The sequence below is a fragment of the Roseibium sp. MMSF_3544 genome, from assembly GCF_030732845.1.
Taxonomy (GTDB): Bacteria; Pseudomonadota; Alphaproteobacteria; order Rhizobiales; family Stappiaceae; genus Roseibium.
This window is the reverse complement of record NZ_JASHKA010000026.1, coordinates 1-57,671: the sequence shown is the minus strand read 5'-3', so window position 1 is coordinate 57,671 and position 57,671 is coordinate 1. Positions and strand designations below refer to the sequence as shown.

At 58.8% G+C, this 57,671-nt stretch carries 49 protein-coding genes (1 of these 49 running past the window's edge); 23 read left to right on the top strand and 26 right to left on the bottom strand.

What is annotated here, in order from left to right:
• The 3 genes from RBB47_RS26285 to RBB47_RS26275 all read left to right on the top strand — a co-directional run.
• Nucleotides 1-194 carry the final stretch of a TadE/TadG family type IV pilus assembly protein gene (locus RBB47_RS26285; RefSeq protein WP_305988885.1) on the top strand. It extends 421 nt beyond the left edge of the window, so only the last 194 of its 615 coding nucleotides appear in the window; its start codon lies off the left edge, out of view; the stop codon is at nt 192-194.
• A 118-nt stretch (nt 195-312) separates the two neighbouring features.
• On the top strand, nt 313-1,725 hold the full coding sequence (locus RBB47_RS26280; protein WP_305988884.1) for a bifunctional enoyl-CoA hydratase/phosphate acetyltransferase: 1,413 nt from the start codon (nt 313-315) through the stop codon (nt 1,723-1,725).
• Between the two features lies 1 nt (nt 1,726).
• A complete protein-coding gene (locus tag RBB47_RS26275) occupies nt 1,727-2,896 on the top strand; it encodes an acetate/propionate family kinase (RefSeq protein ID WP_305988883.1) in 1,170 nt (389 codons plus the stop codon).
• 11 nt (nt 2,897-2,907) lie between these two features.
• On the opposite strand, the gene RBB47_RS26270 is transcribed toward RBB47_RS26275, so the two are convergent.
• Complete coding sequence (locus tag RBB47_RS26270) at nt 2,908-3,849, bottom strand: phosphate/phosphite/phosphonate ABC transporter substrate-binding protein (protein WP_305988882.1); 942 nt, start codon at nt 3,847-3,849, stop codon at nt 2,908-2,910.
• Nucleotides 3,850-3,931: 82 nt separating this feature from the next.
• Here RBB47_RS26270 and RBB47_RS26265 point away from each other — a divergent pair, with 82 nt between their 5' ends.
• Entirely contained in the window at nt 3,932-4,570 is a 639-nt protein-coding gene (locus RBB47_RS26265) for an HAD family phosphatase (protein ID WP_305988881.1), read from the top strand.
• On the opposite strand, the gene RBB47_RS26260 is transcribed toward RBB47_RS26265, so the two are convergent.
• From RBB47_RS26260 to RBB47_RS26165, 20 genes are all read right to left on the bottom strand, one after another.
• Nucleotides 4,542-5,570 (bottom strand): histone deacetylase family protein, encoded by a 1,029-nt coding sequence (locus tag RBB47_RS26260; RefSeq protein ID WP_305988880.1) that lies wholly within the window; start codon nt 5,568-5,570, stop codon nt 4,542-4,544. The two genes, RBB47_RS26265 and RBB47_RS26260, sit on opposite strands and share 29 nt — an antisense overlap.
• A gap of 67 nt (nt 5,571-5,637) precedes the next feature.
• The gene (locus RBB47_RS26255) at nt 5,638-6,636 is read right to left on the bottom strand and encodes an aldose epimerase family protein (protein ID WP_305988879.1); all 999 of its coding nucleotides are present in this window, start codon (nt 6,634-6,636) and stop codon (nt 5,638-5,640) included.
• Between the two features lie 73 nt (nt 6,637-6,709).
• Nucleotides 6,710-8,209 (bottom strand): phosphomannomutase/phosphoglucomutase, encoded by a 1,500-nt coding sequence (locus RBB47_RS26250; protein ID WP_305988878.1) that lies wholly within the window; start codon nt 8,207-8,209, stop codon nt 6,710-6,712.
• Nucleotides 8,210-8,269: 60 nt separating this feature from the next.
• Nucleotides 8,270-8,773, bottom strand: coding sequence for a TIGR02281 family clan AA aspartic protease (locus RBB47_RS26245; protein WP_305988877.1), 504 nt, complete (start codon nt 8,771-8,773; stop codon nt 8,270-8,272).
• 69 nt (nt 8,774-8,842) lie between these two features.
• A complete protein-coding gene (locus tag RBB47_RS26240; protein WP_305988876.1) occupies nt 8,843-9,742 on the bottom strand; it encodes a ribokinase in 900 nt (299 codons plus the stop codon).
• 15 nt (nt 9,743-9,757) lie between these two features.
• Complete coding sequence (upp, locus tag RBB47_RS26235) at nt 9,758-10,387, bottom strand: uracil phosphoribosyltransferase (protein ID WP_305988910.1); 630 nt, start codon at nt 10,385-10,387, stop codon at nt 9,758-9,760.
• 310 nt (nt 10,388-10,697) lie between these two features.
• The gene (locus RBB47_RS26230) at nt 10,698-11,576 is read right to left on the bottom strand and encodes a DUF2306 domain-containing protein (RefSeq protein ID WP_305988875.1); all 879 of its coding nucleotides are present in this window, start codon (nt 11,574-11,576) and stop codon (nt 10,698-10,700) included.
• A gap of 383 nt (nt 11,577-11,959) precedes the next feature.
• Nucleotides 11,960-13,201 carry a DUF1688 family protein gene (locus RBB47_RS26225; RefSeq protein WP_305988874.1) on the bottom strand — a complete coding sequence of 414 codons (1,242 nt, stop codon included), beginning with the start codon at nt 13,199-13,201 and terminating at the stop codon, nt 11,960-11,962.
• Between the two features lie 15 nt (nt 13,202-13,216).
• Nucleotides 13,217-14,224, bottom strand: coding sequence for an adenosine deaminase (locus tag RBB47_RS26220; RefSeq protein WP_305988873.1), 1,008 nt, complete (start codon nt 14,222-14,224; stop codon nt 13,217-13,219).
• Between the two features lie 41 nt (nt 14,225-14,265).
• Nucleotides 14,266-15,486, bottom strand: a complete 1,221-nt coding sequence (locus RBB47_RS26215) for a phosphopentomutase (protein WP_305988872.1) — start codon at nt 15,484-15,486, stop codon at nt 14,266-14,268.
• Nucleotides 15,487-15,549: 63 nt separating this feature from the next.
• A complete protein-coding gene (deoA, locus tag RBB47_RS26210; RefSeq protein WP_305988871.1) occupies nt 15,550-16,866 on the bottom strand; it encodes a thymidine phosphorylase in 1,317 nt (438 codons plus the stop codon).
• Nucleotides 16,867-16,889: 23 nt separating this feature from the next.
• Nucleotides 16,890-17,666, bottom strand: a complete 777-nt coding sequence (gene deoC / locus RBB47_RS26205) for a deoxyribose-phosphate aldolase (protein ID WP_305988870.1) — start codon at nt 17,664-17,666, stop codon at nt 16,890-16,892.
• Nucleotides 17,666-18,472, bottom strand: coding sequence for a purine-nucleoside phosphorylase (locus RBB47_RS26200; protein ID WP_305988869.1), 807 nt, complete (start codon nt 18,470-18,472; stop codon nt 17,666-17,668). Before RBB47_RS26200 ends, deoC begins: the two co-directional genes overlap by 1 nt.
• A gap of 6 nt (nt 18,473-18,478) precedes the next feature.
• Nucleotides 18,479-18,889 (bottom strand): cytidine deaminase, encoded by a 411-nt coding sequence (locus RBB47_RS26195; protein ID WP_305988868.1) that lies wholly within the window; start codon nt 18,887-18,889, stop codon nt 18,479-18,481.
• On the bottom strand, nt 18,886-19,854 hold the full coding sequence (locus RBB47_RS26190; protein ID WP_305988867.1) for an ABC transporter permease: 969 nt from the start codon (nt 19,852-19,854) through the stop codon (nt 18,886-18,888). The genes RBB47_RS26195 and RBB47_RS26190 overlap by 4 nt, the downstream gene beginning before the upstream one ends.
• Nucleotides 19,855-19,856: 2 nt before the next feature.
• Entirely contained in the window at nt 19,857-20,957 is a 1,101-nt protein-coding gene (locus RBB47_RS26185) for an ABC transporter permease (protein ID WP_305988866.1), read from the bottom strand.
• Nucleotides 20,954-22,507 (bottom strand): ABC transporter ATP-binding protein, encoded by a 1,554-nt coding sequence (locus tag RBB47_RS26180; RefSeq protein ID WP_305988865.1) that lies wholly within the window; start codon nt 22,505-22,507, stop codon nt 20,954-20,956. Before RBB47_RS26180 ends, RBB47_RS26185 begins: the two co-directional genes overlap by 4 nt.
• Before the next feature lie 65 nt (nt 22,508-22,572).
• The gene (locus tag RBB47_RS26175; RefSeq protein WP_305988864.1) at nt 22,573-23,568 is read right to left on the bottom strand and encodes a BMP family protein; all 996 of its coding nucleotides are present in this window, start codon (nt 23,566-23,568) and stop codon (nt 22,573-22,575) included.
• Nucleotides 23,569-23,655: 87 nt separating this feature from the next.
• On the bottom strand, nt 23,656-24,654 hold the full coding sequence (locus tag RBB47_RS26170) for a BMP family protein (protein WP_305988863.1): 999 nt from the start codon (nt 24,652-24,654) through the stop codon (nt 23,656-23,658).
• Between the two features lie 70 nt (nt 24,655-24,724).
• Nucleotides 24,725-25,789: a sugar-binding transcriptional regulator gene (locus RBB47_RS26165; RefSeq protein ID WP_305988862.1), complete on the bottom strand. Its 1,065-nt coding sequence runs from the start codon at nt 25,787-25,789 to the stop codon at nt 24,725-24,727.
• A gap of 471 nt (nt 25,790-26,260) precedes the next feature.
• Between RBB47_RS26165 and RBB47_RS26160 the strand changes: the two genes are divergently transcribed.
• The 5 genes from RBB47_RS26160 (at nt 26,261) to RBB47_RS26140 (ending at nt 32,255) form a co-directional block, all read left to right on the top strand.
• Nucleotides 26,261-27,112 carry a DUF1194 domain-containing protein gene (locus tag RBB47_RS26160; RefSeq protein WP_305988861.1) on the top strand — a complete coding sequence of 284 codons (852 nt, stop codon included), beginning with the start codon at nt 26,261-26,263 and terminating at the stop codon, nt 27,110-27,112.
• Nucleotides 27,113-27,314: 202 nt separating this feature from the next.
• Entirely contained in the window at nt 27,315-27,746 is a 432-nt protein-coding gene (locus RBB47_RS26155) for a methylglyoxal synthase (RefSeq protein ID WP_305988860.1), read from the top strand.
• Complete coding sequence (gene glk / locus RBB47_RS26150; RefSeq protein WP_305988859.1) at nt 27,743-28,783, top strand: glucokinase; 1,041 nt, start codon at nt 27,743-27,745, stop codon at nt 28,781-28,783. The genes RBB47_RS26155 and glk overlap by 4 nt, the downstream gene beginning before the upstream one ends.
• A 10-nt stretch (nt 28,784-28,793) precedes the next feature.
• Nucleotides 28,794-31,265 carry an ATP-dependent helicase HrpB gene (hrpB, locus tag RBB47_RS26145; protein ID WP_305988858.1) on the top strand — a complete coding sequence of 824 codons (2,472 nt, stop codon included), beginning with the start codon at nt 28,794-28,796 and terminating at the stop codon, nt 31,263-31,265.
• Nucleotides 31,266-31,370: 105 nt separating this feature from the next.
• A complete protein-coding gene (locus RBB47_RS26140; protein ID WP_305988857.1) occupies nt 31,371-32,255 on the top strand; it encodes a hypothetical protein in 885 nt (294 codons plus the stop codon).
• Nucleotides 32,256-32,781: 526 nt separating this feature from the next.
• On the opposite strand, the gene putA is transcribed toward RBB47_RS26140, so the two are convergent.
• The gene (putA, locus tag RBB47_RS26135; protein WP_305988856.1) at nt 32,782-35,922 is read right to left on the bottom strand and encodes a bifunctional proline dehydrogenase/L-glutamate gamma-semialdehyde dehydrogenase PutA; all 3,141 of its coding nucleotides are present in this window, start codon (nt 35,920-35,922) and stop codon (nt 32,782-32,784) included.
• A 140-nt stretch (nt 35,923-36,062) separates the two neighbouring features.
• On the opposite strand from putA, the gene RBB47_RS26130 reads away from it, so the two are divergent.
• From RBB47_RS26130 to RBB47_RS26115, 4 genes are all read left to right on the top strand, one after another.
• Nucleotides 36,063-36,518 (top strand): winged helix-turn-helix transcriptional regulator, encoded by a 456-nt coding sequence (locus tag RBB47_RS26130; protein WP_305988855.1) that lies wholly within the window; start codon nt 36,063-36,065, stop codon nt 36,516-36,518.
• Between the two features lie 127 nt (nt 36,519-36,645).
• Nucleotides 36,646-37,863, top strand: coding sequence for an ABC transporter substrate-binding protein (locus RBB47_RS26125; protein ID WP_305988854.1), 1,218 nt, complete (start codon nt 36,646-36,648; stop codon nt 37,861-37,863).
• Nucleotides 37,864-37,870: 7 nt separating this feature from the next.
• The gene (locus RBB47_RS26120) at nt 37,871-39,571 is read left to right on the top strand and encodes an ABC transporter permease (RefSeq protein ID WP_305988853.1); all 1,701 of its coding nucleotides are present in this window, start codon (nt 37,871-37,873) and stop codon (nt 39,569-39,571) included.
• Nucleotides 39,572-39,577: 6 nt separating this feature from the next.
• Entirely contained in the window at nt 39,578-40,291 is a 714-nt protein-coding gene (locus RBB47_RS26115) for an ATP-binding cassette domain-containing protein (RefSeq protein WP_305988852.1), read from the top strand.
• Nucleotides 40,292-40,294: 3 nt separating this feature from the next.
• Here RBB47_RS26115 and bfr read toward each other — a convergent pair whose 3' ends face one another.
• Nucleotides 40,295-40,780 (bottom strand): bacterioferritin, encoded by a 486-nt coding sequence (bfr, locus tag RBB47_RS26110; RefSeq protein ID WP_305988851.1) that lies wholly within the window; start codon nt 40,778-40,780, stop codon nt 40,295-40,297.
• 15 nt (nt 40,781-40,795) lie between these two features.
• Complete coding sequence (locus RBB47_RS26105) at nt 40,796-41,038, bottom strand: bacterioferritin-associated ferredoxin (RefSeq protein ID WP_305988850.1); 243 nt, start codon at nt 41,036-41,038, stop codon at nt 40,796-40,798.
• A gap of 123 nt (nt 41,039-41,161) precedes the next feature.
• Between RBB47_RS26105 and RBB47_RS26100 the strand changes: the two genes are divergently transcribed.
• The 3 genes from RBB47_RS26100 to RBB47_RS26090 all read left to right on the top strand — a co-directional run bounded on the left by RBB47_RS26100 (nt 41,162) and on the right by RBB47_RS26090 (nt 45,644).
• Complete coding sequence (locus RBB47_RS26100; RefSeq protein WP_305988849.1) at nt 41,162-41,920, top strand: SDR family NAD(P)-dependent oxidoreductase; 759 nt, start codon at nt 41,162-41,164, stop codon at nt 41,918-41,920.
• 190 nt (nt 41,921-42,110) lie between these two features.
• Nucleotides 42,111-44,546 carry a methyl-accepting chemotaxis protein gene (locus tag RBB47_RS26095; RefSeq protein ID WP_305988848.1) on the top strand — a complete coding sequence of 812 codons (2,436 nt, stop codon included), beginning with the start codon at nt 42,111-42,113 and terminating at the stop codon, nt 44,544-44,546.
• Between the two features lie 141 nt (nt 44,547-44,687).
• Nucleotides 44,688-45,644 (top strand): class I SAM-dependent methyltransferase, encoded by a 957-nt coding sequence (locus tag RBB47_RS26090; protein WP_371932860.1) that lies wholly within the window; start codon nt 44,688-44,690, stop codon nt 45,642-45,644.
• Nucleotides 45,645-46,193: 549 nt separating this feature from the next.
• Here RBB47_RS26090 and RBB47_RS26085 read toward each other — a convergent pair.
• Entirely contained in the window at nt 46,194-49,370 is a 3,177-nt protein-coding gene (locus RBB47_RS26085) for an efflux RND transporter permease subunit (RefSeq protein WP_305988846.1), read from the bottom strand.
• Nucleotides 49,371-49,374: 4 nt separating this feature from the next.
• Nucleotides 49,375-50,574: an efflux RND transporter periplasmic adaptor subunit gene (locus RBB47_RS26080; RefSeq protein ID WP_305988845.1), complete on the bottom strand. Its 1,200-nt coding sequence runs from the start codon at nt 50,572-50,574 to the stop codon at nt 49,375-49,377.
• A gap of 153 nt (nt 50,575-50,727) precedes the next feature.
• Here RBB47_RS26080 and RBB47_RS26075 point away from each other — a divergent pair, with 153 nt between their 5' ends.
• The 7 genes from RBB47_RS26075 to RBB47_RS26045 all read left to right on the top strand — a co-directional run bounded on the left by RBB47_RS26075 (nt 50,728) and on the right by RBB47_RS26045 (nt 57,516).
• Nucleotides 50,728-51,354, top strand: coding sequence for a TetR/AcrR family transcriptional regulator (locus RBB47_RS26075; protein ID WP_305988844.1), 627 nt, complete (start codon nt 50,728-50,730; stop codon nt 51,352-51,354).
• Between the two features lie 67 nt (nt 51,355-51,421).
• Nucleotides 51,422-52,261 (top strand): RNA methyltransferase, encoded by an 840-nt coding sequence (locus tag RBB47_RS26070; protein WP_305988843.1) that lies wholly within the window; start codon nt 51,422-51,424, stop codon nt 52,259-52,261.
• Nucleotides 52,262-52,265: 4 nt separating this feature from the next.
• The gene (locus RBB47_RS26065; RefSeq protein ID WP_305988842.1) at nt 52,266-53,123 is read left to right on the top strand and encodes an SDR family oxidoreductase; all 858 of its coding nucleotides are present in this window, start codon (nt 52,266-52,268) and stop codon (nt 53,121-53,123) included.
• 43 nt (nt 53,124-53,166) lie between these two features.
• Nucleotides 53,167-54,972: an adenylate/guanylate cyclase domain-containing protein gene (locus RBB47_RS26060; protein WP_305988841.1), complete on the top strand. Its 1,806-nt coding sequence runs from the start codon at nt 53,167-53,169 to the stop codon at nt 54,970-54,972.
• A gap of 137 nt (nt 54,973-55,109) precedes the next feature.
• On the top strand, nt 55,110-55,568 hold the full coding sequence (locus RBB47_RS26055; protein ID WP_305988840.1) for a YtoQ family protein: 459 nt from the start codon (nt 55,110-55,112) through the stop codon (nt 55,566-55,568).
• Between the two features lie 349 nt (nt 55,569-55,917).
• The gene (locus tag RBB47_RS26050) at nt 55,918-56,118 is read left to right on the top strand and encodes a cold-shock protein (protein ID WP_305988839.1); all 201 of its coding nucleotides are present in this window, start codon (nt 55,918-55,920) and stop codon (nt 56,116-56,118) included.
• A gap of 90 nt (nt 56,119-56,208) precedes the next feature.
• Entirely contained in the window at nt 56,209-57,516 is a 1,308-nt protein-coding gene (locus RBB47_RS26045) for a tetratricopeptide repeat protein (protein ID WP_305988838.1), read from the top strand.
• Nucleotides 57,517-57,671: the final 155 nt, after the last annotated feature.

The window sequence follows — 57,671 nt, the reverse complement described above, 5'->3', positions numbered from 1 at the left end:
CGATCACATTGCCCGGTACCGTCGCCGTTGCAAACACGTCGATTGTCGTCGGTCAGACCAACCTGACCTACACTCCGAATTTCGCCGGCGCGTTCTCCAGTATCTTCGACTGGAGCCCATCAGCACTCGACCTCACAGATACCTATTATCTGACGCCGCGGATCACCGGTACAGTGACCTGCAGCAACTGTTGAACCCGATTCGGGAAAACCGCAAACACGTTTCCAGTATTTGTATCGTCGTATTATCCGGGTATGGTCTCGGCTGAGTGTTGCGCTGCAACAATACCGATTCAGTCAGAGATTTTAACCGATGGCGACAAACAAGACCTATGAGCAGATTTCCGTTGGCGATTCAGCGGAAATCGTTCGCGAGTGTTCAAGCAACGATCTGCTGGTATTCGCGCATGCCTCCGGCAATCGCAATCCGATCCACCTGCCCGACACGGACTGGACCGGCGACGGCAAGGTCGACAAGCCGGTGGCACCCGCCATGTGGGTCGGTGGACTTGCATCGGCTGTCCTCGGCAACATCCTCCCCGGCCCCGGCACCGTCTACAAGTCACAATCCTTCCGCTTCCTCGGGGCAGCGGCCGTCGGCGACCATTTGCACGTGAAAGTCACGGCAACGGAAAAAAGGCCGAACAATATCGTAATCTTCGATCTTACCGTCACACGCGGCGACGGTGTTCGTCTCGTGGAGGGCGTTGCTGAGGTCGCGGCCCCGACGGAACCGATCGAATTCGACTCAAGCGACATTCCGGCCCTTCTCGTGCAACGGCATCGACACTTCAACAGAATGATTGAAATGGCGAAAACACTGCCCGCATTGCCGACTGCGGTTGCGGCCCCGGACGATCCCAATTCTCTCGACGGCGCATTGATGGCCGCGCGCGAAGGGCTGATTCACCCAATCCTCATCGGAGCGAAAGACAGGATCGAAAACGCCGCAAAGGAACTCGATGAGGATATCAGCCCGTATCAGCTGATTGACATCGAGGATGAGATGGAAGCAGCCGGCCGCGCGGTCGCGATGGTACATGAAGGCAAGGTCAAGGCGGTCATGAAAGGCCACCTGCACACAGATCATCTTCTGCATCACGTGGTGAAACGCGATGGCGGTCTCAGAACCAAGCGCCGGATCAGCCATGTCTTTGTCATGGACATTCCGGGCCGAAAAACGCCCGTCCTGATCTCCGATGCGGCGATCAACATTACGCCGGACCTCAACACCAAGGTCGACATCACGCAAAATGCCATCGACGCGGCCCGGTCGCTGGGTCTTGAAACGCCTCGCGTCGGCATTCTCTCAGCGATCGAGACCGTGAACCCGGCAATCCCGTCAAGCCTGGATGCCGCGGTTCTTTCCAAAATGGCCGAACGCGGACAGATCACCGGAGCGGTCGTCGACGGTCCCCTGGCCATGGACAATGCGATTGACGTTCAGGCGGCCCGCACGAAGGGCATCACGTCGCTTGTGGCCGGACACGCGGAAGTCCTGATCGTGCCCAACCTTGAGGCGGGCAACATGCTGGCCAAGGAACTGACGTTCATCGCCCACGCGGAGGCCGCAGGCCTTGTCATCGGCGCAAAGGTTCCGGTCATGCTGACAAGCCGAGCCGATGACGGCCGGGCCCGGCTGGCCTCTTGCGCGCTTGCCCTGCTTTATGTGCACTGGCAGGCAAACGGTGCTCCGGTCGGCATTCTCGACCGCGAGGAGGACTGATATGGCTCCGGTCATACTGGTCCTCAATTCCGGTTCGTCTTCGATCAAATTCACGCTTTATCTTGGAGCGACGGTCCAGCTCGACGGGCAAATTTCCGGTCTCGGTGCCGCGCCGCATATCAAGCTGCACTCCGAGGTGACCGGCACCTCTATCGACCGGCCGCTGACACCTGAGGAAGGCCACAGCCACCAGACCGCGCTGGCGGCGCTCCTCCCGGTTCTCGAAGAAGAGCTGAAAGGTCAAGCGGTCGATGCGGTCGGTCACCGGGTCGTTCACGGTGGCACATCGCATGCAGCTCCCTTAAAGCTGACGGACGCTGTGATTGCGGATCTGAAGAAGCTTCAGCCGCTGGCGCCGTTGCACCAGCCACATAATCTTGCCGGGATCGAAGCGGCGCACGCGGCCTTTCCGACGGCCTTGCAGACTGCCTGTTTCGACACCGCCTTCCATCGCAAGCACCCATGGGTAAACGATACATTCGCCCTGCCGCGGCCGCTTTATGACGAAGGTGTCCGCCGTTACGGCTTTCACGGCCTGTCCTACGAATATATCTGCAGCCATCTCAAGCAGACCGCTCCCGAGACCTATGCCGGCAGAGTGATCGTGGCCCATTTGGGCAACGGGGCTTCCATGTGCGCAATCCGCGACGGTCAAAGCATCGGTTCGACAATGGGTTTTACTGCTCTGGACGGGTTGCCGATGGGAACGCGCTGCGGACAGCTCGACCCGGGTGTCGTTCTCTACCTCCTAACCACAAAAGGCATGTCACCCGACGCAGTCTCCGATCTTCTATACAAGGAGTCCGGCCTGAAAGGTCTTTCCGGCATCAGCCAGGATATGCGCACCCTGACCGAAAGCAGCGACCCGAAGGCCGCGGAAGCGATCGACTATTTTGTTTTTCGCATCAGGCGTGAACTCGGCGCCATGGCGGCGGTGCTTAAGGGATTGGACACGCTGGTGTTTACCGGCGGTATCGGCGAAAACGCGGCACTCATCCGGGAAAAGGTGTGTGCGGATCAAGACTGGCTGGGGCTTTCCGTTGACCCGGTCAAGAACCGGGAAGGCGCAACGGATATTTCCGCCAAAGCATCACGCATCAATGTCCTGGTAATCCCGACCAATGAAGAAGAAATGATCCGCCGGCACACACACGCCCTGATGCAAGCCTAACCGCGGCCCGTTTAACGCCTGTCAGCCGGGTCGAGCAAAACGGCCAAGTCGTCTTCAAATGTTCTGAGGACAGGCCGGTAGTCGGCATGCACGACCGGTTCGAAACCGCCGGGCAGATCGGGCTCGATTGCAAGATAGGCGTCGGGAGCCTCGCGGCGCATGTCCATCAGTCCGGCACGCAGGCGCCGTTTGAGGGCATCAGGCATGCCCTTGTTGATGCTGTGGGCCGAATAGGGAATGGGCGGCGACCTCCAAACGATTTCCAGATCCTTGAACCCCTTGCCGCCAGAGACGTAATAGTCATTCAAAGTGCCTGCCGTGAACCCGTTCTTGGCCTCTCCTGCCAGGCTCGACCAGGCAAGAGTGGCCTGCACGCGCCCATCCAGAAGCGCCCGGATGCCTTCAACAGGGTTCTGGACTTCCACCAGGGTCTGGAAATGGCTGCGCGCATCAATTCCGTCAGCAGCAAGATTGGCAAGCGGTACCCGGAACGCGGCGACCGCGTGCTTGTTACCAACCGCAAGCCGTGTACCTTTCAGATCTTCCAGCGAAGTTTTTTCAGCTCCACGCTTGCCGACCAGTATCGCATAGAACCGTGCGGGAAAATCGTCCGGCCCTGCCGTGACCAGCGGTTCTACGCATTCGCAGAGCCGATGTGCAGCCGCATAGGCGGAAGGAGACAACCGGACATAGTCGATGCGCCCGTTGGCGATCCCCTCAACAGCTTCTCCAAGCGTATCGAGGAGAAACAGGTCGACGGGCAAGTCGGCGATTTCCTCCAGCGCAAGGCGAAAGGGTTCGACACGTTGGCGCGCATTCTCGTCAGAAGCGACCACAACGCCGAGGCGCAGGCGATCCGGCATGTCCGAAAGGTCTTCGGCCTCCGCAGAATTGACCAGACAGACCAGCGCGAGAATCAGCGTAAAAAATCTCGTCCAATTGACCAAAAACATAGTCCCGTCATAACTCTTTGACAGAATTAATAAATTCTTTTCCCGCCCGAAGAATCGCTCACAAACCAGACTGGACTGCTCAATGCGCGATGCTATCACGACCGTTGTCTTCGATATAGGTAATGTCCTGATTGAATGGAATCCCGAATTTCTTTACCGGCGCCTCATTCCCGATGAGCTGGAGCGAAAGACCTTTCTGGAAACAGTTTGCACAGCTGACTGGAACGTGCAGCAGGATCTTGGCCGCTCCTGGGAGGAGGCAATTGCGACGCTAAGTGAACAGTTTCCGGACAAAACGGACCTGATCGCCGCCTATTCGGACCACTGGCACGACATGGTCCCGGGAGAGGTTCCAGGCACGGCAAGCCTTCTGGAAGCCCTGAGGGAACAGGGCATTCCGCTTTATGCCATTACAAATTTTTCGTCCGAAAAGTTCCTTGAAGCACAAGCAAGATTTCCGTTTCTCAAGACCAGCTTTCTGGACATTGTCGTTTCGGCGGAGGAAAGGCTGATCAAGCCGGATCGGCGCATCTATGAGGTCCTGTTCAGCCGCAATGACCTAAAGCCTGAAACCTGCCTGTTTATCGACGACTCGCACGCAAATGTTCTGGCAGCACGTGATGCCGGCATGACGGCCCATCATTTCCACTCTGCAGAGGCGCTTCGCGAAGATCTTGACCGCCTTGGACTGCTCAGCCTTCAAAGCCTTCCAGCACGTTGACGCAATTGGTTCCAAGCGCGTCCACGGCGTATCCTCCCTCCAGGAGAAACAGGGTGGGAACACCTACCTTTGCAAGCCGCTGGCCAAGGAGAATGTAATCCTCGCTCTTGAACTTGAAGCCGGAGATCGGATCCTTCTCAAAACAGTCCAGGCCAAGTGACACGATCATCGCATCGGGCTTGTAGACCAAAAGCCAGCGGCAGGCTTCTTCCAGGGCTTGCGTATAACCCTCCCAGTCGGTGCCGAGCGGAAGCGGCCAATTGCGCGTAAACCCTGTGCCGGCATGCTCGCCGGTCTCATCCGCATACCCCAGGAAGTAAGGGTATTCGTCCTTCGGATCGGCGTGGATCGAGAGGAACAGAATATCGGGACGGTCGTAGAACAGCGCCTGTGTCCCGTTGCCATGATGGTAGTCGACATCCAGAATGGCGACCCGGTTCAACCCGTTGTCACGCAGATATTGCGCCGCGACGGCAGCGTTGTTGAAAAAACAGTAGCCACCAAAGAAATCGAACCCGGCGTGGTGCCCCGGCGGCCGGCAGAGCGCGAAAGCGGACTGGTCTCCATCCAGAAGCAGCTTGGCGGCCGTCAGTGCGGTGTCCGCGGATGCACGTGCTGCCTTGTAGGTGTGCTCCCCCAGGGGCGTCCCTGCGTCCATGGAGTAACGTCCCAACAGGCCGTCAATGTGGTCGATTTCAACGTCCTGGCGCAGGCTTCTGATGGGCCAGACAAACGGGAATGCCTCATTTACCCTGCCCGCAGCCGTCCACCTGTCCCAGAAGCCTTCCAGGAACGAAACATAGTGCGGCGCGTGGACCCGATGCAAAGGCCGGATCGGAAAGTCGCCAGGCGCAAGCACTTCGCCGACTTTACGCTCCTTGACGGTTTTCAGAACGATTTCAGCCCGGCTCGGTATTTCGACCGCCGGTTTCAGTTCGCCGTCTGAAATCTCCTGAGACGGCGCATGCGCGAGCTGGAGGTCAGAAAAAACCGTCTTCAAGTGCTGCCCCCTCTGCCCTCATTGCTTCACACCGCCTCTGCTGCCACCGGATCCAATGTATCCTATCTCAGGAAAAACGGAATTCGGTCACGTGACTGTAGCCCTCAGACGGTTGTAACAGGACAGGGGTAAATTCTTTCTGATTGATGCTGTCAGGCCAGCGCTGTGCCTCAAGACACAAACCGGCATGAGGGCCGTAGGTCTTGCCACCGAGACCGGGCACCGGAACATTCAGACGACCGGCGTCGTAAAGCTGCAAGCCGGGTTCTGTCGTCCACACTTCCATGCGCCTTTCTCCGGCACCATCTTCAAGCGCTGCTGCAAATTCGACGGACGGCCGCTGCTCTTCGGCCAAACAGAAATTGTGGTCATAGACAACGCCCTCTTCCCCGGCCTTCCGGCGGAGCCGCCGTCCGTCCTGAAAGTCATAAGGCGTCCACTCGACCCGCCTGACCTCGCCTGTTGGAATCAGCAACTCATCAACCGGCAAGTAGCGTTCGGCGGCAATCTCCAGTGAATGGTCGAGGATCGTATCGCTGCCATCCAGATTGAAGTAGCTGTGCTGGGTGAGGTTGACGGGTGTTGTCTTGTCCGTTGTAGCTGTGATCTTGACCCTGAGCGCACCGGATCCGGTCAGCGTGTAGCGCACAAGGGTTTCGACACGACCGGGATAACCCATGTCACCATCTTCGGAAATCAGCTTGAGCAGGACACTGGCCTTATCGCTCTGCTCCAGTTGCCAGACCCGTTTGGAAAACCCAAGTGTCCCGCCATGAAGGTGGTGGCGCCCGCCATTGTTGCGGTCGAGCTGATAGGTTGTGCCTTCGACAACAATCCTTCCATCCGCGATCCGGTTTGCACAACGGCCGGCAATCACACCGAAATAGGGTGAGTGATCCACATAACTCTCAAGATCTGCAAACCCCAAAACGACTGATTGCCCATCCACCTTCAGGTCCCGGATGATGGCGCCGAGCGTCAGGACAGACGCTTCCAGCATTCCTTTTTTCAAGGTGATCTCCTGAACGGGCGTGCCGTCAGGAAGGGTGCCGAATTCGCTGATCATGCATTCTCCCCACCAGAGCAAACGAAAACGAAAGAGGCGGCAGGATCATCTGCGGCCGGAAGATAAGTCGTCACTAGATTGTCTGATTGTACTCGCCGACTTCAGGGTTTTCCCTCAGCACGCCGTCGACTGCCCGGAACATTTCGTGCAGGCGTTCCTCGGAGACCGGGCTTTCGACAACGACCACAAGTTCCGGCTTGTTGGAGGATGCGCGCACAAGGCCCCAAGTGCCGTCTTCGCTGACAATGCGTATACCATTGACGGTGACGAGATCGGTGATCGGTTGACCGGCGACCGTTTCACCTTTTTGCCGCATGTCTTCAAACCGGGATATGACGCGCTGAACGACGTCATATTTTATTTCGTCGGCACATTTCGGCGACATCGTCGGTGAGCCCCAGGTTTTCGGAAGATCACGGCGCAGATCCGCCATGGTCTTGCCCGGGTTCCTGTCGAGCATGTCGAGAATTGCAATGGCTGAGACGAGCCCGTCGTCATAACCGCGGCCAATCGGCTTGTTGAAGAAGTAATGTCCGGATTTTTCAAATCCGACGATCGCGTCAAGGTCCCTGACACGACGCTTGATGTAGGAATGGCCGGTCTTGTAGTAGTCGGTCTTGGCGCCGTTCGCCCTGAGCACCGGGTCCGTGTTGAAAAGACCGGTCGATTTCACGTCGACGACAAACTGGCTGTCTGCGTGAAGCGCGGAGATGTCCCGCGCCAGCATGACACCGACCTTGTCCGCGAAGATCTCTTCACCCTCATTGTCGACAACACCACAGCGATCACCGTCACCATCGAATCCGAGACCGACCTCCGCACCGGTTTCCAGGACCTTGTCCCTGAGTGCATGCAGCATTTTCATGTCTTCGGGATTGGGATTGTAGCGCGGGAATGTGTGGTCGAGTTCGGCATCGAGCGGGATGATGTCCGCTCCGAGCGCTTCCAGGATCCTCGGCGCGAATGCCCCGGCGGTGCCGTTTCCGCAGGCCGCAACGACCTTGATCGGGCGCTTCAGTTTTGCGCGCTCGGTCAGGTCCTTGAAATAGAGTTCCGGAAAACCGTCCACGAACCGGTAGCTGCCACAACCTCTCGGGTCAAACTCCGCTTCCAGCACGATTTCCTTCAATCGCCCCATCTCGTCCGGACCAAAGGTTAGCGGACGGTCGATGCCCATCTTCACACCGGTCCAACCATTGTCATTGTGAGATGCGGTGATCATCGCAACGGCGGGAACGTCCAGGGCAAACTGTGCGAAATAAGCCATTGGCGACAGGGCGAGGCCGATATCGTGCACATTGACCCCGGCGGCCAGCAGACCATTGGTGACGGCCATCTTGATCGAAGCGGAATAGCCGCGGAAGTCGTGTCCAACGACGATGTCGGGTCGAACACCGCGTTCATGGATAAGCGTGCCGATCCCGATGCCAAGCGCCTGCATGCCCATGAGGTTGATTTCTTTTTCAAACAGCCAGCGGGCGTCGTACTCGCGAAAGCCGGTCGGCTTCACCATCGGCTGGGATTCATACTCGTAGGTATTGGGAACCAAGCTGGGGCGCGGTTTTGGAAACATCAGTGCCTCTCGAGTACCTGAGGGAGAACATGTGCTGGCGTGAAACGGCGTACGGACCTGTTACTGAACGAGTACAAGCGTGCCGCTGGATATGTCAAACCGCTTGAGCTGGCTTAGGGCGGACATTCCCAGGAGCGGTACGCGCAACCGGTCATCGCCCAGAACCATGGCTTCCACGTTCTGGAACCGGATCGCTCCAATCCGAACCCTGTCGATTACCGTCCTTGCCGCATAGACCGTTCCGTTCGCCGTGGACATGGGAATAGTGTAATCGGATGCCGCAACAAAGATGCCTGCGTCCTCGGCAATCGATTCCGGCAACACCGTGACCGTTGCACCCGTATCGACAAGCATGTCCATGGCACGGCCGTTGACATAGGCATCGGCAACATAATGACCGCTGCGATCGACCGAAATGCGATGCATTCTCGGGCCTGAGCCGCGATCAGCTTCAGCCGTTTCGCGTGGTTCCTGGCGGGCTGAATCCAGGCGTGCCTCAACAAGGATCGGCACAACGGGTGCGATCCCGACAAGCAACAACAGGATGATGACATACCGCAACATGACGGAGCCCGCGTGGTTCGACTGGATCTCCGGCGTACCACAGTTTCCTTAGCGGCCTGTAAAGCCAATTCAGACGATTTGATCTGCCAGCCCGGCGATGTCTTTCTCTTGAGGTGCACTGGACTGCGCACCGGTTGCCAAGCAGGCAAGCGCGCCGGCTGCGACACCCTCTTTGAGCGCTCGTTCCAAGGGCTTGTCGGCATCAAGTGCAGCAGCGAGCGCACCGCAAAACGCATCGCCGGCACCAGTCGTATCGACTGCCTTGATGGCCGGTGACGTGTAGCCAAGTCTTTTGTCGCTCGTCCCCGCCAACACGCCATTCGCCCCGAGGGTCACCACAACGGTCCGGGTCGGTGATGCGAACCGTTCGACAAAGTCCTCCGGAGTGCCGGAAAGGCCCGCGCTTCCGGCAATTGCCGCAGCTTCGCTTTCATTGACAACCAGCGTGTTAACCTGTTCGAGACATTCAAGAACGGATTCATCTGGAACGGGCGCCACGTTCCAGAAAACGCGGGTGCCCGCCCGGCTTGCCCGATCGATCGCGGAACAGACCTCAGCGAACGGAATTTCGCCCTGGAGCACCAGCGTGTCACCGTCATCGAGGCAGCCACTCAGCCAATCCGCTTCCACGCGGGCATTTGCACCATTGGCAACAATGATCTGGTTTTCTCCGGCCGCGTCGATGCCGATAAAGGCCAGCCCCGAAGCGCCCGGCAGGGTCCGGACGCCCGACAGATCGACCCCGGCCTCGCGCATGTTGGCAAGCGCCAACTCTCCAAAGGCATCCTGACCGACGGCGCCGATCATCCTGACGCTTGCGCCCGCGCGTCTTGCCGCAAGGGCTTGGTTCGCCCCCTTGCCACCCGGGAAAGTCTGATGGTCGGGACCACTGACGGTTTCACCCGCCGTGGGCAACCGCAGAACCGAGACGACGAGATCAAGATTGATGGAGCCGAAGACCGTGATCATGATGCTGTGTCGGCGTTACTTTGTGCCGTACATCCGATCGCCGGCATCGCCGAGGCCAGGCACGATATAGCCTTTTTCGTTCAGCTTCTCGTCAATTGCCGCCGTATAGATCGGAACATCGGGATGCATTTCGTTGAATTTTGCAACGCCTTCCGGAGCTGCAAGAAGGCAAAGGAACCGAACATTGTTGGCGCCGCGTTCCTTGAGCTTCTGAACGGCTGCGATGGCAGAGTTTGCCGTCGCCAGCATCGGATCGACGACAATGACGAGACGTTCGTTCAAGTCTTCCGGTGCCTTGAAGTAATATTCGACCGGCTGAAGCGTTTCCGGGTCCCGATAAAGGCCGATATGCGCAACGCGCGCAGACGGAACGAGCTCCAGCATGCCTTCCAGCAAGCCGTTTCCTGCGCGCAAGACCGAAGCGAAGACAAGTTTCTTGCCGGCCAGGGTTGGCGCCTGCATTTCCGCAAGCGGCGTTTCGATGGTCTGTCGAACCAGTGGCAGATCGCGGGTGACCTCATAGCACAGCAGCGTGGAGATCTCGCGCAGCAAACGCCGGAAGCCCTGGGTCGATGTGCCCTTGTTACGCATAATGGTGAGTTTGTGCTGGACCAGCGGATGGCTGATGACATTGGCTCCGGACATGGAAGCAGACCTTTCGTAACTCATTGCAGCCATTTGCAAACTCAAGCGATTGATGTCAAATGGCTTTCTGGCTTTGTTATTGCTTTTAACAGCCGCCTGTGACGGCCGGCTGCAGCCCCGTTGGTGATGACTTAGGCGGGTATCGGATCGCGGTTTGAACAGCTACCCCATTTAAGTGTTCTTACCTTGGTAGCACGAGGAAAGAAAATACTAAAAGCAGCGAAAGGCACTCGGCACCTAAGCTGTGAAAAAGCGCAAGCATCCATGCAGCACAAACAACCCGGTCACTCGAGCGGCTAGAGGGCGCGACTTAGCCGCCAACCCCCAAAGCACGTGTTCGACCCACCGTTACGGCGTGTGGCTGTCGTGAATGGTGCCTTGCCTGAATGGTGTGTACCGCATTCGTCGTGCGCCTTACGGGTGACAGCGACGTAACCGTCTGCGCGGGCATCTTTCTTCTTCTTTCCATCACCCTGGCTACGATCCACTCGCCAAGGCCCCAATTTATGAGGAATGTCGCAACGATTGTGATGGAGTACTGGATCTTTATGGCCTCGAAACTCCATTCGGCCGAACCGGCAAGCGCACCAGACCCCAGCAAAAGGCGTGCGGTCACGACCATCGCAAGATACGAATAGCTGCGAATGCTCCAGGCAATGTGCCGCTCCAGATCACCGGACATGATGGTGTGAACAGCAATAAGAGTTGCAAGGCACCAAGCGGCCGCTCCGGCCGTATAGGCAATGCTGGTCAACAGCATGTCATGGTAGAGACTCCATGCAAGCGGGACCGCCGTCGTCGACGCGATGAGGGACGAAACGACATAAGACTTTCCAAGCATTGCGTGCCAGCGTGATTTGCCGCCGCGCAGGATCAGAAGGAACTGGACAGCGCCACTGACCATGGCAACAGTTCCAGCAATACCGTGCACGAAGAAGGGCAGTTTCGGATGCGCCGCGGCCATCTTGAGGAACATGGACGTTCCGTAGACCAGGGGAAAAGACTCCTGAACTTGCGCACCCAACTGCCATGCGACGTAAAAGACCATTTTCCAGGTTATGAAGGCTGCGAAAACCAGGCAGAAGAGCAGCAACAAGACGGCACTGACCTGCAACACCTTTTGCCGATACGGCACGTTTTGCAATATGGCTGAACAGTTTTTGGCAAAGCCGACAGGTGCTGGTCGCATCAGAATGTCCTCGACGGTTTTCAACGCGGCAAGCAATTTGCCGCCCCCAAGGTCAATCTGTGCGGAAAGGGGTCCGTTTCCCTGTGACGCAAGACACTCCAAAACCACCGGAATTCCGACGCAGCGCTTTACAAAGAAAAATCAAGCCTGAAGCAGGAAGCATCGCGAGACGGCATTTCAACGTGTTGGCTGGACAATCAGGACAACAGGCGTTCTTTGAACCCTGCCGCAAGAAGCTCAAGGCCAACTTGATAAGGCGTGCAAGCAGTTTCCAGCCGAAACGTCTTGCTGCATAGGGTTTAGGGGTGGTGACACACACCCGTTTCGACGGGCGTTTCGTTGCTTTCAGCGGGAGGACGACCGTTACTCGTCATCTCCGGGACCTACGCCCCGAACGGCAACCAAAAAACAGCCCCGGGGTTGAGAAATCGACCGAGTTTGTCCGTACCGGGCGACGATTGCTGCAGGACGTGATTGCCCGCGCGGCTCGTGCCGCCTTCCAGAATGCAAGTCAGCGGCAATTGTTCGGCAGTGACGTCCAGCTCGCTGCGCAAGAGATCGGCGAGCTTGTCCGTGAGGGCCATGGTTATCGCACGTATCTCAATCATCCTGTCGCGCACGCTTTCTTCCGTCGGCGCTTCGGGCCCGTCCTTGATCTTGAGGACACCGGTTTTGACGAAAACGGCGGCGTGCGTGTCATCGGCCGGAACCGCCAGCAGGTTCAGGTCCTCGACTTCGAGGCCCGCCCAGGCAAACGGTTCCACCAGGGAATAGACCATATCCTGAGCGGCCAGGTGAAATGGAAAGACAGTGGCCTCGGAACTTCCGGTGCCACCTGAATGCCGGAAGCTGTCTCCCAGCGAAATGTCACCTGCTTCGGCGCCCCCGAGCCACACCGGCGCCAGCGCTTCCAACAGCCGGTCCATCAGCTTTAGCGCACTGACAGCTCCGCCGCCTTCCCTTGCCAAACGCACCATGAGAAGACCGGGACGGGTGAAATACCCTTCCGAAAAGAAGTCGGAGCGCAGAGCAAGCGCTTCACCGAGCCGTTTGAGATGCTGCTGCAAAGCTTCCAGCAGGTCCGTGTCATCCTGCAGGTCCCATTGGAGCCCGAAAGCGAGCTCATCCTTTTCCATACGGATCAGCGTCTCCGCGTCAACCCGATAGGGGTCGGTCATCTCGCTTGAAAAGGACCCCGACGCAAACATGTGAAACGCCGCCAGTGCCGATGCCTGCTTGCCCGAAACACGGGTTTCGGTCATCCGGTCCTCATAGTGCCAGCCAACCGGATGCATCGTTTTCATGTAAGCGCTGAGAACGGCCAGATCGGCGGCGGACGTCAACATCTGTTCCGCGCCCTCAAAGGATCGCGCACTTGCGAGCGCTGCCCATCTGTCAATGCCGCCGGCTTCAAAGTCCCGCCAGACACCGTAAGGCGGAATGTGAAACTCCGGATAATTTTCCTTGGTGGTTTCAAGTACCATCAGCAACGCATCGCTGAGCTTTGATAAGTCCACCTCGACATGCTTCAAACCGGAGTCCGTGGCGATGCCCAGCAGATCATGCGCGCGGCGCCGTACTTCCTGGGGTTTGAAAAGATCCAGGTTCGGGTTTGACGTGTCCATGGCGTCCCGGCTCCGTTACGTGTTGCCGACTTGTGGTTTCGCGCTGTCCAACCTTACCAGCAAACGCGTTTTCGTCGCGTCGTCGCAGAAGGCCGCCTCGATCGCAGTCTTCGTGACGTCCATCTGTTCCTCAAAGCCCCACCCGAACGTTTCGGCAACAGAGGTATATTCCTTGCCGAGCGTCGTTCCGAAGAACGGCGGATCGTCGGAGTTCAGCGTGATCTTGATCCCTTCCTTGCGCAGAATATTCACCGGGTGAAAGCGCAGATGGGAATAGACGCCAAGCGCAATGTTGGAGCCGGGGCAGACTTCAAGAACAACATCCTCGTCGACAAGCCGCTTGACGAGCTCCTTGTCCTCAATTGCGCGGACACCGTGACCGATGCGCTTCACGCGAAGGAATTCAATGGCGGCGATCACGCTATCCGGTCCGCCGAACTCTCCCGCATGCGCCGTAATCCCGAGCCCCGCCTCGGCAGCCATGCGGAACGCACGCGCAAAGTTGGCCGGATGCCCGGAACGCTCGTCGCCTGCAAGGCCGAAACCTGAGACCAGTGGATGCGGGTTTGCAACAACCTCCCGGACGACGCGTTCGACGGACGCCGACCCGAAGTGGCGGACGCCGATCGCGATCATCCGTCCCTCGATTGCCGTGTCGGTCTTGGCCCGCTCGATCCCCGCAGCAAGGCCTTCGACATAAGACTTGTAGGACAAGCCGGCGGCCTGGGCGTGATCTGGCGAGATGGTTATTTCGCCGTAGATCGCACCTTCCGCCGCAAGCATTCTGAAATAGGTTTCCGCCAGGAGGGCGTAGTCGGCCTGCGTCTTGAAGACGGAGCTGGCAACGTCATAGGCTTTCAGGAAACTGGTGAAGTCGGACCAGATATACTTGCCCTTGGCGTCAATGACTTCCGAAACATCCACGCCATGCTGTTCCGCAAGACGTCTGACCAGGCTGGGCGGAGCGGCGCCTTCAATATGGCAATGCAATTCAGCCTTCGGTACGTTCAACGTTTCAGTCATTTCAGGCGTGACCTGCCTTTTTCGTAACTTGTGAGTTCGGGTTATAGAAAACTCGTGCCGTGCGGACCTTGCGCGATGCCGAGATGCTCTGCAACGCTTTCCCCAATGTCGGCGTAGGTTTTTCTTCCACCGACACCCCTGCCCGCGATACCGGGGCCCGTTGCAAGAACCGGGACGTTTTCCCTCGTGTGATCGGTTCCCTTCCAAGTCGGATCGCAGCCGTGATCGGCGGTCAGCACCAGCAAGTCGCCATCACGCATCTTGCCGATCATTTCCGGCAAACGCTTATCGAAATGCTCAAGTGCGGCTGCATATCCGGGAACATCGCGACGATGCCCATAAAGGGAGTCGAAATCGATGAAATTGGAAAACACGAGGTCGCCGTCGTCAGCCATATCCATGGCTTCGAGGGTCTTGTCGAAGAGCTGGTCGTTGCCGGCCCCTTTCAGGACTTTCGCAACACCCTGATGGGCAAAGATGTCCGAGATTTTCCCGACGCCGATGACCGTGCGACCGGCTTCGGTCAGCCGGTCCAGCAAGGTCGGTTCCGGAGGCAGGACGGAATAATCGCGCCGGTTTGCCGTGCGCTGAAACGTCTGCGAGGTTTCGCCGGAGAACGGCCGGGCAATCACCCTCCCGATGTTGTAGGGATCGGCAAACTTCCGCGTGATCTCGCACAGTTCGTAGAGTTTCTCCAGACCGTAGTGGTCTTCATGCGCTGCAATCTGGATAACGGAGTCCGCGGAGGTGTAGAAAATCGGCTTGCCGGTTCTGACGTGCTCCTCGCCTAGCTCCTCGATGATCACCGTCCCGGATGCATGCTTGTCGCCAAGTATGCCGTCCAGACCGGCCTCGTCGCTGATCTTCGCGATGAGATCGGCAGGAAACGTCGGGATGGTTTCCGGAAAATATCCCCAGTCGAACCGCACAGGAACGCCGGCGATTTCCCAGTGACCGGACGGCGTATCCTTGCCGTTCGACACTTCCGCTGCAAACCCCCACAAGCCTTCGGGGTCGCCACCGAACTCAAGCCCCGGAATGTCATTGCCGGTGGACAGGCGCCCCGCTGCACCAAGGCCCAACCGATCCATGTTGGGGACCGTCAAGGGACCACTGCGCAGCCCCTCCCGGTCGCCGTCGCACGCGGCGCAGCGCTCGGCGATATGTCCCAGGGTGTCGGACCCGGCGTCGCCGAACGCCCCGGCGTCAGCCGCACCGCCAATGCCGAAACTGTCCAGCACGCACAGGAATGCTCGCGACATGGGTGTCTCCTCAATTCTGTTTTTTGCCGGCCCCAAGGACCGGAGTGTTGCCGATGCGTTCGATCACGCAGCAATATGATCCACGACGCTCGGGTTGTCGGGAACGTCGATTGCGTCCCCGACCGTATAGGCATTTCGAACGGCAATAGCCGCCGCTTCCGCTTCCGCTTCAGAGCGCGCGTGAACGATCGCAAGCGGCGCGTCCGCGTCGACGGAGTTTCCGATGCCGGCAAGGTCGGTCAGGCCTACGGACGGATCGATCACGTCGGCAGCCGCCCGCCGTCCGCCACCGAGAGCAACCACGGCAACGCCAACGGCACGTGCGTCGACGGCGGTAACCGTACCCTCTTCGTCCGCGTAAACGGGTGCCTGCACCGGCGCCTTGGCGAGATAGAGCTCACTCTTTTCCATGAAGTCGACGGGACCACCGAGCGCGTGCACCATCTGACCGAACTTTTCGGCGGCTTCGCCGCTGTCGAAAGCTTCGCGCATCATGTTCGCACCCACGTCGGCCGTCGGCGCGATGCCACCGGACGCGAGCAACTCACCACCCTGGGCGACTGTCACGTCCCAAAGCCGGTTATCGACAGCCGTACCTTTCAGGAAGTCGACGGCGTTTTGCATTTCGACGGCGTTACCGGCGGCAGACGCCAGCGGTTCGTTCATGTCGGTAAGAAGCGCGGTTGTCTTCAGACCAGCGCCGTTGGCGACCAGAACCAAGCTTTCAGCGAGCGCTCTTGCTTCCTCGAGCGAGGCCATGAAGGCACCCGTTCCCCATTTGACGTCGAGCACCAGTCCCTGAAGGCCTGCTGCGAGCTTCTTTGACAGGATCGAGGCCGTGATCAGATCGATGCTCTCCACCGTCGCGGTGACGTCTCGAATGGCGTAAAAACGCTTGTCCGCCGGAGCCAGATTACCGGTCTGGCCAATGACCGCGCAGCCGATATCGCGCACCACTTTCTTGAACAGAAGATTGTCCGGCTGGGTCTGGTAACCCGGAATGCTGTCGAACTTGTCGAGCGTGCCGCCGGTATGCCCCAGTCCCCGGCCGGAGATCATCGGAACGGCCGCGCCACAGGCGGCAAGCGCCGGAGCAAGCATGAGCGAGACATTGTCACCCACACCGCCGGTGGAGTGCTTGTCGAGGATCGGAGCATCGACCTCCATCCAGTCCATCACGTCGCCGCTGTCGCGCATGGCGAGCGTCAACGCCACGCGCTCCTCAACGCTCAAGCCCTTGAAGAAAACGGCCATGGCGAGCGCGGAGACCTGCCCTTCGGTGACCGAACCGTCGGCGAGCCCCTTGACGAAGAAGGCTATTTCTTCCGCGTCGAGCGTGCCCCCGTCGCGTTTCTTGCGAATTAGTTCCTGCGGCAGCATGTTTATCGATCCTTTTTGCGCCGTTAGTAGCCCTGGCCGGTGGCCGCGTCCCTGCCTTCGATCGTTGCGATCAAGGCATCCAGCAGACCGCTGGCGCCGAACCGGAAGGTGGAGGCAGACGCCCAATTGTGACCCATGATCCGGTCGGCGAGCGCAAGGTAAGATTCCGCATCCTCGCTTGTCCTGATACCGCCGGCAGGCTTGAAGCCGATCACGCGCTCCGCATTGTCGCGACGCGCTTCTTCGATCGCGGTCAACATGATTTCCGCAGCTTCGAGTGTCGCGTTGACGACAACCTTGCCTGTTGAAGTCTTGATGAAATCGGCGCCCGCTGCGATGGCCACATTGGAGGCAGCGTGGATGAGAAGCGGATCCTTGATCTCACCGGTCTCGAGGATCACCTTCAGGATGGCCGGCTCCGGAACAGCCGCCTTGACCCGAATGATCTGTTCCTCCGCAAACCCCTTCCGGCCGGAAGCGAATGCTTTGTAGGCCATGACAAGGTCGATTTCGTCGGCACCATCGGCAATTGCTTGCCGGGTCTCGGCAACAACCGCTTCCGTGTCTTCACCGCCCTCGGGGAAATTGACCACGGTCGCAACCTTGACGCCCGTGCCGGTCAGTTCCTTCGCAGCCTGTGCCACAAAACGCGGCCAGACACATACGGCGGCAACAGAGCCGTGGTCGGTAACGGTGCGCCCGGTCAGCGCAGTAATGTCGTCCGGTGTGCAGTCGTCGTTCAGGTTGGTCAGATCGACCAGGCCCAAGGCGCGTTTAGCGTTTTCAATCACATCACTCATCAGCCGACCTCCTTCACAAAAGACCGTACCAGTTCTTTCATGCGTTCCATGCCCTTCAGCGCGACGGCTTTGGTTTCGTCATGAGACAGGGCGTGTGTCTGCATACCTGCGCCGTAGTTGGTGATGATCGACATGGCCGCGACCTTCATGCCAAGGAACCTGGCGATAATAACCTCCGGCACTGTGGACATGCCGACAGCGTCGGCGCCGAGCATCTTGGCCAGGCAGATCTCAGCCGGTGTCTCGAAGGACGGTCCGGAGAACCACATATAGACGCCTTCAGCGATCGGATCGCCGGTTTCGGCGGCCACTTTCTTCATGGCATCGCGCAAGCCTGCATCATATGCGGCGCTGAGATCCAGAAACCGCTTCTCGTCCTCTTCGCCGATCAGCGGGTTCTTGCCAGACCAGTTGATGTGATCGGAAATCAGCATCGGCGATCCGGGCGCGACTTCCTCTCTCAGGGACCCGGCGGCATTGGTTGCCAACAGAATTTCGCAGCCAAGCTCTTTCAGGGTTTCGACCGGTGTGCGCATTACGGTCGGATCGCCCGACTCATAATAGTGTGCGCGCCCGGACAGGATCACGACCGGCACACCTGCCAGCGTCCCGGCGACAAGTTCACTGGAGTGGGACGTCACCGTCGAGACCGGGAATTCGGTCAGGTGACCGTATGGGATGCGAACGGCATCTTCGACCTCTTCAGCCAGGGCGCCCAGCCCGGACCCGAGGATCATGCCAATTTTGTAGGAACCCTGACGGGCAGCACGGACAATGTCCGCGCATTCACGGCCGTAACCACTCATTGAGGGTCAGTCCTTCTTGTCTTTTGTTTGGTCTTCAAGTTCAAATGCGGCAGGCAGCAGCTCCTCCAGCGTGAAGCTCCGCTTGATGCCGTTCAGGTCTGCAACATGTACTACCAGATTGTCGGTGCCGAATTCGGCAAAACGCTGGCGGCAAACACCACACGGCGTGCACAGTGCCGCATCTCCCACCACAACGGCTTCCTCAATTTCGCGGTAGCCGGCCGCAATCATTGCGCTAACTGCACCGCCCTCAGCGCAAACGCTGACCGGATAGGACGCGTTTTCGACATTGCAGCCTGTAAACACCGTCCCGTCCGGAGTGCGGAATGCAGCTCCGACCTGAAATTTCGAGTAAGGCGCGTAGGCCTTTTCGCGCACCGCTTTGGCAGCATCGAAGAGAGCATCCAAGTCGCTCATGAGCGTTCCTTCAGATACGGGATACCGGCGGCTTTCGGCGGAATTGCCTTGCCGATGAACCCGGCCAGCAGGATTACGGTCAGAACGTAAGGCAGCGCCTGGAAGAACTGAACCGGAATCTCGCCGACGCCCGGGAGTTCCTGGCCCTGCATACGGATGGCAACGGCATCAAGGAAACCGAAGAGTAGGCACGTCAGCATGGCACTCGCCGGCCGCCACTTTGCGAAGATCAGAGCCGCGAGCGCGATGAAACCCTTACCCGCCGTCATGTTGACACCGAAGCCGGCTCCCTGGGCGATCGAAAGATACGCGCCGGCAAATCCACACAGGATACCGCAGGCAATCACGGCACGATAGCGCAACCAGGTTACCGAGATGCCCGCCGTATCGACCGCCGCCGGGTTTTCGCCCACGGCACGCAGGCGCAGTCCGAAACGCGTTCTAAAGAGGATCCACCAGGTTAGCGGGACCGCTAGGAAGGCCGCGTAAACAAGGATGTTGTGGCTTGAAAACAGCTCGGCATAAATCGGACCGATGATCGGGATCTCCCGGATCTGCTCGGCAAACGGCCAGACGATGTCCCCAAAGCGGCCTCCTTCCGGCAGTGCGGGCGTCCGGCCACCCTGCCGGAACCAGGTCTGGCCGAGAAGCGCCGTCAGACCGGCGGCCAGGAAATTGATTGCCACGCCGGAAACGATCTGGTTGCCCCTGTTGGAAATCGAGGCAAAGCCGTGCAGCAGCCCGAGCGACACTGAAACAGCAATGCCCGCGAGCAGGCCGAGCCAGGCATTGGCGGTGATATAGGCCACGGCCCCCGCGCCGAATGCGGCACCGAGCATCTTTCCTTCCAGACCGATGTCGACAACACCGGAACGCTCCGAATAAAGACCGGCGAGACACGCCAGCAGGAGGGGCGTTGACAGGCGAACGGTGGAATCGAGGATCAGGATAAAATCTTCGAACATGATTACGCCTCCTTCGCCTTAAGGGCCGGTGTGAACAGCCGGATAATTGCGGGTCGGAACATATACTCAAGGGCACCGGCAAAGAGGATCACCAGACCCTGAATGACGATGATCATGTCACGCGTGATGTTCGGCATTTCGAAAGAAAGTTCTGCACCGCCCTGGTAGAGCATCCCGAACAGGATGGCCGCCAGAATGATGCCGACCGGATGCGCTCGGCCCATGAGCGCAACGGCGATGCCGACAAAGCCGTAGCCGGTCACAAAATCGATGAGCAGCCGGTGCTGGGACCCCATGATCTCGTTGATTGCCATCATGCCGGCGAGACCGCCGGAGATCAGCATCGTGATGACAATCGTGCGGACCGGAGAAATGCCTGCATAGACTGCGGCGGTCGCATTTGCGCCGAAGGAGCGGATTTCATAACCGAGCTTGGTTCGCCAGATCAGCAGCCAGACCAGAAGACAGGCGGCCAGCGCAACGAACAGCGACAGGTTGACGGGGGCATAGCCAAAGCCGAAGGAGGGAAACAGATCATTGAGGAACGGCAAACGGCCGCCATCTTCAAATGTGCGCGTTTCCGGCTGCATGGAGCCTTCTTCCTTCAACAGCCCGTTGAGCAGGTACACCATCAGCGAAGAGGCGATGAAGTTGAACATGATGGTCGTGATGACCACGTGGCTGCCCCGGGTTGCCTGCAGCCAGGCCGGAATGAACGCCCAGGCAGCGCCCATTGCGGCCGACCCGACAATCGCAAAGGGCAGCGTCAGATACCAGGGGACGATGCCGTCCAGAGCCAGACACGCCATCGCGACGCCCAGGCCGCCGATATAGGCCTGCCCTTCGCCGCCGATGTTGAACAGTCCGGCGTGAAAGGCGACGGCGACCGCAAGCCCGGTGAAGATGAAGTTGGTTGCATAAAACAGCGTGAAACCGATGCCTTCGCCGTAACCGAGCGATCCCCAGACCAGGATCTGGACGGCCTCGAGCGGATTTTCGCCGATCAGGATCACAACAAGACCGGAGACGAGAAACGCGGCGGCAAGGTTCAGGAAGGGGATCAGACCCAGGTCGACCCAACGCGGCAACTGACCAGCGGTCATTGGACACCTCCTTCAAGTGACTTGCTGTTGGTGTCGACACCCGCCATCAGAAGGCCGAGATCACCTTCCTCGGCATTCGCGCCGCGCTCGCCGACAATCCTGCCGTCGAACATGACCAGCACTCGGTCTGAAAGCGCCCGGATTTCATCGAGTTCCACGGACACAAGCAGGATGCCCTTGCCGGCATCGCGCATTTCCACGAGACGGCGGTGAATAAATTCGATGGCGCCGATGTCGACGCCCCTTGTCGGTTGACCGACCAGAAGAACTTCCGGGTCCCGCTCGATTTCGCGGGCAAGCACGATTTTCTGCTGATTTCCACCGGAGAAGTTTGCCGTCTTGAGCATGGGGTTCGGCGGCCGGATATCGTATTTTTCGATTTCATCGACCGCGTTCTTCTTGATAACCGAGAGGTCCATCAGAAGGCCCTTCGAATAGGCCGGATCGCGATGGTAGCCGAGAATGGAATTCTCGTATTCGGTAAAGCTGTTGATCAGTCCCATGCGGTGCCGGTCTTCCGGCACGTGGCCCATGCTCTTGTCACGCATGTCGGCGGCATCAAGTGTGCTGGTGCCCAGATCGATGGTTTCACCGTTGATTTTGAGAACACCTGTCGTGGCGCTGCGAATGCCCGCAAGAGTTTCAAGCAGTTCGGACTGCCCATTGCCCGAGACGCCGGCAATGCCGACGATCTCACCGGCCCGGACCTCGAAGGAAACATCCTTGACCACCTGGACGCCACGGCTGTCGGTCACGGTCAGGTTGGAAACCTCCATGACAGGTGCCTGCGGTTCTGCCGGTTTCTTGTCGACCCGCAACAGGACAGAGCGTCCGACCATGAGTTCGGCGAGCTGTTCCATGGACGTATGTTCCGTCTCAACCGTCGCGACCATCTCGCCGCGCCTCATGACCGAAACCGTGTCGGTGATCGCCATGATCTCCCGCAGCTTGTGCGTGATCAACAGGACCGTTTTGCCCTCGTTCTTGAGAACTTCAAGGATCTTGAACAGGTGATCCGCCTCAGCGGGTGTCAGAACGCCCGTCGGCTCGTCCAGAATGAGGATTTCGGCGCTCCGGTAGAGCGCTTTCAGGATTTCCACGCGCTGTTGAAGTCCGACTGGTAGATCTTCGATCAGGGCGTCCGGATCGACCCGAAGCTCATACTCGTCTTCCAGCCGCTTCAACTCCGAGCGCGCCCGGGTGAGGCCTCCGGCAAGCAGCTGGCTGTCTTCTGCGCCCAGAACGACATTTTCCAGTACCGAGAAATTGTCTACCAGCATGAAGTGCTGGTGAACCATGCCGATCCCCATTGCGATCGCTGCCTTGGAATCGGGGATCGTTACCTTCTGGCCGTCAACAAATATGTCGCCTTTGTCGGCCTGGTAGAACCCGTAAAGAATCGACATGAGCGTCGACTTGCCGGCACCGTTTTCTCCGATGATCCCGTGAATGGATCCTTTCTTCACGACAAGGTCAATATCCTTGTTGGCGTGAACCGGGCCGAAGCTCTTGTTGATCTTGCGCAGTTCGATTGCCGGTGTTTCGCTCATGCCTTCCCCCAGGCGTGACGGTTTTTCTTTGTCATTGTTGATTGCCCCCTGCCGCAACCGGTTTTTCAATAAGGACACGCGCCTTCGGTAACGACATCATGAACCTTGATGGTGCCATCAGAAATTCGTTCGACAGCCGTATCCGCCGCCGATTTCATCTCGTCCGATATGAGCGAGGCGTTGTTTTCGTCGAGCACCCAGTCCATGCCGCCTTCCGCAAGGCCGAGCACCTGGATGCCTGGCTTGAACGTGCCGTTTGCCGCTGACTGGAAACTGTCATAGACCGCATTGTCGACGCGCTTGCGGATGGATGTCAGGACCTTGCCGGGATGCAGACCGTTCTGATTGCTGTCGGTTCCGATGCCCAGCACATCAGAATCTGCGGCCGCCTGCAGAACCCCGAGGCCGGTTCCACCGGCCGCCTGGATGATTACGTCAGCGCCGCGCTGGATCTGCCCGATGGCCAATTCGCCGCCCCGAACCGGGTCAGTGAAGGCGGCGGGGGTGTCCCCGGTCATGTTGAAGAGGACCGTTATGTCCGGATTGACCGCAAGCGCTCCTTGCTTGTAGCCGCACAGGAAACGCCGGATGATCGGAATGTCCATGCCGCCGACAAAACCGATGGTGCCGCTTTCGGTCGCCATGGCCGCCAGGAGACCGGCGATATAGGCACCTTCCTGTTCCTTGAACACGTAGGAGCGCACATTCGGCTGATCGACGACCATGTCGACAATGGCAAAGTCAGTCTCGGGAAATGTGGGCGCAACCTGTCCCAGAGCGTTGGCCTGGTTGAAACCGATGGCAACGATCGGCTCGGCACCACGGCTCGCGTAATTGCGAAGCGCCTGAAGGCTTTGCGAATCCCGGTCCAACTCGAACTCTCTCACGGCCGTTCCGGATTTCTCCGCAAACCGTTTCACGCCGTTATAGGCGCTTTCGTTGAACGAACCGTCGAACTTGCCGCCAACGGAATAGACGATCGCGGGATCGGCAAGAGCAGCCGACGCGGCGAACACGGCAGCGTAGACCGCGGAAAAAACACACGATTTGAAGCGGAACATCCGATCCCCCAGCAGCAGGATTGGGCGGCAGGCTGATTTCAGAAGGAGGCCTCCGCACCGGAGTGCGGAGGCCGAAAGGAGATTGCCTTAGTTCGGGCAGGACTCGTCGGACATGTAGTCGTGAACGACGATTTCACCGGAGATGATCTTCTGGGAAGCCTCTTCCACGGCTGCCTTCATCTCGTCGTTGACGAGTTCGGCATTGTTATCGTCAAGCGCCCAATCGACGCCGCCTTCCTTGAGACCGAGAACCTCGAAGCCGGACGACCAGTTGTCGTTTTCAGAGTCTTCGAATGCCTGGTAAACGGCAATGTCAACGCGCTTCAGCATGGATGTCAGGACGGAGCCCGGGTGCAGGCCGTTCTGGTTGCTGTCGACGCCGATGCCCAGCTTGCCGGCATCTGCGGCCGCCTGGAGCACACCAATGCCCGTGCCGCCGGCTGCGTGATAGACAACGTCAGCACCGCGGTCGAACTGGGATTTGGCAAGCTCACCACCCTTGACCGGATCGTTCCAAGCCGCACCGGTGGTGCCGGTCATGTTTTCGAAGATTTCAGCGTCCGGATTGGCCGCAACGACGCCCTGCTTGTAGCCGCAGGCAAACTTGCTGATGAGCGGGATATCCATGCCGCCGACAAAACCGACCTTGCCGGTTTCCGATGCCATCGCAGCCAGCAAGCCGACGATGTAGGAGCCTTCATGCTCCTTGAAGAGGATGGAACGGACGTTCGGCAGATCGACGACCATGTCGACGATGGCAAACTGGGTGTCCGGAAACTCGGCGGCGACTTTTTCAACGGCGTTGGCCTGGGAAAAGCCGATTGCAACGATCGGGTTCATGCCACGCTTTGCAAAGTTACGCAGCGCCTGTTCGCGCTGGCTGTCGTTCTGGATTTCGAAGTCACGATACTCGATGCCGTAGTCCTGCTTGAATTTCTCGGCGCCGGTATATGCGGCTTCGTTAAACGACTTGTCGAAACGGCCGCCCAGATCGTAGAGCACGGCCGGCTTGCTGTCAGCGGCTGCGCTCACAACAGTGAAGGCCAATCCGGCAAGCGCCGTGCCGATGGTTAGAAACTTTTTCACGTTTATGTCCTCCGACATGCGGGGGCCCGTCTTCACTGACCGGCCCGTTTCCCCTCGAGACCCAGCCGCCTCATGCGGACTGTGCCAGCTGCAATCCGACCCGGGAACTCAGAGCCCTCGCAAGGGTCTCGTCCGCCACCAGATCGGTAATGACACCGGTGCGCAGCGCAGCAAGCGTGGCATCCACCTTGCTTTCTCCACCCACCAGCGCAATCACGCGGCGCCCGCGCACTTCGTCGAAGTGCAGTCCGACGGCACAGTCGCCGAGCGGATTGGGAGCCAGTTTTCCTTCTATCGTCAAAAAGCGGCCCATCAAATCACAGACCGCCCCGCAAGACATCAGTTCTTCCTGTTCCTGCTTTGAAATCATGCCACGCTGCACCAGGTGGCCCTCGTTCTCGACCGACCCGAGACCGATCAGAAAGGCGTCGGACTGGCGCGCGCGCGCCATCAGGTCCTGCACGCTGCGCTGCGTCAGGAACATCGCCTTTTCATCAGGACTTTCCGCAAAATATGGAACGGGCAGGTAATATCCGATCCCGCCTGTCCGTTCCTGCATTTTTTGAACGATGTCATACGGGTTTGCGGCCAGCGTGCGGGTGAGCGAGCCGCAGATTGACATGATTTCCAGATCGGACCGCGCCGTTTTCGGCAAGGCTTCGACTGCGGCGGTCATTGTCCGGCCCATGCCGACCCCAAGCCGTGTAACGCTCGTGCCCGTCAAAAGCCCGGTCAGGAACTGCGACGCCGAGACGGCGATTGCTCGCAGCGCACCTTCATCATCTCCGCCGCCAAGGTCCGGCGCGATGATGCAATTGGTCAGGTTGAAGTGGCGGGAAAGTTCTTTTTCGAGCTGCAGGCATTCCATCGGCCTGCCGTCAACCTGAAACTTCACGTAACCGGCCTTCTGGGCATGGGCGATGAGGCGGTGCACCTTGGCCGGCGACACACCCAGCTGCGAAGCGATCTCACCCTGCGTCCGGCCGCCGACAAACGACAGCCAGGCCGCCCGGATGGCCATATATGATGTCCAATCGTCTTCGCGCGCCTGCATTCGCGTCGACACCTTCCCTCGGGCCGGCCAGAAGACGTGCCGCACCCCGCCAACGATACGCGGCTCCGTTAAGGAGCTCATTTCTGCCGACGCCTTCAATTGCAAAATGCGCCGAAAAATTCTTCACTATGTGAGAATTTCTTCAGATCATGACCAGCCTGAGCGCGCCAGTCAACAAAAAAAACTCCCGAATTTTGGGCATTTTGCTGCTTTCCTGGGCAATCGACCCTGAATTCGACGGGTGATCGGCACGGCAAATTTTGCCGCCTGGTGTCAGAAACGTGACTGTGCTGGGCAATTTTTGCCTAGCAATCCGGCAATTAATTCCTATCTGTGGAATATACGCACTCCGTGCACATTTGATTTTGCCAGATAAATTGATTTCGGCTACTTTTGGCATGTAGCTTGCTAAGTAAATTATCAAACTAACCCAAGGCATTCGTATCGCCTAAGTGAAAATCACAAGGATCAAAAAAGACGAGTAACAGAACAACAAAATAAAAATGGGGAGACGTGGCAACAGGCCTGCCAGGCCGAAATTAGGAGAAACCTATGCGTCTCGACATAACGAAAAACTGTGCACTGACAGTTGCAAGACTACTGTCCTTTATCGGAGCGGCCATACTGCTCACCGCCCCCGCCACAGCCCGGGATTACCGTCCTGCGCTGCCTGCCTCTGCGCAATATTCCTACAATCCGGCCAATGAAGTGGACGTCGAACTCGTTCTGGCTGTCGACATTTCCCAATCCATGGATACCGAAGAACAGGAAGTTCAGCGTGCCGGCTATGTTTCGGCCCTGACCTCGCAGGAATTTCTTGATGCGATCCAGGTTGGCCCGATCGGCCGTGTCGCCCTGACCTATATGGAATGGGGCGGTGTCGACGAGCATTTCATCGTTGCGGAATGGATGGTCGTTCAGGATGCGGCTTCCGCATCTCATTTTGCCTCGAAAATCGCAGAAGCTCCCCTTCGGCAGGTTCAACGAACATCGATTGCGTCTGCCTTGCAGAAATCCGTTCAGCTCGTAGAGAACAACCAGTACATCGGACTGCGCCGCGTGATCGACATTTCCGGTGACGGACCGAACAATCAGGGCGGCTCGGTGACCGAGATGCGCGACCGGATGATTGCCTCGGGTGTGACCATCAACGGCCTTCCGCTGATGATGAAGTCGAACAAGAACACCTGGCAGGCCATGCTCAACCTCGACCACTACTACGAGGATTGCGTTATCGGTGGCCCTGGATCGTTTGCGATACCCGTCAGATCGAAGGAAGGATTCGCAGATGCGATCCGGATGAAGCTTGTATTGGAAATCGCGGGACTGCACCTCAACGACCACCGGCCCGTGATACAGCACGCCTCTGCGCGTGAGCCAGTGCGGTGTAATCTCTTCGACTGATCAAGCCGCGTTTTCTCCTTTTTTCCTGCCGTGTTCCAGACGGGAGCACGGCCTTTTTTGTCTTAAGCGACCCTTAGAACCTTACTGCAAATGACCCGGTTTTGCCGGTTTCGCCCTTGCCAAGTCACTTCACCCTTTGCGCTTCACACTCTTTGCGGCTAATACCAATCCGCCGCCCGTCGCATCGCAAAGAGGAACTGCAATGTCCGACACACCTACGCTCGCGCTTGTCGCCCATGACGCGAAAAAGGATGCCATGGTCGCGTTCGCTGAGCGTCACCGGGAGAAACTGGCTGCCTTCGATCTTGTCGGCACGGGAACGACCGGAGGACGCGTCAAGGAGGCCTGTCCGGAACTCTCCCTCACCCGGTTGAAGAGCGGCCCGCTCGGCGGCGACCAGCAACTGGGCGCCATGATCGCCGAAGGCAAACTGCAGGGCATGTTCTTCTTTGTCGACCCCCTGACACCCCTGCCGCACGATGTTGACGTCAAGGCGTTGATGCGTCTGGCGCTCGTCTATGACATTCCAATGGCACTAAACGAATCCACAGCGGATATCCTGCTGCGCTCCGCCCGCTTGCGCGGCCTCAAAACAACGTCCGACACGCCCGAGGTCGGCACGGCTGCATCATGAGTTTTTCCGAGCGATCAAAATCCTTTGCCTATCCCGTTCTTGTTGCCGACATTGGCGGAACCAATGCCCGGTTCGCTTTGGTCGATCACTCCGATGCGCTCACTCGAATGTGCGGCAAAACCGCGACCGCGGACCATCCCGACATTTCTTCCGCGATCCGCGAAGTTGTCTTCCCTGAGGCGGAAACGAAGCCCCGGACCGCCATTATCGCCGTTGCCGGTCCGGTGACAGGCAATGTCATCCCGCTTACGAACGCTGCCTGGGTGATCGAGCCGCTGGCAATGATTTCAGAGCTCGGGCTTGAGGAAGTCGTGGTGCTGAACGACTTCGAAGCCCAGGCCCTCGCACTGCCCGGTTACAGCGGTCTTGATGTCGAGCAGATCGGCCGTGGTGCCGTGCGCGCGGAAAGCGCAAAATTCGTCCTGGGTCCGGGCACCGGTCTTGGCGCAGCGGCAATGATCTATGCGGCCGGCACCTGGGTGCCCGTTCCTGGCGAAGGCGGTCATGTCGAACTCGGGCCGGTGACACCGGAGGAAGTCGAGATCTGGCCCCATATCGAGCGTGTCGGGGGCCGCATCGGCGCAGAACAAGTCTTGAGCGGAACTGGCATGCCTCGCCTCGCCCGTGCCGTGACCAAATGGATGAATGTCGAACGGCAATTCGACACGCCGGCGAGCATTACCCATGCAGCGGAAGACAATGACCCTGCAGCGGTCAAGACGCTCGAAGTCTTTGCGCGAAGTCTCGGGCGCGTCGCCGGTGATTTCGCGCTCACCGTTCTTGCGCGAGGCGGTGTCTATCTGACGGGCGGCATCACGCCTAGGATAACCCGCTTTCTGACCGATGGTGGTTTCAGAGCCGCTTTCGAGGCAAAAGCGCCACATCAGACGCTGATGGCAAAGATCCCGACTTTCATAGTACGCCACTCCAATCCGGCGCTTGAAGGTCTGGCCTCCTTTGCGCGCGCGCCCGGAGACTTTGCAGTCGACATGCATGGCCGCCAATGGACAGCAAAGCGCGCCAGCCTGCCGGACTGATGCGGCCGGCATGACCGCTTTCCGCACCTTTTCATCTCCGCTTCCCATCGACGGCGTGCTGCCTGACCTTCTCAGGACACTGGAAAGCAACACCAACGCTGTGCTCGTTGCAGAGCCCGGTGCCGGCAAGACCACCCGCGTGCCGCTTGCCCTTCTTGATGCCGATTGGCGGCAAGACGGCAAGATCCTTGTTCTCGAACCCCGCCGTCTCGCAGCGCGTGCAGCCGCAAGACGCATGGCCGGCGAACTCGGTGAAAAACCCGGAGAAACGGTGGGTTACCGGGTGCGCATGGAGACGAAAGTCAGTTCCAGAACGCGGATCGAAGTTGTAACGGAGGGGGTTTTCACCCGCCTCATCCTCGACGATCCCGAACTGACCGGCGTTGCGGCAATCCTCTTCGATGAGTTCCACGAACGCTCGCTCGACGGCGACCTCGGGTTGGCGCTCGCGCTGGAGGTGCAGTCAGCGCTTCGCGAAGACCTCCGCCTTCTGCCCATGTCGGCAACGCTGGATGCTGCCTCTATCTCCAGTCTGCTCGGCAATGCTCCGGTGCTGGAAAGCAAGGGCCGTAGTTTTCCGGTGGAGACAAAATATCTCGGCCGGGAGCCCAAGGACCGGATCGAGCCGCAGGTTGTTCGTGCGATCCAGCAGGCCCTGCGCGAAGAGACGGGATCGCTGCTGGTGTTCCTACCCGGACAAGGCGAAATCCGCCGCACGGCAGACCTCATCTCCGGCAAACTTCCGGCCCATTGCCAGGTAGCGCCGCTTTACGGCGGCCTCGACGCGAAGGCGCAGGACGCGGCAATCCGGCCGGTAGACAAGGGCACGCGCAAGATCGTTCTCGCCAGCGCAATCGCTCAGACCTCTCTGACCATCGAAGGCGTGCGTGTCGTTATTGATTGCGGACTTGCGCGCGTGCCGAGATATGAACCACAGACGGGCCTGACCCGTCTTGAAACCGTGCGTGTTTCGCGCGCTTCTGCTGACCAGCGCTGGGGCCGCGCAGGACGGACGGAGCCAGGTGTCTGCTACAGGCTTTGGGATGAAGCACAAACCGTGTCCCTTCCCGCTGCCGAAGCGCCGGAAATCCTGGAAGCCGATCTCACCGGCCTTGTCCTTGACCTTGCGGCCTGGGGCACGCTCGATCCGTCTGGCCTGGCCTTTTCCGATCCGCCCCCGCCAGCGGCCTGGAGCGAGGCAAAATCGCTTCTGGCCGACCTTCACGCGCTTGACCCAGCCGGTCATCTGACGCCTCAGGGAAAGGCACTTTCCAGCCTCCCGCTGCACCCCCGTCTTGCCCACATGGTGATCGAGGGCAGCGACCGTGGTCTTGGCGAGACGGCTTCACTGGTCGCGCTCCTTCTGTCAGAGCCGGGCCTCGGCGGACGTGATCCGGACCTGCGCCGCCGCCTTCAAAACCTTCGGAGCGACAAGAGCCAGCGTGCCCGGGACGGCCGTGCCCTTGCATCGCGATGGTTGAAGCTCGCCGGCGGTAATTCTGACGCAATCGACATTGAAAGCGCAGGCCTTCTATTGGCGCTTGCCTATCCGGACCGGGTCGCCCAGGCGCGCGGTCAGACCGGCCGGTTCCGGCTTGCCAATGGAAGAGGCGCTGAACTGGAGCGCGAGCACGGTTTGGCAGCTGAGCCTTTTCTCACGGTCGCGGACATCCAGGGCAAGGCCGCAAGCGGCCGCATTCAGCTCTGCGCACCGATTTCCCGGACGGAAATCGAAGACCTGTTTGCCGATGATATTATCGAAGAGGATGAGGTGCAGCTTACCGGTGACGGCGCTCTCAAAGCCCGCCGCGTCACCCGCTACAAAGCGGTTGAGCTGCAGTCGGCGACCATCAGGTCCGCAGACCCGACTGCCGTCGAAAAAGCTCTTGTTGGCGAAATCAGGCGGCGTGGCGTTTCGCGATTGCCCTGGAGCAAGGACCAGCAACGGCTGCGAAAGCGGATTGCCTATGTCCGGGAGAACGGCGGAAGCGATCTGCCCGACCTGTCGGATCAAACTCTGACCGACACGCTGGACACCTGGCTGCAGCCCTACCTGTCGGGCCTGACAAGCCTGGACAAGCTCGATGCCGCCTTGCTCGGCAATGCGCTTTCCGGCCTCATGCCTTACGACGCTTCAGCCAGGCTTGACGAGCTCGCCCCCTCCCACTTCACCGCCCCGACGGGCAGCAAGGTGCCGATTGACTATGGCGCCGCCGCCGGGCCGACGCTTTCCATCCGCGTGCAGGAGCTGTTCGGACTGAAGGATCACCCAAGTGTCTGCGGCGGCAGGCTGCCGCTGATCCTGGAATTGCTCTCCCCCGCACAGCGCCCAATCCAGATCACGAAGGACCTGCCTGGTTTCTGGGCGGGGTCGTGGTCGGATGTCAAAGCAGATATGAAAGGCCGTTACCCGAAACACCCCTGGCCGGACGACCCGACGGAGGCCGAGGCAACCCGGCGAGCGAAGCCGCGCGGGACGTGACATGCGTTCCTGCCTTCTCCTCCACCGACGCCGGTTTCGATTGATCGTTGGTCTTTCTCGTGGTTTGATTCAGCCACTTGGCTGAACCATCGAGGAAGCCAGTGCATGCGGACAACGCTCTTTTTGTTGTTGTTTTTCTGGTCGACACCCTTCGCTGCAAGCAATACCGATCTTGTCAGTGAGGCGGAAGCTCGTGCAATCGCAGCAGAAATACTTCTCCGGATTGAACCTTTTCACAACGAGATCATGGGGCTGCGCAACGAAGAGACGAACTTCGAGACGAACGATCGCGTTGCGGCCATGCTGGACGCGATCGCCGAAATCAGGGTGCCCTATCAGAAGGCCTTTCGGCGAGACATGCAAAACGGTGCGGCGAAGTTTGAGGCCGAGGAAAATGCGTCCCAGCTGTCCAAGGTCCGGATGTGTTTTGAGGTTGTAAAGGCGCTTGCGCGATTTGCGATCAAGAGTACGGAACCAAAAATCGGAGACCAGATCTCAAGCGGCATCCCAAGATATTATCTGGAATTTTTGAGCACCCGGCTTGAGTGCAGGCACCAACTCGGCGTGGACCTGCCCGATCGCTTAAAGTCTCCAAGGGACGTCTATCGCGCGTATCTCGACTTGATGGAGCAATCCCTGCTCGAAATGAGCGAGATAGATGATCCTGACTTCCTGGCAGAGTCAAAGGCGGACAGCGACAAGTGGGCTGATTTTCGGGAGCGCTTCATCTGGCGGCTCTATGCGGAACACCAATGGGAACTCTACAAACTCTACTCGATCACCTCTTCTTCCGGCCCCTTTTCGGAACAATTTGAAGAGACCATTCAGAAGCTCTGGCCGTGCCAGACACTCCATGGTTCCTACCGGCAACTGGTCGACAAATATGCCATCGCACTTGTTTTCGGGAACGAGACGTTGCTCAACCAACGTAATCTGTCGCGGCTGACGGCAAAATTCACTGAATGTGACGCTGCCCTGGCGGGCCGCTAGTCCCGCTGACGCGCTTTCACCGTTGTCTCTTTGACCCTGTGGGTGTGAGTCCACACGTTTCAAAAGCAATCGTCGTCATCCCGGCTGGAGCGAAGCGCAAGGCCGGGATCCAGTAACCTCTTGTCTGGCTGTTTTGCCAGTCGCCGGCTACACGGAATACTGGGTCCGGGTCTTGCCGCTGACGCGACAAACCGGGACGACAAATCCGAGAAACCATTCTGTGTCCCGGCCAAACGCAGCGCGAGCCGGGACCGGGGCACCCGGAAACTTGATTTCCTATCGAGAGCCTTTCCGATCCCGGATCTCCGCTTCGCTGCGTCCGGGATGACGATGGAGAGTTGTTGTGCAAGGGGCGATGCGAAAGTTCCCTCTCCCGGTGGGAGAGGGTTAGGGTGAGGGATCAAACGTTTGCATTTCGCACTTTGGTTTGTCCCCTCACCCGGCGCATTCGCGCCGACCTCTCCCAATAGGAGAGGTAACTGGCGTCCAGCGACCAAACGGCTGTTCAGCCCCAGTCAGAAACCACTCAATCATCCGACGCTGCAACGAGGCTGGCATTGCCGCCGGCGGCGGCGGTGTTGATCGAGACAACCTGTTCCAGAGCGAAGCGGGTCAGGTAGATCGGGCCACCGGCCTTGGGACCGGTACCGGAGAGGCCCGAGCCGCCAAAGGGCTGCGTGCCGACAACCGCACCAATCGTGTTTCGGTTGACATAAACGTTGCCGACGGAAAGCCGGTCGACGACCTTTGTCACCGTTGCATCGATCCGGCTGTGGACGCCGAGCGTCAGGCCGTAACCAGTAGACGCGATCTGATTCAGAACGGCGTCGATGTCGCTGGCCTTGTAGCGCACGACATGCAGCACCGGCCCGAAGACTTCGCGGGTCAGCGCTTCGGCCTTGTCCAGTTCGATGATATGCGGCGCGACCCAGGACCCGTTTGCCAGGGCGCCTGACGGCGTCTTTCCGGCAAAACGCAGGGTCTGGCTCTCCTTCATGTCGTCGATATGCGCCATGATATTGTCGCGTGCCTCATCATCGATCACCGGCCCGATATCGGTTGAGGGCTGACGCGGATCGCCGAGGCTCAGTTCCTGTGCCGCCCCCTGCAGCATATCCAGCAGCGTGTCGGCAACATCGTCCTGCACATAAAGCAAACGCAGCGCGGAGCAGCGCTGGCCGGCGGACCGGAAGGCCGACATCATGACATCGTCGCAAACCTGTTCCGGAAGCGCGGTCGCATCGACCAACATGGCGTTGATGCCGCCAGTCTCGGCAATGAGCGGCACGATCGGACCGCGCTTGGCGGCCAGTGTTCCATTGATCGCCCAGGCGGTCTCCGTCGACCCCGTGAAGGCCACGCCGGCAACGTCGTTGTGGGCCGTGAGCGCAGCTCCGATATCGCCTTCACCCGGCACCAGGAAAAATGCGTCCTCCGGAATGCCCGCCTTGTACATGAGTTTGGCGACTTCATAGGCGATCAGTGGCGTTTGTTCCGCCGGTTTTGCGACGACAGCGTTGCCGCCGAGAAGAGCCGCGCTGATCTGCCCGAGGAAGATTGCCAGTGGGAAATTCCAGGGCGAGATGCACACGAAAACGCCGCGGCCACGATAGCGGTACCTGTTTTCCTCGCCTGTCGGTCCCGGCATCAGGCGGCCTTCGCCGAACAGCGTGCGGGCTTCAACGGCATAATAGCGGCAGAAGTCGACCGCCTCACGGATTTCAGCAATCCCGTCAGGCAGGCATTTGCCGGCTTCCATGGACAGGATCATCATCAGCCGGTCACGGTTTTCCTCCAGAAGGTCCGCGAGCTTTTCGAGGGCCGCAGCGCGCTCGTTAACCGGCTTGCGGGACCATGCCTCAAACCCCTTTCTGGCCATCTCAATGGCCTTTTGCGCCGTTTCGACATCCGCGAACCGGACCGTGCCGACTTTTGTTGTCCCATCCATCGGCGCAAAGACCGGATGAGGTTCACCCGCCGTCACAAGTCCGGTTCCGAGCGGACCGGCTTGCGTGAACGGAGCCACCGTCTTGGCCATTCCGTCCACGAGCGCGGTGCGCTCTTCAGCGAAGCCGAATTCGATGCCTTCCGCGTTTTTGCGGCTCTCGCCATAAAGATCGATCGGCAGCGGGATCGAGCGATTGACGGCGTGGTGGCCGTTATCAAGGATTTCAGCGGGTCGCTTCAACATGGTGTCTATGGAGACGGAGGCGTCGCCGACAATCGTCACGAAGGACGAGTTGGCGCCGTTTTCCAGAAGGCGGCGGACCAGGTAGGCCAGAAGATCCTTGTAGCCGCCGACCGGCGCGTAGATCCGGCACGGAAACCCGTCCCGCTCGCAAACGGATTTATAAAGGCTCTCGCCCATGCCATGGAGGCGCTGGAACTCATAGCCCTCGGCAGATCCGCCGGCCAACTCGATGATCTGGGCGACCGTCAGGGCGTTGTGCGTGGCGAATTGCGGATAAAGCACGTCCCGCGCCGCGAGCATGCGCTTTGCGCAGCACAGATACGAAAGATCGGTTGCAGCCTTGCGCGTGAAGACCGGATACCCGTCCGCCCCTTCTTCCTGCGCGTGTTTGATCTCCGTGTCCCAGTAAGCGCCCTTGACGAGCCGAACCATCAGCTTGCGGTTGGTTTTGCGGGCAGCGTTTACCAGCCAGTCGATCACTTCGACGCCGCGTTTCTGATAGGCCTGCACGGCCAGTCCGAACCCGTCCCAGCCGTCGGTGACAGGATCGGCCAGAAGGGCTGCGATCACATCGAGCGAAATTTCGAGCCGGTCGGCTTCTTCCGCATCGACCGTGAAATTAAGGTTTCGGTCCTTCGCCATTTGCACCAGCTGGCGCAATTTCGGCAGCAGTTCGTCGCGGACACGCTCACCGTTGACGGCTTCATAACGCGGGTGAAGCGCGGAGAGCTTGACCGAAATACCGGGGCGGTTGGGCAGCGCCTGATCGCCCGCCGACTTGCCGATTGCTTCGATTGCATTGGCATAAGACTGGAAATAGCGCTCCGCATCCCTGGCGGTACGGGCGCCTTCACCGAGCATGTCATAGGAATATCTGTAGCCCTTGGCTTCCTGCGTCTTGGCTCTCTCAAGCGCCTTTTGGATCGTCTCTCCAAGGACGAACTGATGTCCGAGCAAGGTCATGGCCTTGCGGGTCGCAACACGAACCGTCGGCATGCCCATGCGTTTTACCAGACTGGACAAGATGCTCTGAGGCGTGTCGCCTGGATGGAGCAGCCGGGAGGTGACGCCCAGCGCCCAGGAAGATGCGGAGACGAGCCAGGTGTCTGATTTGTGACCGGACGGATCGTCGAACCGTGCAGCAGCCAGCTTGTCCTCGATCAGCTTGTCGGCGGTGCTTGCGTCCGGAACGCGCAACAAGGCCTCGGCGAGCACCATCATGGCAAGGCCCTCGCGGGTCGTCAGGCCGAACTCACGCATGAAGTCCTCGACGCCACCGAGACCGACCTGCACACCGCGCATGTCCTCGATATAGCCACGAGCGCGCTGGTCGATCAGTTTCTCGACAACCGGGTCGCCAACCGCCTCCTTCAACAGGGTTTCGACCAGCTTTTTCTCGTCAGGCGAATACGCCGCGCGAAACGGGTTCAGTTCGGTGTCTTTCACCGCCATCAAGGCAGCAGCGGTTGCGGTCATGCGCACCTCCCAATATGGCCCGCCAGGCCGAGACTATACATTTCTCTAAAATAGACGATTTTAAAGGATATTTTTCCCTATTTTTTGATCATTTTTCAGTGTATTTCTTTGAATCAAAGCCAATTTAAGCGAAAATCTCCATGTTAAATGCGACCGACCGGCGAATTCTCAAGGTGCTCCAGGAAGACGGCAGGATCACCAATACGGAGCTGTCCGAGCGCGTACGGCTGTCTCCGACCGCAACCGCCGAGCGCATGAAACGCCTCATTCGTGAAGGTTACATCGAGGGCTTCTCGGCAACACTCGATCCGAAGAAGGTCGAGCGGGGTCTGCTTGTCTTCGTTGAAATCCGGCTGGAAAGGACGTCGCCGGAAATCTTTGATGCCTTCAAGCTGGCAGTCGAACGCGCGGCCGATATCCTGGAATGTCATATGGTGGCCGGTGGTTTCGACTACCTGATGAAAAGCCGGGTCAAGGATATGGAAGCCTACCGGACGTTCCTCTCCGACGTGGTGCTTGCCCTTCCCGGTGTCCGCGAGACCCACACATATGCCGTCATGGAGGAAATCAAGGACACACACGTTTTGCCGGTTTAAAATGTCCGGGGCAAAAAGTCGGCGGGTGCCTTGCGCAAAAGGTATTCACAAAGCCTTGTCTTGACCGTGTCGCACTGCTTGCGCGAGGGAACGGCACCACTCATCGCGCATGAACCAGGGGATTTTGATGAATCGACTGCTCGCTGCCTTCGTCGGCCTTACCGGAATGATTGCCGCACCCTTTGCGGCGACCGCACAGGAACAGGACTGGCAATCGGTCCTTGAGGACGCGAAAGGGCAGACCGTCTACTTCCATGCCTGGGGCGGCGAACCACGCATCAATGCCTACATCCAGTGGGCAGCCCGGGAAGTCGAGCGCGACTTTGGTGTTCGTGTGGTGCATGTGAAAGTCAGCGACACGGCAAGCGTTGTTTCCCAGGTTCTGGCTGAAAAGTCGGTCGGCAAGGAAAGTGGCGGGGCCGTCGATCTCATCTGGATCAACGGAGAAAATTTCGCCTCCATGAAAGAAAACGGTCTGCTTGCCGAACCAGGCTGGGCCGAAACGCTTCCCAATTGGCAATATGTGGACGTGGAGAACAAGCCGACGGTCATTGTCGATTTCACGGTACCGACCGATGGCCAGGAAAGCCCCTGGGGTATGGCGAAGCTTGTTTTCATGTATGACAGCACCAGACTGGAAACGCCGCCGTCAGATCTTTCGGGTCTCCTGGAATATGCCCGCAACAATCCGGGCCGGTTCTCCTATCCGCAGCCGCCGAACTTTTACGGCACGACATTCCTTAAGCAGGCGCTTGCCGATACGGTCGCTGACCGGGACGTTCTGTCCAGGCCTGTCGACAGTGCGACATTCGATGAAACCGTCGCTCCCTTGTTCGAGTTTCTGGATGAACTCCATCCGCATCTTTGGCGCCAGGGCAAAACGTTTCCGAAAAACGCCGCTGACATGCGCCGGCTTTTGGCGGACAGCGAGCTGGATATCGCCTTTTCCTTCAATCCGGGCGACGCATCCGGTGCGATTGCCAATGGTGAACTGCCCGAAACCGTGCGCACATTCGTGTTTGAAGACGGTACGATCGGCAACACCCACTTCGTGGCAATTCCGTTCAACAGTTCGGCACAGCCCGGTGCGCAGGTCTTTGCAAACTTCCTCCTGAGCCCGATGGCCCAGACGCGCAAACAGGAACCGGAAATCTGGGGCGATCCGACGGTACTGAACGTGGCAGCCCTGCCCGCCAACGAGAAGGCGCTTTTCGACACGATGGATCTCGGACCGGCGACCCTTTTGCCAGAAGAGCTTGGTCCCGTTCTGCCCGAGCCGCACCCAAGCTGGGTCAGCGCGCTGGAAGAGGCCTGGCTGGAACGATACGGCGCTGGGAGCGAGTGAGGCTCCATTGCCGAAGGCGACCGGCGGTCCGGACATACCGACAATTCTTGTTGTGAGCCTGCTGGCAGGGCCTGTCTGTGCTGGACTCGCCGGCACGGTCTTGCCCGCCTTCGGCTACCTGCCCGTCCTTGGCTACCATACATTTTCGCTGGCACCCTTCTGGGAGCTTTTCAGGATGCCGGGTCTGTCGACCTCCGTTCTGTTGAGTTTTGGCACCGGCCTCGCGGCTTCTATCCTGTCGCTGGCAATCGTGCTCCTGTTCACTGCTGCATGGTCCGGGACGCGAACATTTCACCGCCTGACCCGTTTCCTGTCGCCGCTCCTGTCGGTCCCGCATGCTGCAGCTGCGATCGGGCTGGCCTTTCTGATTGCACCATCGGGATTTCTCGCGCGCCTAGTTTCTCCCTGGGCAACAGGGTGGACGCGGCCGCCAGACCTTCTGATCCTGAACGATCCAGCCGGGTATGCGATGACGCTCGGCCTTGTGGCCAAGGAAGTTCCGTTTCTTTTCCTCATGACCCTTGCCGCGCTCAACAGGCCGCATATCCGGGACTATTACAAGGCAGGCGCCAGTCTCGGATACGGCCGGATGAGCACGTTCTTCAAACTCATCCTGCCGCAGATCTATCCCCTGATCCGGCTGCCAATGCTCGCCGTGATCGCCTATTCGACGTCGGTCGTCGATGTTGCCCAGATCCTTGGGCCGACAACGCCTGCGCCCTTGGCGCCGCGCCTTGTTTCCTGGATGAACGATCCGGACCTGGCCAAGCGGTTGATGGCGTCCGCAGGCGCTCTTCTGCAGCTTGCCGTCAGCGCAGGTGCGCTCCTCACCTATCTCGGCCTGGAGCGCCTTGTCACCTTGTGGCTGACGTCTCGGTTTGAAAGCGGACACCGGCGAAGGGGCGATGCATTGGGCCGGCAGGCCGCTCTGGTTCCGATGCTGCTGGTCATCGCGATCATGACAGCCTCCCTGGCGCTGTTGGGGCTCTGGTCCGCCGCCAGATCCTGGTGGTTTCCAGCCGCTTTGCCACAGCGGTGGGGCATTGAACGCATGTTCGATGCCTTCGGCATGGGCGGACCTGCCCTTTTTGCAACGCTTGCGATCGCCGCCGCTGCAGCCGGTATTGCGACGGCCTTGGCGCTCTGGCTTCTGGAGGCGCGCGGTCATCGCAAAGTGCCCCTGCGTGGCAGGCTGAACACGCTCATTTTTCTACCCCTACTCCTGCCTCAAATCAGTTTTCTGTTTGGACTGCAGATGCTTTTCCTGCTCGCTGGTCTGAGCGGAAGTTTCGAGGCTGTTCTACTTGCCCATCTGATCTTTGTTTTTCCCTATGCCTTCCTCGCTCTGAGCGATCCCTGGAACCGGCTCGATCCGCGCTACGCCAAGGCGGCAGCATCCACAGGCGCTTCCAGGGCGCGCATTTTCTGGCAAATCCAGCTTCCCCTGTTGTTGCGTCCTGTTCTTGTGACCGCTGCGGTAGCCGCGGCAGTTTCAGTGGGCCAATATCTGCCGACCCTTATGATCGGCGCAGGCCGCATCGTCACGGTAACGACAGAGAGCGTCGCACTGGCAAGCGGAGGAAATCGTCAGGTCGCCGCTCTATATGCCCTGTTGCAGTTGATCATTCCCCTCGTCGGGTTCAGTCTCGCTGCGCTCGTTCCTTCCATCGTTTTCAGGCATCGTGCCGCCATGCGGCTGGAAAGGTAATTTTGAATGACAGGGTCAGGTGACAGCTCCGGTCTTCGGTTGAAGAATGTCGGCATCCGCCTGAACGGGCAGCCGCTTCTGGAGATCGATTGCCATATCCTGCCGGGGACGATCCTGACGATCATGGGCGAAAGCGGTAGCGGCAAATCCAGCCTGCTGGACTTTATCGCAGGTTTCCTGAGGCCGGATTTTCAGTCCGAGGGAAATGTGTTCTTGAACGGTGAGGACCTGACGTTTTTGCCCGCCCAGGAACGCCACATCGGGTTGATGTTTCAGGCACCGCTTCTGTTTCCACACATGTCGGTCCTTCAAAACCTTTTGTTTGCGATTCCGCCAAAGATCAGGGCACGCGCGGAACGCCGGCAACTCGCGCAACAGGCCCTTGAAGATGTCGGACTGGCCGGCTTTGGAGCACGCGATCCGGCGACCCTTTCCGGAGGACAGCAAACCCGCGTTGCCCTGATGCGGACACTGCTTGCCGAACCGAGAGCGCTTTTGCTGGATGAACCATTCTCCAGCCTCGACCAGACCCGCAGGTCGGACGTGCGCGACCTGGTGTTTCGTCTCGCCCGGGCGAACGACTTGCCGGTGCTGCTTGTCACGCACGACGAGGAAGACGCCCGGTCAGCCGGCGGCATGGTTCATTTTTTGGATGGCACGACAAACGAAAACGGCTGCTCCGAAACGAGGCAGCCGCAGATAGCTGTATCTGAACGGTAAAACCTATTCAGCCTGGTCGGCCGATTCGGCCTGCAGCAGCGAATAGTTGTCGATGCCGATCTGCTCGATCAGACCGAGCTGGGTTTCCAGGAAATCGATATGGCTTTCTTCGTCGCTCAGCAGCTTTTCGAAAAGCGCCATGGAGACATAGTCACCGAGATCGCGGCAGATCTCGCGCGCTTCGTGGTAGAGTGCGCGGGCGACGTATTCTGCAGCGAGGTCCCCTTCCAGGCATTCCTTGACATTCTGGCCGATCCGAAGCGGATCAAGGGTCTGCAAGTTGGGAAGGCCTTCCAGAAAAATGATCCGGTCCATCAGCTCCTGGGCATGCTGACGCTCTTCGTCGGCTTCTTCCAGTTCCTTGTCCGCAAGCTTGCCGAAACCCCAATCTGTAAGCAGCCGCGCATGCACCCAGTACTGGTTCACTGCCGTGAGCTCGTGCCGCAGAGCCTTGTTCAGATAATCGATGACTTGCGCTTCGCCCTTCATAAGACCCTCTCCAAACTATTGCCCCGCTGCCCGCTTGAGTGGCGCGGGCGCAGCCTGACTTTCCCTCGCCTCTTCAGACCCCTTTTCGTGAATGATGTCAATAACGGACGGAAAACAACTCCCGCATCTCGGCCGGCACCCCAGGTGGCGGAACACGGCCCCCGGCGTCGGCACCTTGCCGTTGGGATCTGCACGCATTTCTTCAGCGGCTTCGCGAAGCTGCTTTTCAGAAAGAACATTACAGGAGCAGATGATCATTGTAGGGTTCGCACAGGATCCGATTTCCCGGACATATTGGCACTAGGGGTTTAATGCGCAATAACGAAACCCCACTATAAGAGTCAACTTTTTCTGAATCTCGCGAACCGGCAAGGACCTGAAATGAGCGGCATGGACGCCTCCGATACCCGTCCGACACTCGTGCTGACCGGCGCAAGCCGCGGCATTGGACATGCGACCGTCAAGCGTTTTTCAGCCGAAAACTGGCGCGTGATCACCTGTTCCCGCCAGGCGTTTTCGGACAAATGCCCCTGGCCCATGGGTCCGGAGGATCACATACAGGTCGATCTGTCAGACCCTGAAAACCTCGGCTTCGCTGTCCAGGAAATTCGCAAGCGGCTTGAAGCCAACGGCTCACGCCTGAACGCACTGGTCAACAATGCCGGCATCAGTCCCAAGGGCGCCGAAGGTGAACGCCTGAATTCCCTGACCACGGCCATGCACGAATGGCGAACCGTGTTTCAGGTCAATTTCTTTGCCCCGATCTTGCTGGGACGAGGCCTCTTTGAGGAGCTCAACATTGCAAAAGGCTCCGTCGTGAACGTGACTTCCATCGCAGGAATGCGCGTGCACCCGTTCGCAGGAACCGCTTATGCAACGTCCAAGGCAGCGCTGGCAGCGCTCACGCGCGAGATGGCGGCGGACTTCGGACCGCATGGAATAAGAGTAAATGCCATCGCGCCCGGTGAAATCGACACCTCAATTCTGTCGCCGGGAACCGAAAAGATGATTGACAACATTCCGTTGCGGCGCCTCGGTCTTCCCAACGAAGTCGCAGACACAATCTACTATCTGTGTTCTGAGAAGTCGTCTTACGTGACGGGATCAGAGATTCACATCAACGGCGGACAACACGTTTGATCCGGCAACCTCAATTGTCAGTTGTGAAGAACAAGACTTAAATCGAGACCATCAGTAATTTGTCCGGATAATTGACAATATCCGGACATATTCAACTTGTCGAAATACGACAACAATTTACCTAAAATTCATCGCTCCCGCCAATACTGCGCTCAGGGAATTGCTGTTGTTGCAGCTATGCGGGGATCTTATGAAACGAATTCTGAAAACCTTGATCGACCTGAAGTTCGGCTTCAAGGTCGGTGGCGGATTTTTTGCAGTGCTGCTGTTGACTGCAGCCGTGGGCGCCGTCGGCTTCTTTGCGATCCAGAACCTTTCCTCAAGCTTCGTTGTCGCTGATCATGCAGCGCAGGTCGCGGGCCAGGTCCAGGCCACGTCTCTGAAGCGCGAAGATTATCTGAAGAACCCAACGGCCGAGCTGAGCACGGCGGTTCATCAGGAGATCGCAAAAATCGACGCGGCCCTGGAGGAGCTCGAGCACGAGGTCACCGGCGATCCGAGCGCAGAAACGCAGGTGCAGGGGGCAAAGGACGCAGTCGCCAAATTTGCGGCAACGTTCGAACAGGTGGTTGCTCAGAAGGACCAGCAAGCAGAACGTCTCGCGACACTGCAGGACAGCACGTCTGATCTCGGAAAGCTTGCGTTCAACATCACCGATGCGGTGGTCACCGAAGAAAAACGCGTCAGTGCCGAGGCCTTTTCGGCTGACAGCCGGCTCGATAACGCTCTGCAGATCCAACGCGGTGTTTTCGAACTCAAGGACAACGTCATCCAGATCCAGCTCATGTATCTGGAAGGCAGCGGCAATCTCCAGGGCGAGGCATTGGAGAACTCAATTCACATCGCCCGTGGCGTTGTCTCTTCCGCCAAACAGATCCGCTACAAACAGATCAAGGGTATGCCGTCCAAGACGCTTACTCAGCTTGACGTACAAGCGAACAACCTCCTCGACGCAGTCGAAAACCTAACCAAGGATCTCGGTTTCTCCGAAGCCTACGAAGCCCGGCTTGCGGTCGGCGAAGGCATTGCCGGCATGAACAGCCAGACGGTCGAAGTGCTGAAGCAGGTTGCCCCTGTCGTCGACCAGGCAAAATCCGACGCGCTGTCGGCTTCGACCCGGCTCGCGACAATCCGTGCAATTTCCGACAAGGCGAAATCGTTGAGCCAGAAAGCTGAGTCGACACGGGCGGAACTGCTCTATCTGTTTGGCTCTTTCGGGGCAGAAGATACGGTTCCCGTCAAAGAACAGATCGCGGCGCTCGCGAAGCTGGAAGAAGACCTTGTGAAATACGCAAAGGTTCTTCCGACGGCGGCTGAAGCAATCGAGTCGATCCCGGTCTCCATTGCGATGCTCGACAGGTCCTTCAAGGATATGCTGCTCGCAAAGGATGAACTGACACTCAAACTTCAACAACTGGATGATCTGACCAGAACGGTCAGCGGCGACATTGCAGCAATCTCGAACGCTCAGTCACAGGCTGCGAACTCTGCCGCGAGCGCGGCGGAAATGCAGATCATCATGACAATCCTGCTCGCAATCCTGGGCGGTGTCGGTCTTGCGTTCGTGCTGAACATGGCGATCACACGTCCGATCCAGACGATCACCAACGTCATGCGCCGTCTCGCGGACGGGGACAATGAAGTGGATATTCCGGGCCTCGATCGCGGCGACGAGATCGGCCACATGAGCCGCACGGTTCAGGTTTTCCGCGACAACGCGATCGAACGCACCAATCTTCAGGCGCAATCGACACAGGAAGAAGCTGCGCGACAAGAACGCCAGCAACGGGTCGACGACCTGATCAACGGCTTCCGCGCGACCGCCGAGGACGCGCTCGGTTCCGTCGGCACGACAGCCGATGGACTCGACAACACGGCTCGGGCACTGACCGAGATCGCCCGCGACAGCGCCGGATATGCCAGCGAGACACAATCCTCATCGAACGAAACAACAAACAACGTTCAGACCGTCGCAAGCGCTGCCGAGGAATTGGCCGCCTCGATTGGCGAGATTTCGCGGCAGGTCGCTCAAACCACCGAGATCGTGGACCGGGCGACAACGGGAACACGCGTGACCAACGAAAAGGTCGAGGGTCTTGCAGAGGCCGCGACGAAAATCGGTGAGGTCGTAACGCTGATCCAGGCAATTGCCGAACAGACCAATCTTCTGGCGCTCAACGCGACCATCGAAGCGGCCCGTGCCGGCGAGGCTGGCAAAGGCTTCGCGGTTGTTGCAGCCGAGGTCAAGGAGCTGGCGACACAAACCTCAAGAGCCACTGAGGAAATCAGCTCCCAGATCACTGAAATCCAGAATGCCACCAAGGAGTCGGTCGTTGCTATCGGTGAGATCACCGAGACGATGAACGAGGTCAACAGCTACACGACCGCGATTGCATCAGCGGTTGAGCAGCAGGGCGCGGCGACGGCAGAGATTTCGCAGAACGTCCAGCGTGCGGCAGAAGGCACCGGAGCGGTCTCCTCCTCCATGAGCCAGCTGTCCCAGGCCGTCGACCAGACCTCGTCTTCCGCAGACATGGTTCTTTCGGCTTCCGGTGAACTCACGGAAAAGACCGACCACTTGAAACGGGAAGTCGAGCACTTCTTGTCGGAAGTCGCCGCAGCCTGAGTTAGTTGACAAAGTGGCCAAGAGGGCGGGAGTGGCATGCACTCCCGCCCTTTTCCATTCTGCCGGTGCCGAAACCGTTGACCTGCGCGTGCGGGCGGACTAAGGCGGAGCAACAACCGAACCACCCAAGATCGAGAGCCTATCGTGGCGGACACGTCGAACGCGCCCAGTTTTGCCCCTTTCGGACAACCGCCAAGTCAATCCTGGCCCGTGATTCTGGAGACGAAGGGCTGGAAGGACTACCGTCTTTTGGACATGGGCCGCGGCGAGAAGCTTGAACGCTACGGACGCTTCACGATCGTGCGGCCGGAACCGCAAGCGATGGGTGTGCGAAACCTCAAGGAAGGCGTCTGGAACCGTGCAGACGCCGTCTTTTCCGGTGATACGGAAGAAGAAGGGCCAGGACGCTGGAAATTTGCCGGCAATGTCCCGGAAACATGGCCGATGTCCTATGGCCCGGTGCGCTACAATGGCCGGTTCATGTCGTTTCGCCACGTGGGCGTTTTTCCGGAACAGGCTGCACATTGGGAGTGGGTCAACGGCAAAGTCCGGGCCGAAAAGGAACGTGCGCCCGACAAGCCGCTGAAAATCCTCAATCTGTTTGGATATACCGGACTGGCATCCCTGCTTCCAGCAACGGAGGGCGCCCAGGTAACCCATGTCGACGCGTCCAAGAAGGCGATCGGCTACGCCCGCGAAAACCAGGCCCTGTCAGACCTGGAAGACCTGCCTATCCGCTGGATTTGCGAAGACGCCTCAAAATTCGTCGCCCGGGAAGTCCGGCGCGGCAACACATATGACGGTATCATTCTCGACCCACCGAAATACGGACGCGGACCCAAAGGTGAGGTCTGGGACCTCTACACAAGTCTGCCGGGAATGCTCGATGATCTCCGGCAGCTGCTGACCAAAGAGTCCCTTTTCATGATCCTGACGGCCTATGCGATCCGCTCCAGCTTCGTGTCTATCCACGAGCTCATGGCTGAGACGCTCGCCAAGCAGGGCGGACTTCTGGAGTCGGGCGAACTGGTGATCCGCGAGGAAAACGGCGAGCGCGCCTTGTCGACGTCGCTGTTTTCCCGTTGGAGCAGCCGGTAGCCCGGGTCCGCACCCCTAGGGTACGGACCCATAAATGAAGCCGATTTGGCGGCATAAATGGCGAAATCACGCAAGGAAGCGTGTGAAGAGCGGGCTTTATGCCCGGTCAAGCGCGTTGACGCTGCGAGGTGAAGCCATTTTGCCGTCCTTCGGATTTGGCCGTTTAAGAGCCCTTTTGAAGACTACGGAGCCACTTGATGGAGCCAATTCAGCTCATACCAAGGCGCGGAGCGCAGTGCGATGTGGCGCATCGGGCAAGCTCCGCAACGCTGGAGATGGGCTGAATTGGCCCACCGAAGGCCCGGTTTTCAGACCCGCCGGACGTCGTTGCGCCCTGCTTGCGGTCATCAGACCGCCGCGCAGATCGCGCCTAGCCGCCAGACCCGAAAACCGGGTCAAGCGGCTCTGTAGTCTTCAAAAGGGCTCTAACCATCTGCTTCGTCGCGAAAGGCTTGAAAATGAACCACATTTCCTGCGCTTTCGCTCCTTGCCGCTGGTCAAAACGATCCAAACCAAATTGACTTCATTTATGAGTCCGTCCCCTGGTCCTCATTCGGCTGCAATTGCAGGCTGGAAGTTGTCGTTCGACCGAGGCGTCTTCGCTTCAGCCTGCGTCTTCAGCGCTGCGGCCTCCGACGCGCTCAACTGTGCGAGTTTGTGCCTGCGTGCATAGACAAGCGCGAACATTGGCGGCGCGAAATAGAACGAGATCACCGTCGACAGCAACACGCCCCCGGCAATCGACATGGCAAAGGGAGGCCAGAAACCGCCACCGCCGACAATCAACGGCAAAAAGCCTCCGAAGGTGGTCAGCGTCGTTGAAACGATATGACGGCTCGACCCCATGACAACGTCAACCATTGCAGTCCGGTCTCCGTCTACCGCGGCTTCGTTTTGTTGCATCCCGGTCAGAATGATGATGGCGGCGTTTATCGATACCCCAATGGAACCGATCACACCGATGATTGCGTTAATGCCGAAGGGATACTGAAACACGGCCAAGGCGAAAATGCTCAAGCCGGCGGACAGTATCGCGACCAGGAACGTGACGATTGACAGGCGGAACGAATTGAACGTCAGCACGATCGCGGCAATCGAAAGCGGAACGATCAGGCCCAACGAGCCAATCAGGTTTGTCAACGTGTCGTCTCTGGCGTCCGAGTCGCCACCTGTTTCGATGCGATAGCCTTCGGGCATCTCAAATCCGGCGGCGACCATTTCCGATTGCAGTTTCTTGAGCGCTTCTTCCGGCAAAACGCCGTATTGGACAAAGGCCTGGACAGTGTTGGTCCGTTCCCCGTTGCGCCGGTTGATCTGGCCTTCTGCCGGTTCGACGCGGATATCCGCGATTGCAGACAGCGGGACACCCTGATAGCCCGCCCCGCCCGGCGCACCCCCGGCGGGCAGGATCGGCAAACTTGCGATACGCACCAGATCGCCTCTGCTGTCATCGCCAATACGCACTCTGACCGGCAGTTCTTCCGTGCCTTCGATCAGGCTGCCGCCCGTTGCCCCTTCAAGGGTCGCTTCGAGCTGACGGGCAACGTCACCAAGTCCGAGACCCAGGAGGCGGGCCTTGTCCTCATTGACGGACATCTTCAGTTTCGGCGACCCGCCATCCAACGTCGTGCGAACCACGGTGACTTCTTCCACACGGGCTGCAAGCCGGCGCAGGGCATCGCCCTGTTCGCGCAGGACCTCCAGCGAAGGTCCGACCAGGCGCAGCTCAACCGGAGCGTCGACGGGCGGTCCCTGCACCAGGTCACGCACGAGAATACGGGCGTTCGGGAACTGCCGTGACAGGGTCTGTTGCAGCTCCGGAACCAGGCGAACGGTTTCGTCCTCAGAAGCCGTCTTCACGAGAGCCTGCGCGAAGGCGGGCGCCTGATCGCGATTGCCGACGATATTGTAGTAAAATGCGGGTGCACTCCTGCCGACGACCCAGGAAACCTGCTCGATCCCATTTGTGACGGCCAGAACGCGGTCAATCTCAAGGGCCGTATTGGAGGTCTCGGCAATTGCGCTTCCATCCGCTAGTTCAACCTCGATGTGAAACTGGTTCCGGTCGACACCAGGGAAAAACTGCGCGGTAAGGGTCGGCATGCTCAGAAAACCGACGACCGGCAGAACAAGTGCCAGGGCGACCGAGCTTGCCGGATTGCGCATCGCCATTTGAAGCGAAAAGCGGAAAGGACCGGCAAGAAGCGATGAAACAATGGATTTTCTGACGGGGCCACCTTCGCTGCCGGCGGGCAGCAACCAGCCTGCAATCGCAGCTGTCAGGGTAACGGCGACGACGAAAGACCATAGCAGCATGATGATCACGGCAATCGCGATTGCCCCGACGAAGTCACCCGCCGGACCCGGCAGCAGCACCATCGGGGTGAAGGACAGTGCGGTGGTTACGGTCGAGGCAAGCAAGGGTGCGAAAAGACGACGAACCGCCTTGCCGACCGCCTGGCTCCGGCCAAGTCCTTTCCGAAGCGCCTGTCCGATCTCATCCGTCATGACGATGCCGGCATCAACCAGCAGCCCGAGGGCGACGATCAGACCGGTCAACGACATCTGGTGAAGCGGCAGGCCGATCATGCTCATGGTCGCAAAGGAGGCGAGCGTGACCACGGGCAGAACCATTGCAACGATAAAGGCAGACCTGAACCCCATGGTCACCAGCAGAACGGCAACAACGAGACCCATGCCGATCGCAATGTTGACGCCGACATTGGACAGACGATCGATCGTGTAAACACTCTGGTCAAAGACAAGTTCATGCTCGATCGAATAGGGCATTGTTTTTTCGAACCCGGCGATGCGCTCACGCACGCGTTCCATCCAGGTATCGACCTGGAGCCCGTCGGCAATCTTGGCCGCGACAAGAATGGCGGGCCGTCCGGCGGAAAACGCCATCTCCTCTGCCGGTTCCCTCTTGCCTTTCGTCACCACGGCGACGTCGCCGACGCGGGTGACGATGCCGGTTTCGCTGACCGAAACCGGCACCTGCCGAATACGGTCGAGAGCTGCGATCTCTCCTTCGACCTCGATCAGGAACTCACGGTCGAGGTTGCGCAGGCGCCCGGCCCGAACCTTGGCATCCGCGTTGCTGATTGCGGAAGACACCTGGTCAACTGTGAGCGAAAGCGATGTCAAAAGCGCCGGATCGATCCGGACCAGGATTTCCTCTTCGATCTCTCCGAAAATCTCCACCGACTTGGTTCCGGGCACATTGCGCAAAGTGTCCGACAATGCTTCTGCATAGCGCAGCAGAACGGCTTCGGAGACGTTATCGTGCCGCGGGACAAGTGCGCTGATGGATGCAAAGGCACCTGCTCCGTCCGTGCTGAATTCGGGCTCCTGAACCCCTTGCGGAAACTCCCTCGTCGCATCACCGATCTTGTCTCGGATCTCGGACCACGCCTGTTCGATGACGTCTTCGTTCAAAGTGTCGAGCAGCTCGATCTGGATAATCGAAATGGATGAACCGGACGTTGATTCGATCACATCGATCTCTTCGATCTCCCGAAGTTCATCCTCGATTTTTTCGGTGACCAGCGCTTCGACCCTGGCCGGGTCGGCACCCGGATAAACCGTTGTCACCGTTGCAAAAAGGTTGGTGATCGTCGGGTCTTCCTGGCGCCCGATACCGACCAGTGCAGACAGTCCAGCGGCGACAATGACGAGAATCGTGAGTGCAACCAGCCGGGGTTGCCGGAAAAACAGGGTCGCCATGGCCTTAAACTCCGCTGCCGATCAGGTTGACGCTTTGTCCGACCACCACGCGGTGCACGCCATCGGCGACGATCCTCGTGTCGGTGGAGATTGTGCCACGCACGAAGGCTCTTTCCGCGTCCGCCGTCAGGACTTCGACCGCTTCCTGCCTGATCACGAAGCCTTCGCCATCTGCTCCGGGGCCGTCTTCAACGACGGCCAGAAGCGTCCACAAGCCTCGCGGTCCTTCCTTGAGCGCGGCTGTCGGCACCCAGAAGCCATCTGTCTCCACCCTCTCGGTCAGGGTGAGCTCGGCAAGCCGGCCGAATTGAGGGGCCACATCCGTGGTCTCCAACTCAAACAGTGTCTCAATCGTGCGGGTGCTTGTTTCCAGGTCCGGACGCAATCCGGACAGCCGTGCATCAAAAAGTCGATCCGAAATGCGAACCCGAAAGACGTCATCGCGTGCGAGGCGGTCGACAACCTCGGGCGCAAGCCCAATACGGACGGTCGGCCTGGCAATTTCGAGCAAGCGCAAAACAGGAGCGCCGGGCGACACGGTCGCCCCTTCATCCAGGAGCCGCTCGCCAACCGTTCCGTCAAACGGCGCTGTCAGAACCGACTTTTCAAGATTGATGTTGATTGCTTCTACAGCCGCGTCGATCTGCTCAAGCGTTGCCTCCAGTCTTGACAGGGACAGCCTGGCTTCGTCGAGCACCTGGTCGCTGACATGGCCGCTATCACGCAGCTGCTGCCGGCGTTCGAGCGTAAGCGCGGCCAGCTCCCGGTCAGCCTCGGTCGCCCGGCGATTGGCAAGTTGCCGCCGTTTTTCAGCTTCAAGAGCCCGAGTATCCAGGACCGCGACCACATCGCCTTCGCGCACCTCGTCGCCTTCGTCGAAGGAAATCTGGTTGATCGTTCCGGAAAGCTCGAAACCGAGATCGGTGCTTCGCGCGGGCTCAAGACGTCCGACAAAACTCCGGGTGACATCATAGCCGGATTGGTAATCGGGAGCTGTTGCCTGAACCTCGACGAGGGGAGCGGCCTCAATTGGCGTCTTTTCCTCGGCCCTCATCTGAATGGTGCTTACGCCGATCATGACCGCTGCGGCGGCAATACCGAGGTTGATGGAGAAGGTGGTCAGGCTAATGAGCCTGCGGCCAAGACGCTTCAGCAATCCGTCGCGACGCGCCACAGTCTCCGGAACGGAATTCTCGTTCGACATTGTCAGGTCCTCACCTTCGCTTTGGCGTTGCTGTTTGCTGCCCAGTGGCTTCCAAATGTAAACAGCTCTAACTATGTTACAGTTGCTAACATATGTTAGACGAATTAACTTCGACAAGAGATTCAAACAAAAAAAGTTCGGAAACGCCGGAAAATGGCCAAAAAAACGGTCCAGAAAAAAAGCGCCTATCACCATGGTGACCTGCACGGTCAGCTTGTCGCTGCTGCAAGAAGCCTGATTGAAGAACACGGCCCGGACGGATTTTCCATGTCCGACGCCTGCCGTCTTGCAGGGGTCAGCACCGCCGCTCCCTATCGCCACTTTGCGTCGAAGCAGGATCTCCTGACGGAGGTGGCAAAGGACGGCCTGCAGCGGCTTGGTGCCCAGATGGAAGAAAACGCATCGCAGCATCCGCGCGGCACGATTGAGTCGATTTCGGCAATCGGGCGCGCCTATGTGAATTTTGCGCTCCGCGAACCGCATACATTCCGATTGATGTTCAGCACCCGCGCACATTCCGGCCGCATCGAGGAACTGAAGGAAGTTGGGCGGGCCTCCTATGGCGTGCTGCTGCGTGAAGTGGCGCGCTACACGGGCGAACACGACATCACGGAAACCGTCGTCCGCAATGCCTTTCCGCTCTGGACCCAGGTGCACGGATTGTCGTTCCTGGCGATTGACGGCAAGCTCGAAGTCACAGCGTTTCCGGTCAATATCGACGAGTCGATCCTGATCGCGACGGAGCGCCTGCTGCCGCCACCTTTCCGCCCGCAGACTTGACCGCCTCCTTGCTTGCCCCTAATCCAGCCTGACGAACGAAAACCAGATTGCGGCTCCCGAGCGAGACATGTCCCAGAAAGGCAAAGAAATGCGCCAGGGCGCGGTGAAGCAAATCACCAGCCACTCAAACCCGATCGTCAAGGAAATCAAGGGCCTTGTCGCCCAGCGCAAACACCGGAACCAGTCCGGCCTCTTCGTCGCGGAAGGTCTGAAACTGGCGACAGACGCGCTGGAAGCCGGATGGACCGTGCGGTATCTGGCCCTCGGTCCGGAGGCGCGGGAGAATGCGCTTGCCCAAAAGGCAGCCGCGACCGCCAAGGCCCGCGGCGCACTGATTCTCGAAGTTTCGACGGCAGTGATGTCCGCCATGACCCGCAAGGACAATCCGCAGACGGTCGTCGGGGTCTATGAGCAAAAAGTCCTGCAGGCCAAGGACATCGATACCGACAGAGCCACGGTCTGGGTCGCCCTGGATCGCGTACGTGATCCGGGCAATCTCGGAACCATCATCCGGACCGTGGATGCCGTTGGCGGAAGCGGTGTCGTTCTTGTCGGTGACTGCACCGATCCGTTCGCCGTAGAAGCGGTTCGTGCGACCATGGGCTCCCTGTTTCATGTGTCGCTCGCCAAAATGACGAAGGAAGACTTCAAAGCATTTGCAGCGAAGTGGCCGGGAACTGTGGCGGCCACCCACCTCAAGGGCTCTGTCGACTACCGGACACCTGACTACTCCGAGCCGGTTCTCCTCGTCATGGGCAACGAGCAGCAAGGTCTGGAAGACGACATGGCGGCGGTGTGTCCGACCCTCATCCGCATTCCCCAGACCGGCCAGGCAGACAGCCTTAATCTGGCGGTCGCTACCGGCGTCGCCCTATATGAAATCCGTCGAAATCACCTGGAGCTCTGAAAAAATGCGTCTCTTCGTTTTTGGCGTTGGCTTTTCTTCCAAGGCGTTTGTCGAAGAAGTGCGCGAGCACTTCGACTGGATCGGCGGTACGACGCGGTCGCCTGAAAAGGCTGAAACGCTGAGGGGCCTCGGGATTGAACCTTTTCTTTTCAACGGCGAGGGAAAGGGTGACGGCATCGCCGAAGCGCTTCAACAGGCGACGCATGTGCTGGTTTCTATCGCACCCGATGAGACCGGCGACCTGGTCCTCAACCAGCATGCCGGCGACATTGCAGCAGGGCGGCCAGAGTGGATCGGCTACCTGTCCACCGTCGGCGTCTACGGCAACCACGACGGCGCCTGGGTTGACGAGGACACGCAGTGCAAGCCTGTTTCGAAACGATCGGTTCAACGTGTTGCCGCTGAAAACGCCTGGTCGGCGTTTGCGAGCGAGAATACGTTGCCGGTCCAAATCTTCCGCCTGTCGGGGATCTATGGCCCGGGCCGCAACACGTTTGAAAACTTCAGGAAGGGAAAGGCGCGGCGGCTGGTCAAGCCGGGCCAGGTTTTCAACCGGATCCATGTTGCAGACATTGCAGGCGCCCTGAAGCTTGCCATGCAGCAGCCCTCGACCCGGATCTACAATGTAACCGACGACGAACCGGCACCGCCCCAGGACGTCGTGACTCACGCGGCGGAATTGCTGGGTGTCGAAGCTCCACCGGAAATACCCTTCGAGACCGCAGACCTGACACCGATGGCACGCTCTTTCTACGGCGAGAACAAGCGGGTTTCCAACAGGCGAATCAAGGACGAATTGGGCTACACTTTCCGCTACCCCAACTACCGGACAGCGCTCAAAGATCTGCTGCCCACCCTGTAGGCACCTCCTGCACCGATCCCAGACCGTTAGGCGGTTCAACACAATGCGCATTGCCTGGAAGATTTTCGGAATTTCCCTGATCGTGTTTCTGATCATGGCAACTGCGGCCACCTACTCGATTTACAAGATCTTCGAGATCAACAAGGAGCTCCAACTCATTTCGCAGGTCTATTCGCCCCTCAGGCATGAGGTGGCGCAGATCGAGGTGATCGCCCTGCAGGAAGAACTCGAACTGGAGCGGGTGGAAAAACTGGAAGCAGAGCTGCGAGCGGATCGGCTGGAGGCTCTCAGCTACGACAAGTCCCAGGCAGAAATCGATACCGCTGTCAGTCAGAGTCCCGAGCTTGTGGCCAGGATCCGGCAGTTGGAAGCGCGATTGGAAGTGGGCCTTGCGCTTTTTGATGAAAACGCCAACAAGGTCGAATCCCTCCTGCGTTCCGCAGAAAGACGTGTGCAGTCCGCACAGGACACGGCAACGTCGCTTCAGGACAAGCTGGAACTGGCAGCGCTTTATCCGACACTGATCGCGATTGAGACCCAACACAGCAGCTTCCACAGCCAAGCCCTCAATCTGGTTCAGTCTTCTGACCTTCCGCCGGCGGCGCGGGAGAAACTCGAAGAACAGCTCGAGCATGAGGAGCAAAAGCTCACGGAAAGGCTCGATTCCCTGCGCGAGCATGTCAGCGAATTCACCGACAATGCAATTGCAACGGCAGCCCTTCATGAACAGCAGGCGCTTTACGCGAGCATCGCTGCAACCGCTGCAGCCGGAGCTCTTGCGCTGCTGCTGTCCTCTCTTGTCATAACAGGTATCCTGAAGCCGATGCGGGCGCTTTCGACTGGTGCAAAACGTGTCGAAGAAGGTGATTTCGAAGTCCGGCTGACGCCATTGTCACGCGACGAAATCGGAGCGCTGACGCACAGTTTCAACACCATGGTCGACGGGCTCAGATCAACACAGAAAATCAAGGATACGTTCGGCCAGTATCTCGATCCCCGTGTCGTGTCGGGTCTCATCACCGACCAGTCGGATGCAACAGCCGGTCAGAAGAAGGTCGTGTCGGTCTACTTCTCCGATCTTGCGGACTTCACGACGATCTCGGAGCAATTCACGCCTGCAGGTCTGGTTCGCGTCCTCAATCGCTATCTCGACCTGATGTCTTCCGAGATCACGGACCGGGAGGGCGTGATCGACAAATATATCGGCGACGCGATCATGGCGTACTGGGCTCAGCCCTTCAGCGATGACGGCGACCAGGCCGCGCTCGCTGTCGAAAGCGCCCTCAGCAATATCCGTCTGATGGAGCAGTTCCAGAAAGAACTGCCCGAGCTGACTGGTCTTCAAAAAAACCTGCCTGTCCTGCAGCAGCGTATCGGGATTGCCACCGGTGAAGCCGTGATCGGGTCCATCGGTTCTGAAAAGACCAAGAACTACACGATCATGGGTGACACGGTGAACCTGGGCGCGCGGCTTGAAGGCGCCAACAAGATCTACGGCACGCAGATACTTGTTTGCGAAAGAACCCGGAACACGGCCCTCGGCATCGAATTCAGGGCCGTCGACAAGATCCAGGTAAAGGGCAAGACCGAACCCACAAGCGTTTATACGCCGCTTGCCCGGTCAGACGACATGACGGATGAGCTGATACGTCTGCAAACCTGGTCGGAAACGGCACTGCATTCTTTCGCAGAAGCGCGCTGGCAGGACGCAAGGCAGGGCTTTGAAGAGATTGCCGCCGCCTATCCGGAGGACAAGATTGCTCCCGTCTTCCTGAACCGGCTGCAGCTGATCTCTGCAGAAGGCGCACCGGATCGCTGGGACGGTGTGTGGCACCTCAATTCTAAGTAACCGGAACCAACCTCGTCTGCCCCGTGCCGGGCGCCCGGGAAGACGAAATCGCCGGATCCGGCCTTGACGGCGCCTGATCTACGCTCCAGCTTCGGCACCGAACAGACAACCTTAATACTTGTCGAGGGGTGGAAACGATGAGCACATGGCGCGTTTACTTGTCCGGTGAAATTCACACGGACTGGCGGGAGCGGATCATTGACGGCGTCAAGGCTCTTGACCTGCCGGTCGAGTTCTCGGCACCGGTCACGGATCACGGGGCGAGCGACGATTGCGGCGCCTTCATACTTGGCGGCGAGGACAAGAAGTTCTGGTATGACCACAAGGGCGCGAAGGTCAACGCGATCCGCACACGCACCCTGATCGAAAAAGCCGACATTGTCGTTGTGCGTTTCGGCGATCAGTACAAGCAATGGAATGCGGCGTTCGATGCAGGCTATGCTGCAGCGCTCGGCAAGTCGCTGATCGTCGTGCACGACCCTTCCCTGACGCATCCGCTCAAGGAAGTCGACGGCGCGGCACTTGCCGTGGCCGAGACCTCGGAACAGGTCGCCGATATCCTGAAATATGTGATCCTCGGTCAGTTGAACCGCTGAGATCAACGCTCCCCGGCCGGGTGGAATTTCTCCGGCCGGGATTTACGCCGGCGGCTGTGCGGCCGCAATGCGCCTTTACGTCTTACCTTGAAATTAACAAATTCATTACCATACTAAGTGATAGTAAGACTTCCCGCGTATGTTAGCCGGGTAAGTTGATTTCTCCATAAATCGAACTGCGCACAGAACTGCGGCAGCCAAGATTAGCTGCGTGGAACTGCGTTTATTTCAGGAGAAAAATCACGAAGTACTTTAGTATTAAAATAAACACTGTCATCAAGACGTCTAAATGTCAGGCTACGAGTAAGGCTTGTACGTCTTGATGCGATAAAGTTGGAAAGTAAGATCCATGCAACATGGAAACGTAAAGTGGTTTGATCAGCGCCGAGGTATCGGCACGATCGAACCGGAAGACGGGGACGACATCCTCGTTGACATCTCGGCCCTGCACCGGTCCGGCATCGACACCTTGAAAGAAGGCCAGCTCGTGGCATTCGACCTGGAGTGGCGCCGCGGTCAGATGGTGGCTGAAGACCTGAAAGTCCTGTAAAGTCCTCTTTCTGGACTTTCCGAAAACAAGGGCGGTTCGACCGCCCTTTTTTATTGGGAAATTTTTTTTGAAGATTATTTGAGGTTTGCCATGGATTTGGACGCGAGGCTGCAGGACGGGATCGCCGCGCACAGAAAGGGCGATCTGGAGACCGCTCAGGACATCTATCTTGAAATTCTGGATGCCGATCGTGAGCACCCTGACGGGTTGCATTTCCTGGGGTTGTTACACTTCGATGCCGGCCGGACCGAAAGTGCCATCGGGCTCATCGAAAGGTCCCTGGAACTAAACCCCCAAAACACCTCGGCCTTGAACAATCTCGGCAACATTTTGAAACTGACCGGCGAGCCCAGGGCGGCGTTCGCCGCCTACGTCCGCGCCGTGGAAATCGACTCCAGGCATGATGACGCCTGGAAGAACATCAATCATTTGTTGCGCGCATCCGGCGATTACGAGGAAGTTCTCGAGATCATGTCCGAGATCGTCCGCCTCGATCCGGAAAATCCGAGCGCATGGCACACCTACGGTCTCGCACTGATGTTTACCGGCCGGCAGGAGGAGGCTTCGGACGCTTTCGAGAAGTCACTCAACTTCGATGATGCCAAGGCCCCGACAGCCCTTTGGCGCGCACGTGTCCTGGGAGCTCTCGGACGGACGGATCTGTCGCAAAAGCATTTTGAAAGGATCGTCGAAGCCGATCCGGACAACAAGGCGGCGCAGTATCATCTTTCCGCCGTGCGCGGGGACAAGTTGGAACACGCCCCGGAAGACTATGTCAAAACCCATTTCGACAAGTTTTCGGATTCGTTCGACGAAGTCCTTGAGGGGCTCGGCTACCGTGCGCCGGAACTTGTCGCAGAAGACGTGGTTGCGCTCGCGGGTCAAAGATCCGCCCCGTTTGAGGATGTGGTCGATCTGGGCTGCGGAACCGGCCTGTGCGGTCCGCTCATTCGAGACCATTGCGTCAGGCTGACCGGTGTCGACCTGTCGAAGGGCATGATGGAAAAGGCTGCGCAACTCAATGCGTACGACTATCTCGTAGAAGGGGAACTTGTCGCCTTTTTGAGTTCGGATCTTCCGACGCCCTTCGACCTTGCCGTGTGCGTCGACACGCTTTGCTATATCGGCAATCTCCGGCCTTTCATGAAAGCGCTTTACGGCGCGCTGAAGCCCGGCGGCAAACTTGTCGCCAGCGTCGAACACTTGACCGACGATACAGGCGCAGACTTCCGCGTCGACAGCTCGGGCCGTTATGCGCACACGCCGAACTATATCCGCCAATGCGCCGAGGAGGCTTCACTTGCCTATGCGCAGGACCGGCAGGAAGTGCTGCGGCGTGAACTGGGCGAGGACGTTCACGGTCTCATCTTTCAGGTGCAACGGCCGCTGTCGGACTGAGACTGCATACGCAGCGCCTGGACCGGCAACGCGCCGGTGCTGGTTGAGGGTCGACAGGTAGGCTAGGGTACGGACTCATAAATGAAGCCGATTTGGCGGCATAAATGGCGAAATCACGCGAGGAAGCGTGTGAAGAGCGGGCTTTATGCCCGGTC

What these genes read in the sequence shown, in the direction of transcription:
- RBB47_RS26280 (WP_305988884.1), top strand. Translation starts at nt 313, where the DNA reads ATGGCGACAAACAAGACCTATGAGCAGATTTCCGTTGGCGATTCAGCG.
- RBB47_RS26275 (WP_305988883.1), top strand. Translation starts at nt 1,727, where the DNA reads ATGGCTCCGGTCATACTGGTCCTCAATTCCGGTTCGTCTTCGATCAAA.
- RBB47_RS26270 (WP_305988882.1), bottom strand. Translation starts at nt 3,849, where the DNA reads ATGTTTTTGGTCAATTGGACGAGATTTTTTACGCTGATTCTCGCGCTG.
- RBB47_RS26265 (WP_305988881.1), top strand. Translation starts at nt 3,932, where the DNA reads ATGCGCGATGCTATCACGACCGTTGTCTTCGATATAGGTAATGTCCTG.
- RBB47_RS26255 (WP_305988879.1), bottom strand. Translation starts at nt 6,636, where the DNA reads ATGATCAGCGAATTCGGCACCCTTCCTGACGGCACGCCCGTTCAGGAG.
- RBB47_RS26250 (WP_305988878.1), bottom strand. Translation starts at nt 8,209, where the DNA reads ATGTTTCCAAAACCGCGCCCCAGCTTGGTTCCCAATACCTACGAGTAT.
- RBB47_RS26245 (WP_305988877.1), bottom strand. Translation starts at nt 8,773, where the DNA reads ATGTTGCGGTATGTCATCATCCTGTTGTTGCTTGTCGGGATCGCACCC.
- RBB47_RS26240 (WP_305988876.1), bottom strand. Translation starts at nt 9,742, where the DNA reads ATGATCACGGTCTTCGGCTCCATCAATCTTGATCTCGTCGTCTCGGTT.
- upp (WP_305988910.1), bottom strand. Translation starts at nt 10,387, where the DNA reads ATGTCCGGAGCCAATGTCATCAGCCATCCGCTGGTCCAGCACAAACTC.
- RBB47_RS26230 (WP_305988875.1), bottom strand. Translation starts at nt 11,576, where the DNA reads ATGCGACCAGCACCTGTCGGCTTTGCCAAAAACTGTTCAGCCATATTG.
- RBB47_RS26225 (WP_305988874.1), bottom strand. Translation starts at nt 13,201, where the DNA reads ATGGACACGTCAAACCCGAACCTGGATCTTTTCAAACCCCAGGAAGTA.
- RBB47_RS26220 (WP_305988873.1), bottom strand. Translation starts at nt 14,224, where the DNA reads ATGACTGAAACGTTGAACGTACCGAAGGCTGAATTGCATTGCCATATT.
- RBB47_RS26215 (WP_305988872.1), bottom strand. Translation starts at nt 15,486, where the DNA reads ATGTCGCGAGCATTCCTGTGCGTGCTGGACAGTTTCGGCATTGGCGGT.
- deoA (WP_305988871.1), bottom strand. Translation starts at nt 16,866, where the DNA reads ATGCTGCCGCAGGAACTAATTCGCAAGAAACGCGACGGGGGCACGCTC.
- deoC (WP_305988870.1), bottom strand. Translation starts at nt 17,666, where the DNA reads ATGAGTGATGTGATTGAAAACGCTAAACGCGCCTTGGGCCTGGTCGAT.
- RBB47_RS26200 (WP_305988869.1), bottom strand. Translation starts at nt 18,472, where the DNA reads ATGAGTGGTTACGGCCGTGAATGCGCGGACATTGTCCGTGCTGCCCGT.
- RBB47_RS26195 (WP_305988868.1), bottom strand. Translation starts at nt 18,889, where the DNA reads ATGAGCGACTTGGATGCTCTCTTCGATGCTGCCAAAGCGGTGCGCGAA.
- RBB47_RS26190 (WP_305988867.1), bottom strand. Translation starts at nt 19,854, where the DNA reads ATGTTCGAAGATTTTATCCTGATCCTCGATTCCACCGTTCGCCTGTCA.
- RBB47_RS26185 (WP_305988866.1), bottom strand. Translation starts at nt 20,957, where the DNA reads ATGACCGCTGGTCAGTTGCCGCGTTGGGTCGACCTGGGTCTGATCCCC.
- RBB47_RS26180 (WP_305988865.1), bottom strand. Translation starts at nt 22,507, where the DNA reads ATGAGCGAAACACCGGCAATCGAACTGCGCAAGATCAACAAGAGCTTC.
- RBB47_RS26175 (WP_305988864.1), bottom strand. Translation starts at nt 23,568, where the DNA reads ATGTTCCGCTTCAAATCGTGTGTTTTTTCCGCGGTCTACGCTGCCGTG.
- RBB47_RS26165 (WP_305988862.1), bottom strand. Translation starts at nt 25,789, where the DNA reads ATGAGCTCCTTAACGGAGCCGCGTATCGTTGGCGGGGTGCGGCACGTC.
- RBB47_RS26160 (WP_305988861.1), top strand. Translation starts at nt 26,261, where the DNA reads ATGCGTCTCGACATAACGAAAAACTGTGCACTGACAGTTGCAAGACTA.
- RBB47_RS26155 (WP_305988860.1), top strand. Translation starts at nt 27,315, where the DNA reads ATGTCCGACACACCTACGCTCGCGCTTGTCGCCCATGACGCGAAAAAG.
- glk (WP_305988859.1), top strand. Translation starts at nt 27,743, where the DNA reads ATGAGTTTTTCCGAGCGATCAAAATCCTTTGCCTATCCCGTTCTTGTT.
- hrpB (WP_305988858.1), top strand. Translation starts at nt 28,794, where the DNA reads ATGACCGCTTTCCGCACCTTTTCATCTCCGCTTCCCATCGACGGCGTG.
- RBB47_RS26140 (WP_305988857.1), top strand. Translation starts at nt 31,371, where the DNA reads ATGCGGACAACGCTCTTTTTGTTGTTGTTTTTCTGGTCGACACCCTTC.
- putA (WP_305988856.1), bottom strand. Translation starts at nt 35,922, where the DNA reads ATGACCGCAACCGCTGCTGCCTTGATGGCGGTGAAAGACACCGAACTG.
- RBB47_RS26130 (WP_305988855.1), top strand. Translation starts at nt 36,063, where the DNA reads ATGTTAAATGCGACCGACCGGCGAATTCTCAAGGTGCTCCAGGAAGAC.
- RBB47_RS26125 (WP_305988854.1), top strand. Translation starts at nt 36,646, where the DNA reads ATGAATCGACTGCTCGCTGCCTTCGTCGGCCTTACCGGAATGATTGCC.
- RBB47_RS26115 (WP_305988852.1), top strand. Translation starts at nt 39,578, where the DNA reads ATGACAGGGTCAGGTGACAGCTCCGGTCTTCGGTTGAAGAATGTCGGC.
- bfr (WP_305988851.1), bottom strand. Translation starts at nt 40,780, where the DNA reads ATGAAGGGCGAAGCGCAAGTCATCGATTATCTGAACAAGGCTCTGCGG.
- RBB47_RS26105 (WP_305988850.1), bottom strand. Translation starts at nt 41,038, where the DNA reads ATGATCATCTGCTCCTGTAATGTTCTTTCTGAAAAGCAGCTTCGCGAA.
- RBB47_RS26100 (WP_305988849.1), top strand. Translation starts at nt 41,162, where the DNA reads ATGAGCGGCATGGACGCCTCCGATACCCGTCCGACACTCGTGCTGACC.
- RBB47_RS26095 (WP_305988848.1), top strand. Translation starts at nt 42,111, where the DNA reads ATGAAACGAATTCTGAAAACCTTGATCGACCTGAAGTTCGGCTTCAAG.
- RBB47_RS26085 (WP_305988846.1), bottom strand. Translation starts at nt 49,370, where the DNA reads ATGGCGACCCTGTTTTTCCGGCAACCCCGGCTGGTTGCACTCACGATT.
- RBB47_RS26080 (WP_305988845.1), bottom strand. Translation starts at nt 50,574, where the DNA reads ATGTCGAACGAGAATTCCGTTCCGGAGACTGTGGCGCGTCGCGACGGA.
- RBB47_RS26075 (WP_305988844.1), top strand. Translation starts at nt 50,728, where the DNA reads ATGGCCAAAAAAACGGTCCAGAAAAAAAGCGCCTATCACCATGGTGAC.
- RBB47_RS26070 (WP_305988843.1), top strand. Translation starts at nt 51,422, where the DNA reads ATGTCCCAGAAAGGCAAAGAAATGCGCCAGGGCGCGGTGAAGCAAATC.
- RBB47_RS26065 (WP_305988842.1), top strand. Translation starts at nt 52,266, where the DNA reads ATGCGTCTCTTCGTTTTTGGCGTTGGCTTTTCTTCCAAGGCGTTTGTC.
- RBB47_RS26060 (WP_305988841.1), top strand. Translation starts at nt 53,167, where the DNA reads ATGCGCATTGCCTGGAAGATTTTCGGAATTTCCCTGATCGTGTTTCTG.
- RBB47_RS26055 (WP_305988840.1), top strand. Translation starts at nt 55,110, where the DNA reads ATGAGCACATGGCGCGTTTACTTGTCCGGTGAAATTCACACGGACTGG.
- RBB47_RS26050 (WP_305988839.1), top strand. Translation starts at nt 55,918, where the DNA reads ATGCAACATGGAAACGTAAAGTGGTTTGATCAGCGCCGAGGTATCGGC.
- RBB47_RS26045 (WP_305988838.1), top strand. Translation starts at nt 56,209, where the DNA reads ATGGATTTGGACGCGAGGCTGCAGGACGGGATCGCCGCGCACAGAAAG.